The organism is Streptomyces sp. NBC_01591, assembly GCF_035918155.1.
In the GTDB taxonomy this organism is placed as follows: Bacteria; Actinomycetota; Actinomycetes; order Streptomycetales; family Streptomycetaceae; genus Streptomyces.
The window spans coordinates 6406538-6463311 of the sequence record NZ_CP109327.1 but is presented as its reverse complement, the minus strand read 5'-3'; the positions used below and the strand labels follow the sequence as shown (position 1 = coordinate 6463311).

52 protein-coding genes (2 of these 52 running past the window's edge) are annotated in these 56774 nt (G+C 70.5%); 23 read left to right on the top strand and 29 right to left on the bottom strand.

Annotated features, from left to right (window positions below; translation table 11 throughout):
• From OG978_RS29905 to OG978_RS29855, 11 genes are all read right to left on the bottom strand, one after another.
• Positions 1-1128, bottom strand: partial view of a proline--tRNA ligase gene (locus OG978_RS29905; RefSeq protein WP_326768172.1) — the 5' portion only. It extends 567 nt beyond the left edge of the window; the window shows 1128 of its 1695 coding nt (coding positions 1-1128); it begins with the start codon at positions 1126-1128; its stop codon lies off the left edge, out of view.
• 243 nt (positions 1129-1371) lie between these two features.
• Positions 1372-1941: a GNAT family N-acetyltransferase gene (locus OG978_RS29900; protein WP_326768171.1), complete on the bottom strand. Its 570-nt coding sequence runs from the start codon at positions 1939-1941 to the stop codon at positions 1372-1374.
• A 63-nt stretch (positions 1942-2004) separates the two neighbouring features.
• Entirely contained in the window at positions 2005-2850 is an 846-nt protein-coding gene (locus OG978_RS29895; protein WP_326768170.1) for a GNAT family N-acetyltransferase, read from the bottom strand.
• Between the two features lie 166 nt (positions 2851-3016).
• The gene (gene ispG / locus OG978_RS29890) at positions 3017-4171 is read right to left on the bottom strand and encodes a flavodoxin-dependent (E)-4-hydroxy-3-methylbut-2-enyl-diphosphate synthase (protein ID WP_266490254.1); all 1155 of its coding nucleotides are present in this window, start codon (positions 4169-4171) and stop codon (positions 3017-3019) included.
• 180 nt (positions 4172-4351) lie between these two features.
• Positions 4352-5662 (bottom strand): M50 family metallopeptidase, encoded by a 1311-nt coding sequence (locus OG978_RS29885; RefSeq protein ID WP_326768169.1) that lies wholly within the window; start codon positions 5660-5662, stop codon positions 4352-4354.
• Complete coding sequence (gene dxr / locus OG978_RS29880) at positions 5659-6912, bottom strand: 1-deoxy-D-xylulose-5-phosphate reductoisomerase (protein ID WP_326768168.1); 1254 nt, start codon at positions 6910-6912, stop codon at positions 5659-5661. The genes OG978_RS29885 and dxr overlap by 4 nt, the downstream gene beginning before the upstream one ends.
• A gap of 70 nt (positions 6913-6982) precedes the next feature.
• The gene (gene aroA, locus OG978_RS29875; RefSeq protein WP_326768167.1) at positions 6983-8221 is read right to left on the bottom strand and encodes a 3-phosphoshikimate 1-carboxyvinyltransferase; all 1239 of its coding nucleotides are present in this window, start codon (positions 8219-8221) and stop codon (positions 6983-6985) included.
• 81 nt (positions 8222-8302) lie between these two features.
• Positions 8303-10249, bottom strand: a complete 1947-nt coding sequence (locus OG978_RS29870; protein ID WP_326768166.1) for an acyl-CoA dehydrogenase family protein — start codon at positions 10247-10249, stop codon at positions 8303-8305.
• A gap of 309 nt (positions 10250-10558) precedes the next feature.
• Complete coding sequence (locus tag OG978_RS29865) at positions 10559-12004, bottom strand: aldehyde dehydrogenase family protein (RefSeq protein WP_326768165.1); 1446 nt, start codon at positions 12002-12004, stop codon at positions 10559-10561.
• 151 nt (positions 12005-12155) lie between these two features.
• Positions 12156-13733 (bottom strand): PucR family transcriptional regulator, encoded by a 1578-nt coding sequence (locus OG978_RS29860; protein ID WP_326768164.1) that lies wholly within the window; start codon positions 13731-13733, stop codon positions 12156-12158.
• Positions 13734-13857: 124 nt separating this feature from the next.
• Positions 13858-16272 (bottom strand): ATP/GTP-binding protein, encoded by a 2415-nt coding sequence (locus OG978_RS29855; RefSeq protein ID WP_326768163.1) that lies wholly within the window; start codon positions 16270-16272, stop codon positions 13858-13860.
• A gap of 274 nt (positions 16273-16546) precedes the next feature.
• Between OG978_RS29855 and gabT the strand changes: the two genes are divergently transcribed.
• Both gabT and OG978_RS29845 read left to right on the top strand, forming a co-directional pair.
• Positions 16547-17887 (top strand): 4-aminobutyrate--2-oxoglutarate transaminase, encoded by a 1341-nt coding sequence (gabT, locus tag OG978_RS29850; RefSeq protein WP_326768162.1) that lies wholly within the window; start codon positions 16547-16549, stop codon positions 17885-17887.
• 148 nt (positions 17888-18035) lie between these two features.
• Positions 18036-18857 carry a phosphatase PAP2 family protein gene (locus OG978_RS29845; protein WP_326768161.1) on the top strand — a complete coding sequence of 274 codons (822 nt, stop codon included), beginning with the start codon at positions 18036-18038 and terminating at the stop codon, positions 18855-18857.
• Here OG978_RS29845 and OG978_RS29840 read toward each other — a convergent pair.
• The 8 genes from OG978_RS29840 to OG978_RS29805 form a co-directional block, all read right to left on the bottom strand.
• The gene (locus tag OG978_RS29840) at positions 18808-20634 is read right to left on the bottom strand and encodes a chitinase (RefSeq protein WP_326768160.1); all 1827 of its coding nucleotides are present in this window, start codon (positions 20632-20634) and stop codon (positions 18808-18810) included. The two genes, OG978_RS29845 and OG978_RS29840, sit on opposite strands and share 50 nt — an antisense overlap.
• A gap of 139 nt (positions 20635-20773) precedes the next feature.
• A complete protein-coding gene (locus OG978_RS29835) occupies positions 20774-21235 on the bottom strand; it encodes a hypothetical protein (RefSeq protein ID WP_326768159.1) in 462 nt (153 codons plus the stop codon).
• 148 nt (positions 21236-21383) lie between these two features.
• Positions 21384-22799: an NAD(P)/FAD-dependent oxidoreductase gene (locus OG978_RS29830; RefSeq protein WP_326768158.1), complete on the bottom strand. Its 1416-nt coding sequence runs from the start codon at positions 22797-22799 to the stop codon at positions 21384-21386.
• A 24-nt stretch (positions 22800-22823) separates the two neighbouring features.
• Positions 22824-23624 (bottom strand): ABC transporter permease, encoded by an 801-nt coding sequence (locus OG978_RS29825; protein WP_124716097.1) that lies wholly within the window; start codon positions 23622-23624, stop codon positions 22824-22826.
• The gene (locus tag OG978_RS29820) at positions 23624-24553 is read right to left on the bottom strand and encodes an ABC transporter permease (RefSeq protein ID WP_326768157.1); all 930 of its coding nucleotides are present in this window, start codon (positions 24551-24553) and stop codon (positions 23624-23626) included. Before OG978_RS29820 ends, OG978_RS29825 begins: the two co-directional genes overlap by 1 nt.
• Positions 24550-25698 carry an ABC transporter ATP-binding protein gene (locus tag OG978_RS29815; RefSeq protein WP_326768156.1) on the bottom strand — a complete coding sequence of 383 codons (1149 nt, stop codon included), beginning with the start codon at positions 25696-25698 and terminating at the stop codon, positions 24550-24552. The genes OG978_RS29820 and OG978_RS29815 overlap by 4 nt, the downstream gene beginning before the upstream one ends.
• 55 nt (positions 25699-25753) lie before the next feature.
• Positions 25754-27004: an ABC transporter substrate-binding protein gene (locus OG978_RS29810; protein ID WP_326768155.1), complete on the bottom strand. Its 1251-nt coding sequence runs from the start codon at positions 27002-27004 to the stop codon at positions 25754-25756.
• A 43-nt stretch (positions 27005-27047) separates the two neighbouring features.
• Positions 27048-28562 carry a gamma-aminobutyraldehyde dehydrogenase gene (locus tag OG978_RS29805; RefSeq protein ID WP_326768154.1) on the bottom strand — a complete coding sequence of 505 codons (1515 nt, stop codon included), beginning with the start codon at positions 28560-28562 and terminating at the stop codon, positions 27048-27050.
• A 215-nt stretch (positions 28563-28777) separates the two neighbouring features.
• Here OG978_RS29805 and OG978_RS29800 point away from each other — a divergent pair, with 215 nt between their 5' ends.
• Positions 28778-29317 carry an NADAR family protein gene (locus OG978_RS29800; RefSeq protein WP_442817854.1) on the top strand — a complete coding sequence of 180 codons (540 nt, stop codon included), beginning with the start codon at positions 28778-28780 and terminating at the stop codon, positions 29315-29317.
• A 67-nt stretch (positions 29318-29384) separates the two neighbouring features.
• Here the strand turns inward: OG978_RS29800 and OG978_RS29795 are convergent, their stop codons facing one another.
• Positions 29385-30110, bottom strand: coding sequence for a DUF4190 domain-containing protein (locus OG978_RS29795; RefSeq protein WP_326768152.1), 726 nt, complete (start codon positions 30108-30110; stop codon positions 29385-29387).
• Between the two features lie 25 nt (positions 30111-30135).
• On the opposite strand from OG978_RS29795, the gene OG978_RS29790 reads away from it, so the two are divergent.
• The 6 genes from OG978_RS29790 (at position 30136) to OG978_RS29765 (ending at position 36087) form a co-directional block, all read left to right on the top strand.
• Complete coding sequence (locus OG978_RS29790; RefSeq protein WP_442817763.1) at positions 30136-31278, top strand: adenosine deaminase; 1143 nt, start codon at positions 30136-30138, stop codon at positions 31276-31278.
• Between the two features lie 22 nt (positions 31279-31300).
• A complete protein-coding gene (locus OG978_RS29785; protein ID WP_326768150.1) occupies positions 31301-32005 on the top strand; it encodes a glycerophosphodiester phosphodiesterase in 705 nt (234 codons plus the stop codon).
• A gap of 66 nt (positions 32006-32071) precedes the next feature.
• On the top strand, positions 32072-32872 hold the full coding sequence (locus tag OG978_RS29780; RefSeq protein WP_326768149.1) for an SAM-dependent methyltransferase: 801 nt from the start codon (positions 32072-32074) through the stop codon (positions 32870-32872).
• Positions 32873-32885: 13 nt separating this feature from the next.
• On the top strand, positions 32886-34097 hold the full coding sequence (locus tag OG978_RS29775) for a sensor histidine kinase (RefSeq protein ID WP_442817762.1): 1212 nt from the start codon (positions 32886-32888) through the stop codon (positions 34095-34097).
• On the top strand, positions 34094-34861 hold the full coding sequence (locus OG978_RS29770) for a response regulator transcription factor (RefSeq protein WP_326768148.1): 768 nt from the start codon (positions 34094-34096) through the stop codon (positions 34859-34861). The genes OG978_RS29775 and OG978_RS29770 overlap by 4 nt, the downstream gene beginning before the upstream one ends.
• 35 nt (positions 34862-34896) lie before the next feature.
• Positions 34897-36087 (top strand): serine hydrolase domain-containing protein, encoded by a 1191-nt coding sequence (locus tag OG978_RS29765; RefSeq protein ID WP_326768147.1) that lies wholly within the window; start codon positions 34897-34899, stop codon positions 36085-36087.
• Between the two features lies 1 nt (position 36088).
• Here OG978_RS29765 and OG978_RS29760 read toward each other — a convergent pair whose 3' ends face one another.
• The 3 genes from OG978_RS29760 to OG978_RS29750 form a co-directional block, all read right to left on the bottom strand.
• Positions 36089-36634: a hypothetical protein gene (locus tag OG978_RS29760; protein WP_326768146.1), complete on the bottom strand. Its 546-nt coding sequence runs from the start codon at positions 36632-36634 to the stop codon at positions 36089-36091.
• Between the two features lie 53 nt (positions 36635-36687).
• Entirely contained in the window at positions 36688-37851 is a 1164-nt protein-coding gene (locus tag OG978_RS29755) for a polyamine ABC transporter substrate-binding protein (RefSeq protein ID WP_326770209.1), read from the bottom strand.
• A gap of 189 nt (positions 37852-38040) precedes the next feature.
• Positions 38041-39480 carry a gamma-aminobutyraldehyde dehydrogenase gene (locus OG978_RS29750; RefSeq protein ID WP_326768145.1) on the bottom strand — a complete coding sequence of 480 codons (1440 nt, stop codon included), beginning with the start codon at positions 39478-39480 and terminating at the stop codon, positions 38041-38043.
• Between the two features lie 178 nt (positions 39481-39658).
• On the opposite strand from OG978_RS29750, the gene OG978_RS29745 reads away from it, so the two are divergent.
• From OG978_RS29745 to OG978_RS29730, 4 genes are all read left to right on the top strand, one after another.
• Positions 39659-40150, top strand: coding sequence for an Lrp/AsnC family transcriptional regulator (locus tag OG978_RS29745; protein WP_176729251.1), 492 nt, complete (start codon positions 39659-39661; stop codon positions 40148-40150).
• On the top strand, positions 40135-41514 hold the full coding sequence (locus OG978_RS29740; RefSeq protein ID WP_326768144.1) for an aspartate aminotransferase family protein: 1380 nt from the start codon (positions 40135-40137) through the stop codon (positions 41512-41514). The genes OG978_RS29745 and OG978_RS29740 overlap by 16 nt, the downstream gene beginning before the upstream one ends.
• A gap of 334 nt (positions 41515-41848) precedes the next feature.
• On the top strand, positions 41849-42586 hold the full coding sequence (locus OG978_RS29735) for an ABC transporter ATP-binding protein (protein WP_326768143.1): 738 nt from the start codon (positions 41849-41851) through the stop codon (positions 42584-42586).
• The gene (locus OG978_RS29730; protein ID WP_326768142.1) at positions 42568-43752 is read left to right on the top strand and encodes a hypothetical protein; all 1185 of its coding nucleotides are present in this window, start codon (positions 42568-42570) and stop codon (positions 43750-43752) included. The genes OG978_RS29735 and OG978_RS29730 overlap by 19 nt, the downstream gene beginning before the upstream one ends.
• Positions 43753-43831: 79 nt before the next feature.
• Here the strand turns inward: OG978_RS29730 and OG978_RS29725 are convergent, their stop codons facing one another.
• The 6 genes from OG978_RS29725 to OG978_RS29700 all read right to left on the bottom strand — a co-directional run bounded on the left by OG978_RS29725 (position 43832) and on the right by OG978_RS29700 (position 50731).
• Positions 43832-44284, bottom strand: coding sequence for an SRPBCC family protein (locus tag OG978_RS29725; protein ID WP_326768141.1), 453 nt, complete (start codon positions 44282-44284; stop codon positions 43832-43834).
• A gap of 193 nt (positions 44285-44477) precedes the next feature.
• Positions 44478-45503, bottom strand: a complete 1026-nt coding sequence (locus tag OG978_RS29720; protein ID WP_326768140.1) for an ABC transporter ATP-binding protein — start codon at positions 45501-45503, stop codon at positions 44478-44480.
• Between the two features lie 2 nt (positions 45504-45505).
• The gene (locus OG978_RS29715) at positions 45506-47119 is read right to left on the bottom strand and encodes an ABC transporter permease (RefSeq protein WP_326770208.1); all 1614 of its coding nucleotides are present in this window, start codon (positions 47117-47119) and stop codon (positions 45506-45508) included.
• A gap of 155 nt (positions 47120-47274) precedes the next feature.
• Positions 47275-48387 carry a thiamine ABC transporter substrate-binding protein gene (locus OG978_RS29710; RefSeq protein ID WP_326768139.1) on the bottom strand — a complete coding sequence of 371 codons (1113 nt, stop codon included), beginning with the start codon at positions 48385-48387 and terminating at the stop codon, positions 47275-47277.
• Positions 48388-48631: 244 nt separating this feature from the next.
• A complete protein-coding gene (rlmN, locus tag OG978_RS29705; RefSeq protein WP_093899078.1) occupies positions 48632-49738 on the bottom strand; it encodes a 23S rRNA (adenine(2503)-C(2))-methyltransferase RlmN in 1107 nt (368 codons plus the stop codon).
• 171 nt (positions 49739-49909) lie between these two features.
• Positions 49910-50731, bottom strand: coding sequence for a class I SAM-dependent methyltransferase (locus OG978_RS29700; RefSeq protein ID WP_326768138.1), 822 nt, complete (start codon positions 50729-50731; stop codon positions 49910-49912).
• 56 nt (positions 50732-50787) lie between these two features.
• Here OG978_RS29700 and OG978_RS29695 point away from each other — a divergent pair, with 56 nt between their 5' ends.
• The 10 genes from OG978_RS29695 to traB all read left to right on the top strand — a co-directional run.
• Complete coding sequence (locus tag OG978_RS29695) at positions 50788-51504, top strand: GntR family transcriptional regulator (protein WP_326768137.1); 717 nt, start codon at positions 50788-50790, stop codon at positions 51502-51504.
• Between the two features lie 532 nt (positions 51505-52036).
• Entirely contained in the window at positions 52037-52327 is a 291-nt protein-coding gene (locus OG978_RS29690; protein ID WP_326768136.1) for a hypothetical protein, read from the top strand.
• Between the two features lie 186 nt (positions 52328-52513).
• On the top strand, positions 52514-52819 hold the full coding sequence (locus OG978_RS29685; RefSeq protein ID WP_326768135.1) for a hypothetical protein: 306 nt from the start codon (positions 52514-52516) through the stop codon (positions 52817-52819).
• Positions 52816-53217 (top strand): hypothetical protein, encoded by a 402-nt coding sequence (locus tag OG978_RS29680; protein WP_326768134.1) that lies wholly within the window; start codon positions 52816-52818, stop codon positions 53215-53217. Before OG978_RS29685 ends, OG978_RS29680 begins: the two co-directional genes overlap by 4 nt.
• Positions 53217-53498 carry a DUF6303 family protein gene (locus tag OG978_RS29675; protein ID WP_326768133.1) on the top strand — a complete coding sequence of 94 codons (282 nt, stop codon included), beginning with the start codon at positions 53217-53219 and terminating at the stop codon, positions 53496-53498. Before OG978_RS29680 ends, OG978_RS29675 begins: the two co-directional genes overlap by 1 nt.
• Positions 53495-54367, top strand: a complete 873-nt coding sequence (locus OG978_RS29670) for a DUF2637 domain-containing protein (protein WP_326768132.1) — start codon at positions 53495-53497, stop codon at positions 54365-54367. The genes OG978_RS29675 and OG978_RS29670 overlap by 4 nt, the downstream gene beginning before the upstream one ends.
• Positions 54367-54705 (top strand): RRQRL motif-containing zinc-binding protein, encoded by a 339-nt coding sequence (locus OG978_RS29665; protein ID WP_326768131.1) that lies wholly within the window; start codon positions 54367-54369, stop codon positions 54703-54705. The genes OG978_RS29670 and OG978_RS29665 overlap by 1 nt, the downstream gene beginning before the upstream one ends.
• A gap of 9 nt (positions 54706-54714) precedes the next feature.
• On the top strand, positions 54715-55107 hold the full coding sequence (locus OG978_RS29660) for a DUF3307 domain-containing protein (protein ID WP_326768130.1): 393 nt from the start codon (positions 54715-54717) through the stop codon (positions 55105-55107).
• Between the two features lie 13 nt (positions 55108-55120).
• On the top strand, positions 55121-55720 hold the full coding sequence (gene traA / locus OG978_RS29655; RefSeq protein WP_326768129.1) for a plasmid transfer protein TraA: 600 nt from the start codon (positions 55121-55123) through the stop codon (positions 55718-55720).
• 65 nt (positions 55721-55785) lie between these two features.
• Positions 55786-56774: the 5' end (the start) of a plasmid transfer protein TraB gene (gene traB / locus OG978_RS29650; protein WP_326768128.1), read on the top strand. The gene runs 1015 nt beyond the window's last position; the window shows 989 of its 2004 coding nt (coding positions 1-989); the start codon lies at positions 55786-55788; its stop codon lies beyond the right edge, outside the window.

Below are 56774 nucleotides of genomic sequence, written 5' to 3'. Positions count from 1 at the left end.
GCGGCCCGCGACGACGTTCTTCGCGTGCTTGCCCTCCTTGTTGGCGCCGGTGATCCAGGCGGTGCCGGCGGCGACGCGCGGGTCGGCGATGTAGCGGACCTTCTCCAGGCCCTGCGGGCCGACGTAGCCGCGTACCAGGTCGGGGCGGTCCTCGAAGTCCTCGGCGGTGACCAGTTCGACGACGGCGGGCGCGAGGTGCTCGCCGAGCTTGCCGAGGTCGACCTCGCGGTCGCCGGGCACGCCCACGGCCACGATCTCGCCGTCGACCTTGACCAGCAGGTTCTTCAGGGTCGCGGAGGCCTCGACGCCCAGGTGCGCGGCGAGCGTCTCGATGGTCGGGGTGTCGGGGGTGTCCAGCTCCTCGACGGGGCCGTGCGCCGAGCCGTCAGCGGGGGCGGCCTTGAAGGTCACGGCCTCGGTGTTGGCGGCGTAGTCGCAGCTGGGGCAGTCGACAAAGGTGTCCTCGCCGGCCGGGGCGGGCGCCAGGAACTCCTCGGAGGCCGAGCCGCCCATCGCGCCGGAGACGGCGGAGACGATGCGGTGGTCGAGGCCGAGCCGCTCGAAGATCCGGATGTAGGCGGCGCGGTGGAGCTGGTACGCCTCGGCGAGACCCTCGTCGGTGGTGTCGAAGGAGTACGAGTCCTTCATCTGGAACTCACGGCCGCGCAGCACGCCGGCGCGGGGACGGGCCTCGTCGCGGTACTTGGTCTGGATCTGGTACAGGATCACGGGCAGGTCCTTGTAGGACGCGCACATGTCCTTGACGACCTGGGTGAAGATCTCCTCGTGGGTGGGGCCGAGGAGGTAGTCGGCACCCTTGCGGTCCTTGAGCCGGAACAGCAGGTCGCCGTACTCGTCGTACCGGCCGCTCGCCTCGTACGCCTCCTTGGGCAGGAGCGCGGGCAGCAGCACTTCCTGGCCGCCGATGGCGTCCATCTCCTCGCGCACGACGCGGGTGATGTTCTCCAGGACCTTCTTGCCGAGCGGCAGCCAGGTCCAGATTCCGGCCGCGGTGCGACGTACGTATCCGGCCCGGACGAGCAGCTTGTGGTTGAGCGTCTCGGCGTCGGCCGGGTCGTCGCGCAGTGTCTTGATCATCAATCGGGACATGCGCTGGACCTGGGCCATGATGAACTCCTGCTCGGAAAGGGTGATGTGCAGGAGGTTAGCCGGGCGGTGCGGGTGGGCGGAAATCCATTGTCCGCGGTGCCAGTGCCGTGACCGGCAATGTTTGCCCGGAAGGAGCGTCGTCCGGTGCGTGCGATCGCAAGGCGGCCGGAAGTCCTTGTAGCGGAGCTACCAGGGCTTTTGACCAACGCCGCGAGCGTGCGTGCCGGCGGTGCGACGGGGCAAAGCTTGCCGGGAGGGGCACTAGTCCCTGCGACGCAGCGGGAGCGGGGCTCCCATGACCGCGTACGGCTTGGGAGCGCTGGGGAAGAGCACCTGCCGGGCCAGGTCCTGGTAGCCGAGACTGCGATACAGGCCACGTGCCGGGCTCTCCGTGTCGATGGCGGAGAGGATGGACCGGGGCTGGTCGACGGCGTCGGTGATGGTGGTGATCAGCGTGCGCCCGATGCCCCGGTTCTGGAACTCGGGCAGAACGTGCAGTTCGGTGATGACGAACGAGTCGTCGAGCCAGTGCACGCAGCCGGTGGCGCGGAGGTAGGGCTCGACGACGGTGGACCACCACTGGCCGCGTTCGTTCGGCATGCCGTAGACGAAGCCGACGAGCCGCTCGTCGGTGGTGGTGGCGCCGAGGGCGCGGGCGTGGGGGTGGTCGAGGTGTCTGAGGACGATGTGGCGTCGTACCTCGACCTCTTCGGGACCCAGGCCGAAGGCGACGGCCTGCACGGCGAGCGCCTCGTCCACGCGCGCAACGAGATCGATCGGCCCGATCCGGACGCTGGGAGTGCGGGGGCCGCCCCCGGAATCTGCTGCCATGCGCCGACCCTACTGGCCTCGGCGGGGAACGGGGTACGGGTCGGTGGCACCGGTGGCCGGCCGTCAGAACAGCACGCTCATGAACGCACCAGTCTCCTGGAAACCGACCCGGGCGTAGGCCCGGCGCGCGGGGGTGTTGTAGTCGTTCACGTAGAGACTGACGACGGGGGCGACGTCGGCCAGCGCGTAGCGCAGGACCGCCGCCATGCCGGTTTCGGAGAGTCCGCGGCCGCGGTGTTCGGGGGCGACCCAGACGCCCTGGATCTGGCAGGCCTGCGGGGTCGCGGCGCCGATCTCCGCCTTGAAGAGGACCTTGCCGTCCTCGATCCGGGCGAAGGAGCGGCCGGCTCCGATGAGTTCGGCGACGCGTGCCTGGTAGAGGAGTCCGCCGTCGCCCGCGAGCGGGGAGATGCCGACCTCTTCGGTGAACATCGCCACGCAGGCCGGCATCAGGACGTCCATCTCGTCCTTGCGGATCCGGCGGACCAGGGGGTCGGGGGTCACGCCGGCGGACGGGCTCTCGGTGACCATCAGCGGTTGGTTCGCCCGGACCTCGCGGGCGGGGCCCCAGCCGGGTTCGAGCAGCCGCCACAGCTGGGCGGTGGGCCCGGCGGGTCCGACGATCGAGGAGCAGCGGCGGCCGGCCCGGCGGGCCCGGTCGGCGAAGGCCCGGACGGCCTCGGCGGTGGCGCAGATGGGGACGAGGTTGGCGCCCGAGTAGCAGAGCGAGCGGAGCCGGCCGTCGGCGTACCAGCCCCACATCTCGCCGCCGAGGCGCCAGGGGTCGAGACCCGCGATCTGGACCCGGGATGTCACGAAGGCATTGGCGACGGGCTCGCTCTCCAGGACGGCGAGAGCGGCACCGAGGTCGCTGGGTTCGAGGACCCGGGTGGTGGTCTGCGTCAACACGAGGGGGCCTCACCATACGGTCTGCTGATTTCCGCACTGTAACCGAAGCGGCCCATCCGTGCCGCCCGGGCCTGCGAACAGGGTCCGCGGTGGGCCGTGAGGTCGCTCACGGCGGCGCCCCGCCGGTCGTGTCCGTCCGGCGGGGCGCGGTGGTACGAGTGGTGCTTCAGCTGACGGAGACCTCGGGCTCGCCCGAGGCGATGCCGTCCTTCTCCATCTGCTCGGCGATCTTCAAGGCCTCTTCGATGAGCGTCTCGACGATCTTCGACTCGGGCACCGTCTTGATGACCTCGCCCTTCACGAAGATCTGCCCCTTGCCGTTCCCCGACGCCACACCCAGATCCGCCTCACGGGCCTCACCCGGACCATTGACGACACAGCCCATCACGGCCACCCGCAACGGAACCTCCATGCCCTCAAGACCCGCGGACACCTGATCCGCCAGCTTGTACACATCCACCTGCGCCCGCCCGCACGACGGACACGACACGATCTCCAGCCGCCGCTGCTTCAGATTCAGCGACTCCAGGATCTGGATGCCGACCTTGACCTCCTCGGCCGGCGGCGCCGACAACGACACCCGGATCGTGTCCCCGATCCCCTCCGACAGCAACGCACCGAACGCCACCGCCGACTTGATCGTCCCCTGGAACGCCGGACCCGCCTCCGTCACACCCAGATGCAACGGATAGTCACAACGAGCCGCCAGCTGACGGTACGCATTCACCATCACCACCGGATCGTTGTGCTTCACCGAGATCTTGATGTCCCGGAAACCGTGCTCCTCGAAGAGCGACGCCTCCCACAACGCCGACTCCACCAACGCCTCAGGAGTCGCCTTCCCGTACTTCGCCAGCAACCGCGCATCCAGCGAACCCGCGTTCACACCGATCCGGATCGGCGTCCCCGCATCCCCCGCCGCCCGCGCGATCTCCTTCACCTTGTCGTCGAACTGCTTGATGTTCCCCGGATTCACCCGCACCGCCGCACAGCCCGCATCGATCGCCGCGAACACATACTTCGGCTGGAAATGAATATCCGCGATCACCGGGATCTGCGACTTCTTCGCGATCACCGCCAACGCGTCCGCGTCGTCCTGCGTCGGACACGCCACCCGCACGATCTGACAGCCCGACGCCGTCAGCTCCGCGATCTGCTGCAACGTCGCACCGATGTCCGACGTACGCGTCGTGGTCATCGACTGCACCGACACCGGCGCATCCCCGCCCACCGCAACCGACCCGACCTGGATCTTGCGGCTGACCCTCCGGTCGGCGAGCTTGGTCGGAACGGACGGAATTCCGAGAGAAATCGCAGTCATGCGCTGAGCATCCCCAAGGTGTGGATCAAGGTCCCGAGATCGGCGGGCTCCGACCTTCGAGGTTACGGCACCGGCGGCAGCCCGGAGCACACCGCGTCCGGGAGCGCCACACAAAAGGGACGGCCCGGACACACGCTGTGTGCCGGGCCGTCACTCGTGGTGCACGGGGTGGTCGATGGGTCAGGAGATCTTGACCGGATTCACGATGTCGGCGACCAGCACCAGCAGCGTGAAGCAGATGAAGACACCGGCGACGACATAGGCGACCGGCATCAGCTTGGCCACGTCGAACGGGCCCGGGTCGGGGCGCCTGAAGACCCGTGCCACATTGCGGCGCAGGGCCTCCCAGAGCGCTCCGGCGATGTGCCCGCCGTCCAGCGGCAGCAGGGGCAGCATGTTGAAGAGGAACAGCGAGAGGTTGAAGCCCGCCAGCAGGAACAGCATCATCGCGATCTGGTTCGTCGCGGGGACGTCGAGCGTCATCACCTCGCCGCCGATCCTGGCCGCGCCGACGACGCCCACCGGGGAGTCGGCCGCCCGCTCGCCGTCGCCGAAGGCGGCGTCCCACAGGCCCGGGATCTTGGACGGGAGAGCGATGATCGAGTCGACGCCGTTCTCGATCATGTCTCCCATGCGGACGACCGAGTCGCCGAAGGAGAGCGGGACGATCTCGGTCTGGGCGGCGAAACCGAGGTAACCGGCCTTCACGTACTCGTCGGCGATCACCTCGCCCTTGGAGTCCTTCTTCGCCACCGCGTTCTCCTTGAGCACGGCGTGGAGGGTCGTCTCCTGGCCGTCGCGCAGGACGGTGACGGTGGCGGGGCCGATGGTGTCGCGGATCTTGTCGGAGAGCGTGGCCCAGTCGTCGACCTTCTGGCCGTCGAAGGCGACGATCCTGTCGCCCTTCTTCAGTCCCGCCGCCTGGGCGGGCGAGACCGGGTCGGACTTCTTGCAGGTGTCGCGGTTCTCGCTCTGGGCGATCACGCACTTCTGGACACCGGCCACCTCGGTGGTCTGGGTCTGGAAGCCGAAGGTCATCGCCACACCGAGGAAGATCGCGACGGCGAGGACCAGGTTCATGAACGGTCCGGCGAACATCACGATGACGCGCTTCCACGGCTTGCGCGTGTAGAAGAGGCGCTTCTCGTCGCCCGGTTCGAGCTCTTCGAAGGCGGCGGACCTGGCGTCCTCGATCATGCCGCGCCAGGGCGAGGTGGACCGCGCCTCCAGGCGCCCGTCCTCTCCCGGCGGGAACATGCCGATCATGCGGATGTAGCCGCCGGCCGGGATGGCCTTGATCCCGTACTCGGTGTCGCCCTTCTTCCGCGACCAGATCGTCGGCCCGAAACCGACCATGTACTGGGGGACGCGGATACCGAAGAGCTTCGCGGTCGACAGGTGCCCCAACTCGTGCCAGGCGATCGAGAACAGCAGACCGATGGCGAAGACGACGATGCCCAGAATCGTCAACAGGACCGTCGTAATACTCATGCGCGCGCCTCCGCTGTCGCTTTCGCCGAGAGTTCACGGGCCCGGGCACGTGCCCAGGTCTCCGCTTCGAGGACGTCTGCGACCGTGAGCGAAGTTCCCGTGGCGGGGGTGCCGTGTTCGGCCACCACCGCGGTGACCGTATCCATGATTCCGTTGAACGGCAGCCGTCCTGCGAGGAATGCGTCGACGCATTCCTCGTTGGCGGCGTTGAAGACGGCCGGTGCGGTGGCGCCGAGCGTGCCGACGTGCCTGGCCAGACCCACGGACGGGAAGGCCTCGTCGTCGAGGGGGAAGAACTCCCAGCTCGATGCCTTCGACCAGTCGAAGGCGGGGGCGGCGCCCGGGACGCGCCGGGGCCAGCCGAGGCCGATGGCGATCGGGCCCCGCATGTCCGGGGGCGTGGCCTGGGCGAGGGTGGAGCCGTCGGTGAACTCCACCATGGAGTGGACGTACGACTGGGGGTGGACGACGACCTCGATCCGGTCGAACGGGATGTCGTAGAGGAGATGGGCCTCGATGACCTCCAGTCCCTTGTTGACCAGGGTGGCGGAGTTGATCGTGATGACCGGTCCCATGGCCCAGGTCGGGTGGGCGAGGGCCTGCTCGCGTGTGACGTCCGCCAGCTCGCTCCGCGTCCGTCCCCGGAAGGGGCCGCCGGAGGCGGTGACGACGAGCTTGCGCACGTCGGCGCGGGTGCCGGCGCCCAGTGCCTGGAAGAGTGCGGCGTGCTCGGAGTCGACCGGGATGATCTGGCCGGGCTTCGCCAGCGCCTTGACCAGCGGGCCGCCGACGATCAGCGACTCCTTGTTGGCCAGGGCGAGCGTGCGGCCCGCTTCGAGCGCGGCGAGCGTCGGGGCGAGTCCGATCGAGCCGGTGATTCCGTTGAGCACGGTGTGGCAGTCGCTCGCCGCCAGCTGTGCGGCGGCGTCGGGCCCGGCCAGGATCTCGGGGAGCGGCTCGCCCGTCCCGTACTGCTCGTGCAGCGCCTCGCGCAGGGCCGGTACGGCGTCCGGTGCGGCGACGGCCACGGTACGCACCCGCAGCTGCCGCGCCTGCTCGGCGAGGAGTGCGACCCGTCCGCCCGCGGCGGAGAGCGCGGTGACGCGGAAGCGGTCGGGGTTGCGCAGCACCAGGTCGATGGCCTGGGTGCCGATGGATCCGGTGGAGCCGAGGATGACGAGATCCCGGCGGCCTTCCGCGGCATCGAAGACGAGGTGCGGATCGGCGAGGGGGGCAGGGCTGTCGCTCATGCCCCCCATTCTTGCCGCATCGCCTGTGGGCGTGGACAGTGCGTCCCGCGCACGGGGTGGACGGAGGACTTCAGCGGTTGGTGAGTTCCGCGAATTCGGTGAAGGCCTCGTGGAATCCCGGGAACGTCTTCCGTACGCAACCGGGGTCGTCGAACGTGATTCCCGGCACCCGCAGGCCGGCGACGGCGAACGACATGACGATGCGGTGGTCGCCGTGGGTGGCGATCTCGGCGGGGCGGGGTGTTCCCGGCCGGATCTCGATCCAGTCCGGGCCCGTCGCGACCGCGATGCCCATCCGCCGGAGGTTCTGGGCGCAGGCCTCCAGCCGGTCGCACTCCTTCACCCGGGTGTTGCCCACGTCCTCGATGCGTACCGGCCCCGACGCGAAGGGGGCGATCGCGGCCAGCGTCGGCATGGTGTCGGAGATGTCACGCATGTTGACGGTGAGGCCCGAGAGGGTTCCGCCGGAGCGGACGGTGGTGGACTCGGCGGTGGTGCGCACCTCGGCGCCCATGCGGCGCAGCACGTCGACGAACCGCAGGTCGCCCTGGAGCGCGTCCGTACCGAGGCCGGGGACGGTGATCTCACGGCCGGTGAGGGCCGCCGCGGCGAAGAAGTAGCTCGCGGTGGAGGCGTCGGGCTCGATGGCGTACGTGGTGGCCCGGTAGCCGCCGGGCGGCACGGTGAAGACGTTGCCGTCTCGGGTCACCTCGACGCCGAAGCTGCGCATCATCGCGAGGGTGATCCCGATGTACGGGGCGGAGACCAGGTCGGTGACGGTGATCCGCAGCCCCTTGGCGGTCAGCGGTCCGAGCATCAGCAGTGCGGTGAGGTACTGGGAGGACTCCCCCGCGTCCAGGGCGATTTCGCCGCCCTCGATCCCGGAGGCGTCGATCCGCAGCGGGTGATGGCCCTCGGCCCCGTCGTGGCGCAGGTCGACACCGAGGGTGCGCAGGGCCTCGGTGAGCGGGGCGAGGGGGCGGCGGCGCATCTGGGCGGAGGCGTCGAAGCGGTAGCTGCCGGAGGTGGCGGCCGCGGCGAGGGTCGGCAGGAAGCGTGCGGTGGTGGCGCCGTCGCGGCAGTAGACGTCGGCGTCGGTGACGGCGGGGCCCTCGGGGCGGCCCTCGATGTGCCAGCGGTCCGGCTCCCGTTCGACCCGGTAGCCGAGGCGCGCGAGCCCTTCGGCGAAGCCCTCGGTGTCGTCCGAGTGCAGGGGCCGTACGAGGGTGCTGGTGCCGTTCGCGGCGGCGGCCAGGAACAGGGCACGCGCGGTGACGGACTTGGAGCCGGGGATGTGGGTGACGGTCACGGGTCGTCATCCTGCCGTACCGCGCGCGGCCGGGCGGGGCACGTCCGGTGAGTGGACGTGCCCCGCCCGGCGGCCGGTGGTTCAGCGAATGGTCCGGTGGACGTTCTCCCGGGCGGACGGTCCCGGGGTGGCGTCGGCGATCCACGGTCCTTCGCCGCTCGGGTCGATGACGCCTTCCTCCAGCCAGGTGTACGCACCGGCCAGGACGCCGTCGACCATGCGCCGGTCCAGGTCGTCGGTGTTGGACCACAGGCGGGTGAAGAGTTCCTCGACCCGGACGCGGGACTGGTGGCAGAACACGTCGGCGAGCCGGTAGGCCTCGCGTCCGTGGTCGCCGCCGGAGCGCAGCAGTTCGGCGCGTACGCAGGCGGCGCTCATCGCGAAGAGTTCCGCACCGATGTCGACGATCCGGCCGAGGAAGCCCTGTTTGGTCTCCATCCGGCCCTGCCAGCGCGACATGGCGTAGAAGGTGGAGCGCGCGAGCTTCCGCGAGGAGCGTTCGACGTAGCGCAGATGGGCGGACAGGTCGGGGTGGCCTGGATGGTTGAACTCCGCGTACGTACAAGGGAGTTGGCCCGGCCCCGCAACGAGCCTGGGCAGCCAGCGGGCGTAGAAGCCGGCCGCGTTCGCGCCCGCCTTCGCCTTGGCGGAGAGGGGTTTGTCGGGGTCGATGATGTCCCCGGCGACCTTCAGATGGGCGTCGACGGCCTCGCGGGCGATCAGCAGATGCATGATCTCGGTCGAGCCCTCGAAGATCCGGTTGATCCGCAGATCGCGCAGGAGCTGTTCGGCGGGAACGGCCCGCTCGCCACGGGCGGCGAGGGACTCGGCGGTCTCGAAGCCGCGTCCGCCCCGGATCTGGACGAGCTCGTCGGCCATCAGGCAGCCCATCTCGGAGCCGTACAGCTTGGCGAGGGCCGCTTCGATACGGATGTCGTTGCGGTTCTCGTCCGCCATCTGGGAGGAGAGGTCGACCACCGCTTCGAGTGCGAAGGTGGTCGCGGCGATGAAGGAGATCTTGGCGCCGACGGCCTCGTGCCGGGCGACCTGCCTGCCCCATTGCTCACGTACCGCGGACCACTCGCGGGCGATCTTCAGGCACCACTTCCCGGCGCCGACGCACATGGCGGGCAGCGAGAGCCGTCCGGTGTTGAGCGTGGTGAGGGCGATCTTGAGCCCGGCGCCCTCGGGGCCGATGCGGTTCGCGGCCGGGACCCGGACCCGGTGGAAGCGGGTGACGCCGTTCTCCAGGCCGCGCAGGCCCATGAACGCGTTGCGGTTCTCGACGGTGATGCCCGGGCAGTCCGCCTCGACGACGAAGGCCGTGATGCCGCCCTTGTGGCCCTCCGACTTCGGTACCCGGGCCATCACGACGAGCAGATCGGCGACGACGCCGTTGGTCGTCCAGAGTTTCACCCCGTCGAGGATGTAGTCCGGCCCTTCCGGCACGGCCGAGGTGGCGAGCCGGGCCGGGTCGGAGCCGACGTCCGGTTCGGTGAGCAGGAACGCCGAGATGTCGGTACGGGCCAGCCGGGGCAGGAAGGTGTCCTTCTGCTCCTGGCTGCCGAAGATCTTCAACGGCTGCGGCACGCCGATGGACTGGTGGGCGGAGAGCAGTGCCCCGATGGCCGGGCTCACGGAACCGACCAGGGCGAGGGCCTTGTTGTAGTAGACCTGGGTCAGGCCGAGGCCGCCGTACTTCGGGTCGATCTTCATCCCGAGCGCGCCGAGCTCCTTGAGACCGCTGATCACCTCGTCGGGGATTCTCGCCTCGCGCTCGATCAGGGCGCCGTCGATCCTCGTCTCGCAGAACTCGCGCAGCCGGGCGAGGAACGCCTCGCCACGCCGGACGTCGTCCGCGGGCGGCAGCGGATGCGGATGGATCAGGTCGAGCCGGAAGCGCCCGAGGAAGAGTTCCTTGGCGAAGCTCGGCTTGTGCCAGTCCTGTTCGCGCGCGGCCTCGGCCACTTGGCGCGCTTCACGCTCGGTGACCCTGGGCGTGTTCTTCGGTGCGGATGGTGCGGACATTGAGGAGCTCACCTCGCCGCGTTGTGGGTGGGCGGACGCGGTCGGTCCGTGTGGGGGAAGCACCCACCGGCACCAACCGGCTCTACTCGTCCGTATGTACCCGAATCCCGACACGCCCACCATCCCCCGGACACCGATCGGGTCGAGGGCCACTCCACTGACCCGCCTGGGGTGGCGGACGCGGCGGGAACGCGGAGACGGCCGGAGCCCCCGCACAGTGGGCTCCGGCCGTCTCGTTGTCGCCTGCCGTCGTGCTGTCCAGGCGGATCACAGGCGACGTCGGTGGATCGGTTCGATCCTGTTCGCGGACTACAGGGCGAGGCCGGTGAGGACCAGCACGCGCTCGTAGGTGTAGTCGTCCATGGCGTAGCTGACGCCCTCGCGGCCGACGCCGGACTGCTTGGCGCCGCCGTACGGCATCTGGTCCGCGCGGTAGGAGGGGACGTCGCCGATGATCACGCCGCCGACCTCGAGGGCGCGGTGGGCGCGGAAGGCGGTCTGCAGGTCGTGCGTGAACACGCCTGCCTGCAGGCCGTACTTGGAGGAGTTGACGGCCTCGAACGCCTCGGCCTCGCCGTCCACCTTCTGCACGGACAGCACCGGTCCGAAGACCTCCTCGCAGGAGAGGGTGACGTTGTCCGGGAGCTCCGAGAGCACGGTCGGCGCGTAGGTGGCACCGTCCCGCTTGCCGCCGGTGAGCAGCTGGGCGCCGGCCTGCACGGCCTCGTCGACCCAGGACTCGACACGCTTGGCGGCGTCCTCGCTGACCAGCGGGCCGACGTCGGTGGCGGCGTCCGAGGGGTCGCCGGTGACCTGGGCCTCGACGGCGGCGACGATCTTCGGGACGAGCCGGTCGTAGACCGAGGCGTCCGCGATGACGCGCTGCACGGAGATGCAGGACTGGCCGCCCTGGTAGTTGGAGAAGGTCGCGATACGGGTCGCGGCCCAGTCCAGGTCCTCGTCCGAGGCGTAGTCGCCGAGGACGACCGCCGCGCCGTTGCCACCGAGCTCCAGCGTGCAGTGCTTGCGGGGCACCGACTCCATGATCGAGTAGCCGACCGGGCCGGACCCGGTGAAGGAGATGACCGGCAGGCGCTCGTCCTGGACCAGGGCGGGCATGCGGTCGTTGGGGACCGTCAGTACGGACCACGAGCCGGCCGGCAGCTCGGTCTCGGCCAGCAGCTCGCCCAGGATCAGCGAGGAGATCGGCGTGGCCGGGGCGGGCTTCAGGATGATCGGGGCACCGACGGCGATGGCCGGGGCCACCTTGTGGGCGCTCAGGTTCAGCGGGAAGTTGAACGGCGCGATGCCGAGGACCGTGCCGCGCGGGAAGCGGCGGGTCAGGCCGAGACGGCCGGTGCCGCCGGCGTCGGTGTCCAGGCGCTGGGCGTCGCCTCCGTTGAAGCGGCGGGCCTCCTCCGAGGCGAACCGGAACACGGAGACGGCGCGGCCGACCTCGCCGCGGGCCCACTTGATGGGCTTGCCGTTCTCGGCGGAGATCAGCTGGGCGATCTCCTCGGTGCGCTCCACCAGACGCCGTGCGACGTGGTCGAGTGCGGCGGCCCGGACGTGGGCCGGGGTCGCGGCGAACTCCTCGCGCACGGCGTGCGCGGCCGCGACGGCCTCCTCGATCTGGGCGTCGGTCGGCACGCTGACGGTGCCGACGAGACGGCCGTCCCAGGGGTTGGTGACGTCGAAGCTGTCCTCGCCGGTGGCCTGGCGGCCGGCGAGCCAGAAGGCGTGGGTGGAAGTCATGGAGGTTCCGGCCCTTCGGAGCGGTGGGGGTTTCTTGCCCCCACCGTAGGGCCGCGGGGCCGCCCTGGCGTTTGTCCGGCGTGGAGCAGTGCGCGACGGGGACGCTCCGGTTTGTCGGATGCGGCCGGAACGCACGGTTCCGCCTGCGCGGCTACGGCTGGGGGGTCGACGGGGTGCTGGTGGCCTTCAGTGCCAGCCACAGCTCCATCCGGACGTCGGGATCGTCCAGCGAGCGGCCCAGGATCTCCTCCACCCGGCGCATCCGGTAGCGCAGGGTGTGGCGGTGCACTCCCAGGTCCGCCGCGGCCGCGTCCCACTGGCCGTGGTGGGCGAGCCAGGCCCGCAGCGAGGCCACGAGGTCGCCGCGGCCCTTGGCGTCGTGCTCGTGCAGGGCGCGGAGCATTCCGTCGGCGAAGGCCCGTACCGCGTCGTCCGCGAGCAGCGGGAGCACCGAGCCGGCCGCCAGCTCCTCGTGCTCGACCAGCGCCCTGCCCCGGCGGCGGGCCACCGACAGGGCCTGCTCGGCCTGCTTGTACGCGGCGGAGACGGCGATCGGGCCCGCCGGCGCGGAGAGGCCCACGATGACATCGCCCTCCTCCGCCTTCGCCCCTTCGACGGGCGTACGCGCCTCCTGGGCCTCCGCGTACGCCGTGCAGGCCGCGACCGCCGCTCCGCCGTCCGCGGCGAGGACGACGAGCCGGTCGCCGTCGGGGACGGTCAGCAGCGTCTCGCCGGTCCGCAGCGCCGCCGCCTCCATCGCCTCGCCGAGCGACGCCGGGGTGGCCGGGTCGGCCGCCTCCGCGATGAGCAGCCGGAAGGGGGCGTCGAGCAGCCCCCCGTACAGGTCCCCGGCGACGGCCCGGGCGTGGTCCGGCTGGCCGGCGAGCAGCATGCGCAGCACCGCCGCGCCGAGACGCTGTTCGGCGCCCTGGAGGGCCCGGGAGCGTGCGGTGGTCAGGGTCAGCAGGGCGACGGCCGAGTGCACGGCGTACCGCTCGGCGGTGCCCAGTGCCGCGCCGGTGCCGACGGCCAGCGCTCCCCTGACCCGGCGGCCGGTGCCCAGGGACTGGAGCTCGACCCGGTCGTCGGTGTCGCCGACGACGATGCTGGCCGGGGCGGGGCGGTCCCGCAGCCGTTCCACGTCGGGGGTGAGCCGGGCGGCACGGCGGGCGGCCCATTCGGGGGCCGCGGCGACGACCTGGCCGGCCGCGTCGTACAGCGCGGCCCAGCCGTCGAGGTGTGCGGCGAGCCGGGTGAGGAGTTCGCCGGGTCCGTCGCCCGCGAGTGCGGCCCTGGTCAGTTCGCGCTGCACCTCGAACCCGGCCGTCACGGCCCGGTACTGGTCCTCCGCGATCGCCGAGGACACGGCCTTGGCGATCGCGATGAACGGGGTGCGGCGCGGCACTTCGAGGAGCGGCAGTCCCGCTTCCTCGGCCGCGTCGATCAGCGCCTGCGGCAGCTCGTCGTAGTTGACTCCGACGGCGAAGCCCAGGCCGACGACTCCGGCCCCGGCCAGCCGTCGCACGTACCGCCGCATCGCCTCGGGGTTCTCGGCGTCGAGGTTGGTGGCGGTGACGAGCAGGAACTCGCCGCCCTCCATGTACGGAACGGGGTCGGTGAGCTCGCTGGCGTGCGCCCAGCGCACGGGCGCGTCGAGCCGGTCAGCCCCCGCACGCACGGTGAGTTTGAGCGCCGAACGCTGGACGAGCGAGGCGAGAGTGAGGGGCATGGGGACCGCTGGACCTCGGGGAGTCGGTTTTCGCCGTCCCGTATGAACGGCTCCCGCCAATTCTGCCAGGCTGGCAGGGTCCGGCATGACCACGACCAGGGACGCGGGCCGCACCCCCCGCCGCTCAGCCGTTCAGGTCCACCAGCAGGGGCGGCGCGTGCTCGCCGTCGACCGTCGTCAGGGAGAGGACCGCGTGCCTGGCAGGCAGCTCGTAGGCCAGCGCGGAGGCGGACCAGCGCTCGCGCTCCACCTGTCGCACGGTGACGGCGTCGACGGTGACCGCCTTGCCGGTGGCGAGCTTGCGCAGCGCGTGCATGGCACGGGTGAACGGCTGGTCGGCGAAGACCCCGTGCTGGGCCACCTCGCGGACGGAGACCCATTCCTTGCCCCAGGTCTCCGAGAAGCGCTTCCCGTCCCATGTGGTGACGCCCGAGAAGATCATGCCGCATCCCACCGCTCCCAGCAGGGCCGCGTGCAGGCCTTCGGGAACGTCGTCGATGGTGCGCAGGGCCAGCACGGCACCGGCGTTCACCGACCTGAGCCTCCTGAGCCCCTGGACGGTCTCGGCGGTGACCGTGTGGGTCGCGTCGTCCAGCAACAGGCAGGCGAAGATCGACCGGTCGGTACGGGCTGCGGCGACCGCGTTGAACTGCGCGAGGACCAGGCGGGCCAGCACCCTGGACGCCCCGGCGTGGGTGCGCTCCGGAAGGTCGATCCGGACCCTGAGCGGGTGCTGTCCGAGGGAAGGGAGGGAGAAGGGCCGTGCCTCCTCACCCGTGGTGAAGAACCCGGCGAACGCGGGCCGGTCGAGGAGGGCGATGCGATCGGCCAGTACCGTCGCGGGGTCTCCCGCGCCGCCCGCCTGCCGGATCCGGGCGTCCAGCTCACGGAGCATGGCCGAGTGGCCGCCGGCCTCCAGGGAATCCCGCAACCCGCCGAGGGCGGACTCGTCCCCGGCGAGCAGTTCGCGCAGAACCGGAACCGCCGGGAAGTGCCCGTGGACGGCCCGGTACGGGCCGAGCAGCTGCCCCAGGGCCAGGGCCGCGCGTCGGCCGTCCAGGCCGGGAACGTCTCCGGCCAGCCCTTCCGCGAGGAGGGCCGCGGCCTCGTCGGGGTCGGTCGACCCCCCGTACAGATCGAAGTCGTGGACGGACGCGGGATCGCCGATCTTCACGACGACGTCGTACGCGTCGTCGGGACCGAGGGCCGCCCCCGCCGCGCCCACGGCGAGCACGGCCGCCCCGCCCGTCAGGGCCTGGAGGGCCAGGGTCTCCACGACCGGACGCACCAGCAACGCCGTCTTGCCCGCGCCGGGCGGGCCGACCGCCAGCAGCGACGTACCCAGGACGGCGGGGTCCAGAGCCACACCGGAACCTCTGCGTGCGTACGGGTTGCGTTCGTCGTCCGGGCAGCCGCCGATACGGACCTGGCCGGCCAGCAGGTCGTGGCGCGCGGTCCGCAGGGGGAGATCCCGGCGCCCCGAAGGGTGCAGGAAGGCATCGGCCCCCTGGCGCGCGACCGTCTCGTCGAAGGACGCCGACCCGTCGTGACGGGTCCGGGCGCGTGCCCACGCATGGCTCAGGCGGACGCAGTCCACGTCGTTCATGCGCCCGGCACGCACGGCCGCGCCGAGCACGTCCGCCGCGTCCGTGCGTCCCGCGGCACGCAGCTCCGGCCACTGCGCAGCGTCCGTTCCGGTCACGGGCGACGGGTCCTGCGCCTGCGGGGCCTGCGGGCCGGTGGTGGCGCGACGTGCCGCGCGGTCACGGAGTGCGGTGCGCCAGTGCCCGGCCCGGGCGAACGGCCACACGATCACGGCGATGACCAGCGCATAGGCGCCATAGGCGACCAGAGCCGCCAGGTACGCGTTCCCGCCGCCCTGCAACCAGCTCTGCGGGATCAGGTACAGGACGACGTCCAGCAGTGGCACCTTGCCGCTCCAGACCAGCCACAGCGCGAGCAGGGCCCCGAAGCCCGAGAGCATCAGCCGGGCACGGTCCGGGCGGGGCCCCGCCCAGTACTGGAAGAGCCCGGCCCAGTGCCCGACACGGGCGGCCCACACCCCCGCGATCAGCACCAGAATCTGGATGTAGAGCGTCTCGATGCTGTACGCGGCGGCCGGAGCGTAGCCCGCCCGCAGGCTCTCGAAGAGCCACCAGTCCCCCGGCGTGATCGCCATCAGGGGAACCTTCACGTACGGGATGCGGAGGTCCGCCAGCAGGGCCCAGAGCAGCAGCCAGAGCGCCAGGGCGATCAACGGCCCGAGCAGGGAGGGGCGCGGTGGCCGCTCGGCGGAACGCGGCACGTGTCCGTACCGCCAGACGCCCGGCGCGGCGGTGGGGCGGACGGTGTTCAGCCATTCGGCGGTCGACGGGCCGGCCGCGGGAAGACCGGCAGGCACCGGCGGAACGGCGGGCGGCAGCCCGGGCCGGGGGAGGCCGGTGGGCTTGGGCGGGGCAGCGGGAGGCGGGCCGGCCGGGCGCGGCACCGGTGGACCGGAGCGGGTGCCGCGCGAGTCGTATGTGCCCTCGGTGTCCATGTGCTGTCCCTCGTCCCCTGACCAGCGCCGACCGTAACCTCGGGCGCGGGCGCCCGAAGCCATCAATCTAGTGCCCCGTACCACCCTGTCGGACGCGGTCCGGCGGGATGTCTTCGCCCGCCCCCGGGGTCCTCCCCGGCCCGCGTATCCCCGTCGCTATGTCCGTGGCGGACAACCGCGTGCGACCACCACTCCCGAACGGAACATGCCGTACCCCGGGCCTCGCCCATAGCCTGCACGAAGAAGCGTCCGAAACATCCCCCAGGAGCCCCTCATGACCGCAATCCCGCAGGAGCGCCGCGTCGTCACTGCCATTCCCGGCCCGAAGTCGGTGGAGCTGCAGGCCCGCCGTCTGGAGACGGTGGCCGCAGGTGTGGGCTCCACCCTGCCGGTGTTCACCGCCCGCGCCGGTGGCGGGATCATCGAGGACGTGGACGGCAACCGTCTGATCGACCTCGGCTCCGGTATCGCCGTGACGTCGGTCGGCGCCTCCGCCGAGGCCGTCGTGCGCCGCGCGTCCGCGCAGCTCGCCGACTTCACCCACACCTGTTTCATGGTCACGCCGTACGAGGGGTACGTCGAGGTCTGTGAGCAGCTCGCCGAGCTGACGCCGGGCGACCACGCCAAGAAGTCCGCGCTGTTCAACTCGGGTGCCGAGGCCGTCGAGAACGCGGTGAAGATCGCCCGCATCCACACCAAGCGCACCGCGGTCGTCGTCTTCGACCACGGCTACCACGGCCGCACCAACCTCACGATGGCGCTGACCGCCAAGAACATGCCGTACAAGCAGGGCTTCGGCCCGTTCGCGCCCGAGGTCTACCGGGTGCCGGTGGCGTACGGCTACCGCTGGCCGACCGGTGCCGAGAACGCCGGTGCCGAGGCGTCCGCCCAGGCCATCGACCAGATCAACAAGCAGATCGGCGCGGAGAACGTCGCCGCGATCATCATCGAGCCGGTGCTCGGCGAGGGCGGCTTCATCGAGCCGGCCAAGGGCTTCCTCCCGGCGATCGCCCAGTTCGCCAAGGACAACGGCATCGTCTTCGTCGCCGACGAGATCCAGTCCGGCTTCTGCCGCACCGGCCAGTGGTTCGCCTGCGAGGACGAGGGCATCGTCCCGGACCTGATCACCACCGCCAAGGGCATCGCGGGCGGTCTGCCGCTCTCTGCCGTGACCGGCCGCGCCGAGATCATGGACTCCGCCCACTCCGGCGGCCTCGGCGGCACCTACGGCGGCAACCCGGTGGCCTGCGCGGGTGCGCTCGGCGCCATCGAGACGATGCGCGAGCTGGACCTGAACGGGAAGGCGAAGCGCATCGAGGAGGTCATGAAGGGCCGCCTCGCCGAGATGCAGTCGAAGCTCGACAACGGCGACATCATCGGTGACATCCGCGGTCGCGGCGCGATGATCGCGATCGAGCTGGTGAAGTCCGGCACGAAGGACCCGAACCCGGAGGCCGCCGCGAATCTCGCCAAGGCCTGCCACGCGGAGGGCGTGCTGGTCCTCACCTGCGGCACGTACGGCAACGTCCTGCGCTTCCTCCCGCCGCTGGTGATCGGCGAGGACCTGCTGAACGAGGCACTCGACGTCATCGAGCAGGCTTTCGGCCGGATCTGACCTGTGCGAACCCGGCGGGTGCGGAACGCGTTCTCGCAGGGGATACGAGGGGCCCGCGTGAGGGCCTGTGAAGAACGTGTGGGGGGCCGATGGCGGGATCTGTTTCCCGCTGGTCGGTCCCCCATCGCCTGCCGTACGGTTTCCGCAGATGAGAGAAACACCCCGCCCGCAGGGGACTGCGGGCGATGCCGGGCCGGAGCTTCCCCAGCGCCGTCCTGGCCGTGCCTTCGCGCACACCACTGGAGCCTCCGGCTCCGGAACTCCTCACCGATCGGATGGCCGCTCGCCCCAGACCCCCCGGGGCGTGCGGCAAACCGGTCCGACCGGCCGCCCCGGAACCACCCCCCCTGTTCCCGGGCGGCCGGCTCTTCTCCTTTCCCTGGCTCTGTCCCTCCTGGCGCTCTTCGCGCTCACCACCTGGCAGGTCGCAGCCGACGGCCCGCTGCGCGGGCTGGACGAGCGAACCGGCCGGGCTGTCGTCGGACACGGCCCCGCCCGGCTGACCGAATTCCTCGCCGATCTCGGCAATATGCAGATCGCGCTCCCGGTACTGGGCTGCGCGATCGCCTGGGCCCTGGTGCGCGGTGCGCGCCGTGAGCCGCTGCTCGCGGCGCTCACCATGGGCGCGGTGCCCCTGCTGGTCGTTCCGCTGAAGGTCTGGGTCGCCCGTCCGGGGCCGCTGACGGACGCCACCGGCCACTTCCCGTCCGGCCATGCGGCGACGGCCGCGGTGGCGTACGGGGCGGCGGCGCTGCTGGTCGCGCCGTACGTGAGGCGTTCGTGGTCATGGGTGATGCCCGCCGCCGCTGTCCTGCTGACCACGGCGACGGGCATCGGTCTGGTGCTGCGCGGCTATCACTGGCCGCTGGATGTGCTGGGCAGCTGGTTCCTGTGCGGGCCGCTGCTCCTGCCGCTCGGTCTCAGCTGCCGAAGTAGGCGTCGAAGTTCTTCGAGAACTCCCCGTTGTTGAACCGGTCCCAGTTGATCGACCAGGTCATCAGTCCGCGCAGCGCGGGCCATGTTCCGTGGGTGGCGTAGGAGCCGCAGTCGGTCTTCTTCGTCAGGCAGTTCAGCGCCTTGGTGACCTCGGCGGGCGAGGTGTGGCCGTTGCCCGCCTGGGTGGAGGCCGGCAGGCCGATGGCGACCTGGTCGGGGCGGAGCGCCGGGAAGACCTTGGTCTGGTCGCCTGCCACCGGGAAGCCGGTGAGCAGCATGTCGGTCATGGCGATGTGGAAGTCCGCGCCGCCCATCGAGTGGTACTGGTTGTCCAGGCCCATGATGGAGCCCGAGTTGTAGTCCTGGACGTGCAGCAGGGTCAGGTCGTCGCGCAGCGCGTGGATGACCGGGAGGTAGGCGCCCGCCCGGGGATCCTGGCCGCCCCAGGGGCCCGAGCCGTAGTACTGGTGGCCGAGCTGGACGAAGAAGGTCTCGGGGGCCATCGTCAGTACGAACTTGTCGCCGTACTTGGCCTTGAGGGACTTCACCGCGGAGATCAGGTTGACGACGACCGGGGTGGTGGGGTTCCGGAAGTCGGTGTCCCCGGTGTTCAGCGAGAGGGAGTGGCCCTCGAAGTCGATGTCGAGGCCGTCCAGACCGTACTCGTCGATGATCTTGCTGACCGAGGAGACGAAGGTGTCGCGGGCGGCGGTGGTGGAGAGCTGCACCTGGCCGTTCTGGCCGCCGATGGAGATGAGCACCTTCTTGCCCGCGGCCTGCTTGGCCTTGATGGCCGCCTTGAACTCGGCCTCCGACTCGACGTTCGGGCATTCGGCGACCGGGCAGAGCGAGAATCGGATGTCGCCCGAGGTCACCGAGGTCGGTTCGCCGAAGGCCAGGTCGATGACGTCCCAGGAGTCGGGCACGTCCGCCATCCGCGTGTAGCCGGAGCCGTTGGCGAAGCTGGAGTGCAGATAGCCGACGAGCGCGTGGGCGGGCAGGCCGCCTTCCCCGCCTGAGCCGCCGCCCGCCGTGGTGGTGGCCGCGACGGCGGCCGATCTGGCGGACTCTCCGGCGGAGTTGGTCGCGGCGACCTGGAAGCTGTACGCGGTCGACGCGGCGAGGCCCGTCACGGTGGCGGAGGTACCGGTGACCGAGAGGACCTTCGTGTCGCCCCGGTAGACGTTGTAGCCGGTGGCCCCGGAGGAACCGGTCCACGAGAGGTCGACGGAGGAGGCGGTGGCCGTGCCGGCCCTGAGTCCGGTGGGGGCGGCCGGGAGTTCGGCCGGGGCGCCGCCCGGGCCGATCAGCGTGAGGTCGTCGGCGTGGTACGCGGGAGTGCCGAACCAGCCGTGGGTGTAGACGGTCACCCGGGTGGTGGACGGGCCCGTCCTGAACGTGGTGGTGAGCTGCTTCCAGTCGGCCGAGGACTGGGTCCAGGTGGACACGTCGGTGGTGCCGGTGCCGTCCGCGCCGAGGCGGACGTAGGAGCCCTGCACCCAGGCGCTCAGCGTGTAGGCGGAGTCCGGCTGGACCGCCACCTGCTGGGAGCACTTGGCGTTGTCGGCGCCGGCCGGGGTCGCCTTCAGCACCGAAGTTCCGCTGTGGGCCGGGGTGCTGACAACGGCTCCGCTGCCGCCGGTACAGCTCCAGCCGTCCAGGCCGGACTCGAAGCCGCCGTTGCGCGCCAGGTCGGTGTCGGCGGCGGCGGCGGGCGGAGCGACGGCGGTCAGACCGCCGGCGGCGAGCAGGGCCGCCGCGAAGGCGGCCACGACTCCGGTAAATCGGGCGGGGGGTCCCGTGCGTTCCACAACGGCCTCCGTGCATGGGGGAATTGAGTGCGGCCGCCACAACATGGTCCAGACCAATCAGGTTGTCAAGACCTCTGACAGTCCCGGACCACTCGCCGACCCGACGACGTACACCGTTCCCGCCCCCGCCCGGTCGCCGTCAGTCCCCGCCGCTCTCGGCCTTCCCGGCCGCCGCCTCGTGCATCGCGAGCTCCAGAAGCGTCGCGTCGGTGAGGGTTCCCGAGCCGTCCGGCGGAATCAGCCAGCGCACCCCGCCGCCGGCCGCCCGGCCCGGATAGGGCACGACGATCCAGGTTCCCTGCCCCGCTCCCCGTACGCCGGTGCCGACCCAGCGGGCGACGGTGCCCGGCGGCACGAAGAAGCCCATCCGGGCATCGCCGAAGTCGGAGAGAACAGGACCGGGTCTGTCGATGAGACGGGTCAGTACGTCGAGGGTGGGATAACCCAGCTCCCCCGGAAGAATCAGCACGTCCCAGCGCCGGCCGGCGGGAAGGAGCGCGATCCCGCGGGGATTGCGCTCCCATTCCCACCGGCACGCGTCCGGGTCCGGCGCCACCGATGCGAGCCATTCCACTGCCGTTTTGACCCCCGCGCCCGCCATGACCTGTCTCCATTCCGTGTGCACCGGCCGTGCATGGCCGGTGCGTTCACACGGGAGAGAGAGGTGGCGCCGATCGATTACGCGGGTTCGGGCAATGAATCTGCAATGGACCCGGCCGGTCGTCCCTGGGGGTGACCGGCCGCCGTGCTCAGCTGTCGAAGCCGAGCCCCAGCCGGTCCATCGTCCGCAGCCAGAGATTGCGGTGCCCGCCGTTGCTGTCCGCCCTGGCCAGGGACCTCTTGGTGAGCTCGATCCCGGCCCAGGCGAAGGGCTCCGGCGGGAACGGCATCGGCTTGCTGCGGACCATTTCCAGCGCGGTCCGTTCGTTCTGTTCGCCCGCCAGCAGATCGAGCATCACATCGGCCCCGAACCGGGTGGCGCCGACGCCGAGTCCGGTGAATCCGGCGGCATAGGCGACCCGGCCCTGATGGGCCGTGCCGAAGAACGCGGAAAAGCGCGAACAGGTGTCGATCGCCCCGCCCCAGGCATGGCTGAAACGGACCCCCGCCAACTGCGGGAAACAGTCGAAGAACTGGCCCGCGAGCTTGAGGAAGGTCTCCGGACGCTGATCGAGATCGGCGCTCAGCCGCCCGCCGTACGGATAGATCGCGTCATAGCCGCCCCACAGGATCCGGTTGTCGGCCGACAGCCGGAAGTAGTGGAACTGATTGGCGCTGTCGCCCAGCCCCTGCCGGTTCTTCCAGCCGATGGAGGCGAGCTGGTCCGCAGAGAGCGGCTCGGTCATCAGCGCGTAGTCGTAGACCGGCACGGTGTACGGGCGCACCCGCTTGACCAGCGACGGGAAGATGTTCGTACCGAGTGCGACCCGGCGGGCGAAGACTCTCCCGTACGGGGTGCGGACCGCCATTCCCGTGGTGGTCCTGGCCAGTTCGAGGCCCCGGGTGTGTTCGTACACCCGGACTCCCAGGTCGCGGCAGGCCCGCTTCAGGCCCCAGGCCAGCTTGGCGGGGTGCAGCATGGCGACCCCGCGCCGGTCCCAGAGGCCGCCCAGGAAGGTCGGCGAGTCGACTTCGGCGCGCAGCGCGTCCCGGTCCAGGAACTCAGTCCCGGTGAAGCCGAGCTTCTCCGTCTCCTGGTGCCATTCACGGAGCTCTTCGAGCTGGTGGGGCTCGGTGGCGACATCGATCTCGCCGGTCCGCTCGAATTCGCAGTCGATCGAGTAGCGGGTGACGGCGGCCTCGATGGCGTCGAGGTTCCGCTCGCCGAGCTCCTCCAGCTTCCGGATCTCGTCCGGCCAGCGCTCCAGCCCGTTGGGCAGGCCGTGGGTGAGGGAGGCGGCGCAGAATCCGCCGTTGCGGCCCGAGGCGGCCCAGCCCACCTCGTGCCCCTCGATCAGTACGACGTCCCGTTCCGGGTCGCGTTCCTTGGCGATCAGCGCGGTCCACAGTCCGCTGTAGCCACCGCCGACGACGAGCAGATCGCAGTGCTCGTCGCCGGTGAGCGCGGGCAGTGCGGCGGGCTTGCCGGGGTCGTCCAGCCAGAACGAGACGGGCTTCGCGTCGGAGAGTGATTGTGCAGCAGTACGCATGGCAGCTGGGGCCATGGTTTCCAACTCCTTCAGGGCTTTCTAGCGTGCGCTGTTCTTCCGCCGGTTCGCGATCAGCTGGCCGACGACGACCACCATCACGGCAATGATGAACATCGCCGTTCCGATGACGTTGATCTGCACGGGCGTGCCGCGCTGCGCCGATCCCCAGACGAACATGGGGAAGGTCACGGTGGAGCCCGCGTTGAAATTGGTGATGATGAAATCGTCGAAGGAGAGCGCGAAGGCGAGCAGCGCTCCCGCCGCGATTCCGGGGGCGGCGATCGGCAGCGTCACCCGCAGGAAGGTCTGCACGGGTCCGGCGTACAGATCGCGGGCCGCCTCCTCCAGCCTCGGGTCCATCGACATCACGCGCGCCTTGACCGCCGTCACGACGAAGCTCAGGCAGAACATGATGTGCGCGATCAGGATCGTCCAGAAGCCCAGCTGTGCGCCCATGTTGAGGAAGAGCGTGAGCAGCGAGGCGGCCATGACGACCTCGGGCATCGCCATCGGCAGGAAGATCAGCGAGTTGATCGCGCCGCGCGCCCGGAAGCGGTAGCGGACCAGCGCGAAGGAGATCATCGTGCCGAGGACGGTCGCACCGACGGTGGCCCAGACGGCGATCTGCAAGGACAGCGAGAGCGAGCCGCACATGTCGGCGACGCCGCAGGGGTCCTTCCAGGCGTCCAGGGAGAAGCGCTGCCAGGAGTAGTTGAAGCGCCCGTTCGGCTTGTTGAACGAGAACACCATGACGACGACGTTCGGAAGGATCATGTAGGCGAGGGTCAGCAGACCCGCGATGACGATCAGGTTCCGGCGAATCCAGCGCAGTACGGGCATCAGACCAGGTCCTCCGTCCCGGAGCGGCGGATGTAGACGGTGACCATGATCAGGACGACCGCCATGAGGATGAAGGAGAGCGCGGCCGCCGTCGGATAGTCCAGGACCCGCAGGAACTGGGTCTGGATGACGCTGCCGACCATCTTCGTGTCGGTGGAGCCCAGCAGTTCGGCGTTGACGTAGTCACCGCTGGCCGGGATGAAGGTGAGCAGCGTTCCGGAGACGACACCCGGCATGGAGAGCGGGAAGGTCACCTTGCGGAAGGTGGTGGCGGGGGTGGCGTACAGGTCGCCGGCCGCCTCGTGCAGCCTGCCGTCGATCCGCTCCAGCGAGGTGTAGAGCGGCAGGATCATGAACGGCAGGAAGTTGTACGTGAGACCGCAGACCACCGCGAGCGGCGTGGCCAGCACCCGGTTGGACTCGGTCCAGCCGAGCCAGCTGGTGACGTCCAGGACGTGCAGGGTGTTCAGTACGTCGACGACCGCGCCGCCGTCCGCGAGGATCGTCTTCCAGGCGAGCGTGCGGATCAGGAAGCTGGTGAAGAACGGCGCGATGACCAGCACCAGGACGACATTGCGCCAGCGGCCCGCCTTGAACGCGATGAGGTACGCGAGCGGGTAGCCGAGCAGCAGGCACAGGATGGTGGCGGTGCCGGCGTACAGCAGGGACCGGATGAACTGCGGGTAGTAGTCGGTCAGCGCGTCCCAGTAGGTCTGGAAGTGCCAGGTGACCTCGAATCCCTTCTCCAGGGATCCGGTCTGCACGGAGGTCGACGCCTGGTAGACCAGCGGCAGCGCGAAGAAGACGAGCAGCCACAGGATGCCGGGGAGCAGCAGCCAGTAGGGGACGAGGCGCTTGCGGGTGGAGGGCTTGCGTAGCTTGAGCTCCGCCGTGACGGGCGCCGGTGGCGCCTCCTTGGTGACGGTCACGCCGCGTCCTCCACCGTCTCCACACCGGCGTCGATGTCCTGGGCGGCGTCCAGACCGAAGGTGTGTGCGGGGTTCCAGTGCAGGACGACCTCGGCGCCGACCGTGAATCCCGCGCGCCTCTCGACGTTTTGCTCGTACACATGGAGCGCCTTGCCCGCCGGGCTCTCCACCACGTACTGCGTGGACACTCCGATGAAGCTGGAGTCGACGATCCGGCCGGTGACCCGGTTGCGGCCTTCGGCGATCGCGTCCGCGTCGTCGGTGTGCGTGAGCGAGATCTTCTCCGGGCGGATGCCCAGGAGCAGTTTGCCGCCGTCGGTGGTCGGGGCCGCACACCGGTCGGTGGGCAGTCGCAGCTTCCCGCCGCCCGCGGCCACGACGATGTCCGCGCCCGCGGCGACGACCTCGCCCTCGATGAGGTTGGAGGTGCCGAGGAAGTTGGCGACGAAGGTCGTCCTCGGGTTCTCGTACAGATCGGCGGGCGCACCGAGCTGCTCGACGCGGCCCCCGTTCATCACCGCGACGGTGTCGGCCATGGTCATGGCCTCCTCCTGGTCGTGGGTGACGTGGATGAAGGTGATGCCGACCTCGGTCTGGATGCGCTTGAGCTCCAGCTGCATCTGGCGGCGCAGCTTGAGGTCGAGGGCGCCGAGCGGTTCGTCGAGCAGGAGCACCTGCGGGTGGTTGATCAGAGCGCGGGCGACGGCGACGCGCTGCTGCTGGCCACCGGAGAGCTGGTGCGGCTTGCGCTTGGCGAAGTCGCCGAGCTGGACGAGCTCCAGCATCTCGTCGACCTGCTTCTTCACCGACTTGATGCCGCGCCGGCGCAGACCGAAGGCGACGTTCTCCGTGATGTCGAGGTGCGGGAAGAGCGCGTAGCTCTGGAAGACCGTGTTGACGGGCCGTTTGTACGGGGGAAGCCCGGTGATGTCGCGGCCGCCGAGCGAGACCGTGCCGGTGGTCGCCTCCTCCAGGCCCGCGATCATCCGCAGGGTGGTGGTCTTGCCGCAGCCGGACGCGCCGAGCAGCGCGAAGAAGGAGCCCTGCGGGACGGTCAGATCGAGCGGCTTGACGGCTTCGAAGGAGCCGTACTTCTTGCTGATCCCGGTGAGGCGGACGTCGCCGCCTGTCTGCTGCTGTGTCATGGATCGCGGTCCCAGTGGTGTCAGAGGGAGATCAGGGGGAGGAAAGGCGCGGCGGTCAGGCGCCGATGAGCTTGGCGAACTTCTCTTCGTACGCCGTCTCTTCCTTGCTGGTCAGGGAGCGGAAGGCGTGCGACCGGGACGCCATCTCCTTGTCCGGGAGGATCAGGGTGTTGGAGGCCATCGCCTTGTCGATCCTGGCGAGTTCCTCGCGTACGCCGTCGACCGGGCAGACGTAGTTGATGTAGGCGGCGAGGCGGGCGGCGACCGGCGGCTCGTAGTAGTAGTCCATGAGCTTCTCGGCGTTGGTCTTGTGCCGTGCCTTGGCCGGGACGAGCATGTTGTCGCTCGACGTGATGTATCCGGCGGCCGGGATGGCGTACTTGATGTCGGGGTTTCCGGCCTGGAGCTGGATGATGTCGCCGGCCCAGGCGACGCAGGCGGCGATGTCGCCCTTGTCGAGGTCCGCGGTGTAGTCGTTGCCGGTGAAGCGGCGGATCTGGTTCTTGTCGACACCCTTCTGGAGCCGGCCGATCGCGGCGTCGTAGTCGGCGTCGGTGAAGTTGCCGGGGTCCTTGCCCATGTCGAGCAGGGTCATGCCTATGGAGTCGCGCATCTCGGAGAGGAAGCTGACCCGGCCCTTGAGCTTCGGGTCGTCGAGGAGCTGCGTGACGGAGTCGACCTTGCGGCCGCCGGTCGCCTTGGAGTTGTAGGCGATGACGGTGGGGATGCCGGTCCAGGGGTACGAGTAGGCGCGGCCCGGATCCCAGTCGGGGGTGCGGAACTGGGCCGAGAGGTTGGCGAAGGCGTGCGGCAGGTTGGCCGCGTCGAGCTTCTGGGCCCAGCCGAGCCGGATGATGCGGGCGGCCAGCCAGTCGGTGACGATGATCAGGTCGCGGCCGGTGTCCTGTCCGGCGGCCAGCTGCGGCTTTATCTTGCCGAAGAACTCGACGTTGTCGTTGATGTCCTCGGTGTACTTGACCTTGATCCCGGTGCGCTTCGTGAACGCCTCCAGGGTGGGCCGGTGCTTCTCGTCGTCACTGACGTCCATGTACTCGGTCCAGTTGGAGAAGTTGATCTGCTTCTCCTCGGCCGAGTGGTCGTCGGAGGCCGCGGCGGCATCCCCTTCCCGCTTGGCGGGCGGGATGCCGCACGCACTCAGCGTGCCCAGCCCGCCGATCGCCAGCGCCCCCATGCCGGAGGTGCGGATCAGCGATCGGCGGGTCAGAGCGCCCCGGCCGGTGGTCAGGCTGCGTCGCATCGCGGCGAGTTGGGCCGCGGAGAGGCGCTCGGGCTCGTACTGCTCCATGCGCGTTGCCCTTTCGGGTGTGTGTGGCCGGGGGTCGGCCGGGTTATCGGTCCCCGAAGATCGTGCGGTGCCAGTCCTTCCGGGCGACCGCGGTGTTGTCGTACATGACGTGCTTGACCTGCGTGTACTCCTCGAAGGAGTACGAGGACATGTCCTTGCCGAAGCCACTGGCCTTGTATCCGCCGTGCGGCATCTCGCTGATGATCGGAATGTGGTCGTTGACCCAGACGCAGCCCGCCTTGATCTCGCGGGTGGCGCGGTTGGCGCGGTACAGGTCGCGGCTCCAGGCGGAGGCGGCGAGTCCGTACGGGGTGTCGTTGGCGAGGCGGATGCCCTCGTCGTCGGTGTCGAAGGGCAGCACGACCAGGACCGGGCCGAAGATCTCCGACTGGACGATCTCGCTGTCCTGGGCGGCTCCGGCCACCAGCGTCGGCCGGTAGTAGGCGCCGGCCGCCAGTTCGCCGCCGGGGGCCTCGCCGCCGGTGACGACGGTGGCGTAGGCGCGGGCGCGCTCGACGAATTCGGCGACCCGGTCCCGCTGGGCGTGGCTGATCAGCGGGCCGAGGTCGGTCGACGGGTCGAAGGGGTCGCCGAGCCGGACGGTCTCCATGAGCTCGGCGACGCCCTGGACGAAGGCGTCGTACAGCGGGCGCTGGACGTAGGCGCGGGTGGCGGCGGTGCAGTCCTGGCCGGTGTTGATGAGCGCTCCGGCGACCGCGCCGTTGACCGCGGCTTCGAGGTCGGCGTCGTCGAAGACCACGAAGGGGGCCTTGCCGCCGAGTTCGAGGTGGAGGCGCTTGACGGTGGAGGTGGCGATCTCCGCGACCCGCTTGCCGACGGCGGTGGAGCCGGTGAAGGAGGTCATGACGACGTCCGGGTGGCCGACGAGGTGCTCGCCGGCGTCCTTGCCCGCACCGGTGACGATGTTGATCACACCGTCCGGGATGCCCGCCTCCGTGGCGGCCTGGGCGAACATCAGCGAGGTCAGCGGGGTGATCTCGGCGGGCTTCAGCACGATCGTGTTGCCTGCGGCGACGGCCGGGAGGACCTTCCAGGCGGCCATCTGGAGCGGGTAGTTCCAGGGCGCGATGGAGCCGACGACGCCGATCGCCTCACGGCGTACGTACGAGGTGTGGTCGCCGTCGTACTCGGCGGCCGACTTGCCCTCCAGGTGGCGGGCGGCCCCGGCGAAGAAGGAGGTGTTGTCGACGGTGCCGGGCACGTCGAACTCGGTGGAGAGCTTGATCGGCTTGCCGCACTGGAGGGACTCCACGTACGCGAAGTCGTCGGCCTGCTCGGCGAGGACGGCGGCGAAGCGGTGCATCGCCTCGGCCCGCTCGGCGGGCGTCGCACCCGACCAGCCGGGGAACGCCTCGCGGGCGGCCGCCACCGCGGCGTCCACGTCGGCGGTGCCCGCCAGCTCGTAGCTGTAGACGGTCTCGCCCGTGGCCGGGTTCACCACGTCGTGGTGACGTCCCGATGTTCCGGACCGCAGCTTTCCGCCGATGTACTGTGCGCCGTCCGCGAAGCGGTCCCGCACCTGGATGCCGTTGCCCATGACGATCTCCTCCGCCGCGTGCCCGGAGTGCGGGGACGGCGTAGCCTCTGCTCGATTTGAGTGCCGATCCTGGCAGAGGGGAACAACCCCAACAAGTGATTCCGTTGTTGCCTTTTGGTTACGCGACGGAATCTGTCGACCATGTGTCGCGTCGGTGCGGAAATCCCCGTACGTAGTGTCAGTGGCGGATGCCAGAATCGCGTGTCATGGAACACATGGACGACCTCCTGGCTCGGAGCGCGCGGGGCGAGAAGGTGAAGTATCTGCACTTCTGGGGGCACCGCCCCCGGTCCGACGGCCGGATCGGCGCGAGCTGCCTCAGTCAGTGGTGGCCGTCGCGCTTCACGGTCGACGGTGTGACGTACGCGTCGGCCGAGCACTGGATGATGGCCGGCAAGGCGCGGCTGTTCGGCGATGCGGCGTCCGAGGCCGCGGCGGTGGCGGCGAAGAGCCCGGCGGCGGCGAAGAAGGTGGGCCGGCTGGTCCGCGGTTTCGACGACGCGATATGGGAGCGCGAGCGGTACGGGCTGGTGGTGGCCGGCAGCGTGCACAAGTTCGGCGGCGATCCGGAGCTGCGGGAGTTCCTGCTGAACACCGGTGAGCGGGTGCTGGTCGAGGCGAGCCCGATGGACCGGATCTGGGGCATCGGGCTGGCGGCGGACGACCCGCGGGCGGCCAGTCCGGCCGGCTGGCGGGGGCTGAATCTGCTGGGGTTCGCGCTGATGGACGCGCGGGCGGAGCTGCGCGCGTCGTGAGGAGGCCCGGACGCCCGATGGCCCGGCTGCGGGGGCCGGGCCATCGGGAGCGGGACTGCGAGACTGACTAACGGGTGACGTCGACGACCAGCGACGTGGAGTACGGGTCGTCGTTGTAGGTGTTGTCGTCGAGATCATCGGCGTGGGCGACGAACAGCCAGATGAAGAAGCTGATGATCGCCACACCGAAGACGATGCCGATGGACCCCATGATGATCCCGGCGAGCGCCTGACCGCTGTTGGTCGCCTCACCGCGCTGCACCCGCTTGCGGCCCAGGATGCCGAAGATCAGGGCCAGTGCGCCCAGGATCAGGCTGGGTATCCCGTAGATGCAGAACATGCAGATGGCCAGGATGCCGAGCACCATGGCCGCGGTACCCATGCCGTTGGAAGGCGGCGGACCGCCCCAGGGCGCCTGCGGATAGCCGGAGTACCCCGGGTATCCGCCGTACTGCGGGACGGGTGGGGCCGGGTAGCCGTACTGTCCGGCGACCGGCGGGACCTGCTGGCCCGGTCCGTTCGGACCGACCGGCGGGGGCGGTACCTCCCCGGGACCGGGACCGAATCCGGGCACCGGCCCGGTCTGCGCCGGCGAACCGAATCCCGGTGGCGGCGAGTCGGCCGGTGCGGGGCCGTCCCCGACGCCCGGCATCGAGGTGACCGTGGGCTGGTTGTGCACAGCGGGCGGGCGAGGATCACCGGCCGGCTTCTCCAGCGGCACCTTGCTGTCCGGCGGAGCCCACGGATCGCGCGGCGCGGCCCCGCCCGCGGGCTGCTCTGTGTTGTCTGACATGGGCCTCCCCCATCGTGATCCCGTCATGCTACGGCCCCGCTGCGCACCGGTGGGCCCGGCCTACGATGATCCCCGTCCCCTGCCCGGCCGACCGTGCCCGGCATCCGAACCGTTCCACGCCCGGGAGAGTCCGATGACCGATCTGCACCCCTTCATCGCGGGGCTGCCCAAGGCCGAACTGCATGTCCACCATGTCGGCTCCGCCTCGCCCCGCATCGTCGCCGAGCTGGCCGCGCACCACCCCGACTCCAAGGTCCCCACCGACCCCGAGGCGCTCGCCGACTACTTCACCTTCACGGACTTCGCGCACTTCATCGACGTGTACCTCTCCGTCGTGGACCTGATCCGCACCCCGGAGGACGTCCGGCTGCTGACCTTCGAGGTCGCCCGCGACATGGCGCGGCAGAACATCCGTTACGCGGAGCTGACGGTGACCCCGTTCTCGTCGACCCGGCGCGGCATCCCGGAGCAGGCGTTCATGGAGGCCATAGAGGACGCCCGCAAGGCCGCCGAGGCCGAGCTGGGTGTCGTGCTGCGCTGGTGCTTCGACATTCCCGGCGAGGCCGGACTCGAAGCGGCCGAGGAGACCGCCCGGCTCGCCATGGACCTGCGGCCCGAGGGACTCGTCTCGTTCGGTCTCGGCGGTCCGGAGATCGGCGTGGAACGCCCGCAGTTCAAGCCCTACTTCGACCGGGCGATCGCCGCGGGCCTGCACTCCGTGCCGCACGCCGGGGAGACCACCGGGCCGCAGACCGTCTGGGACGCCCTGACCTATCTGCGCGCCGAGCGCATCGGTCACGGCACCAGCTCCGTCCAGGACCCGAAGCTGCTGGCCCACCTCGCCGAGCACCGCATCCCGCTGGAGGTCTGCCCGACCTCGAACATCGCGACCCGGGCGGTCGCGGACATCGAGCAGCACCCGGTCAAGGAGATGGTGGACGCGGGCGTACTGATCACCATCAACAGCGACGACCCGCCGATGTTCGGCACGGACCTCAACAACGAGTACGGGGTGGCCGCCCGCCTGCTCGGACTGGACGAGCGGGGTCTCGCGTCGCTGGCGAAGAACGCCGTCGAGGCGTCGTACCTGGACGCGGCGGGCAAGCGGACGCTGGCCGCCGAGATCGACACGTACACGACGAACTGGCTGGAGCGCACGGGCCGGTGACCCCGGTGGTCACAATGGCCCCATGGTCACCCCAGTCACCGCCGTGGCCCACCGCGGCGATCCCTACCGCGTCCGCGAGAACACGCTCTCCTCGATCCGCTCCGCCCTCGAACGGGGGGCGGACGCGGTCGAGATCGATGTGCGGGTCACCCGCGACGGCGTACCGGTCCTGCTGCACGACGCCACGCTGAAGCGGCTGTGGGGCCATGAGGTGCGGCTCGACCGGCTGACCCACGAGGAGCTCACCGAGCTGACCCGGGGGGGTGTGCCCACCCTGCGCGAGGCGCTGCTCGCCGCCGGGACGCACCGCGTCATGATCGATCTGCCGGGCTCCACCGACGGCTCCGTGCCGAAGGTCGTCGGCGTGGTGCGCGAGTGCGGGGCCGGCGAGCGGGTGTACTACTGCGCCGGCTCCGAGGCGATGCTCCGGGTCCGGGCCGCCGACCCGAACGCCGAGATCGCCCTGACCCGGACGACACTCGCGCCACCGCGCGCCGCACTGCTCGACGCGGTGCGGCCGCGCTGGCTGAACTACCGGTTCGGTCTGGTGGACCGGGACCTGACGGACCGTCTGCACCGGGACGGGCTGCTGGTCTCCGCCTGGACGGCCGACACCAGGCGGACCATGCGCCGCCTGGTCCGGCACGGCGTCGACTCGATCACCACCAACCGGGTCGATGTCCTGCACGACGTCCTGGCCAACTCCCCGGCGGATCGCTCCCGTTGACCGGTCCGGCATCATGGGCCCGCCCCATCGTCCGTGATGCGGGCCCGGCGCAGGAGGAGCAGCGACATGACCGATCCCCGCACCACCCCCGTCCCCGACCGCATCCGCTCAGACGTCGCCCACAACGCGCGGGTCTGGAACCACTGGCTCGGCGGAACGGACAACCACCCCGTGGACCGTGCGGTCGGCGACCGAGTCACCGGCATGTACCCGAGCATCGGCGAAGTGGCGCGCGCCGACCGGGCGTTCCTGGGCCGCGCGGTGGCATATCTGGCCGGTGAGGCGGGGATCAGACAGTTCCTGGACATCGGTACCGGCCTGCCGAGCGCCGGCAACACCCACGAGGTCGCCCGGCGCACCGCGCCCGACTGCCGCGTCGTGTACGTCGACAACGACCCGGCCGTGCTGGCGCACGCCCGGACGCTGCTCGCCGGATCGCCGCAGGGCGCGACCGAGTACGTCGACGCCGACGCCCGCGATCCGGAGCAGATCCTGCGGGCCGCGCAGCCGACCCTCGAGCTGGAGCGGCCGGTCGCGGTCATGCTCCTGGGCATCCTGAACTTCGTCCTCGACACGGACGAGGCGCGGCGCATCGTGCGCACGCTGATGGACGCGCTGCCCTCCGGCAGCCATCTGGTGCTCACCCATCCCACGCTGGAGCTGGGCGGCGAGGGCAACGAGGCGGCGATGCGGTTCTGGAACGAGAACGCCACCCCGCCCATCACCGCCCGCACCCGAGCCGAGTTCGCCGTGTTCCTGACCGGGCTCGACCTCGTGGACCCGGGCATCGTGTCGTGCGCGCACTGGCGCGGCGAGCCCGGTGCGGCCCGGGTCGCCCAGTTCGGCGCCGTGGCGCGGAAGCCCTGAGGACACCGGTCCGATGCGCATACGAGACATCACGGCGAGAGTGCCAGGACTCGCCCCGGGAGCCGGCCCCCTCGGCGTGGACCTGCTCATCGCTCTGCTGGTGCAGGCCGCCGTGACCATGCCGTTCGTCGTCCCACGCGCCCCGGAGCTGCCGGAGGCGACGTGGACGTCGTACGGGCTGACCACCCTGATGGTGCTGCCGCTGGTGGCCCGCCGCCGGGCACCGGTCGCGGTCCTCATCGCGGTGCTGGCCGCGGGCGCCCTGTACACCTTCACCGTCGACGGGCCGGGTCAGCCGCTGCCGTACACCGGCCTGGTGGCGTTCTACACGGTGGCCGAGCTGTCCTCGCCGCCGAAGCGGATCGGGATCGCGGCGCTCACGGTGTCGGCGGTGCTGGTCTCGGTCGGACTCGGCAGCGACGACATGCGGGAGCTGCTCTTCTCCCTGTTCGTGTTCGCGGCGGCCTACGCCTTCGGCCGGTTCACGGTGACGCGCAAGGCCTATCTGCGTGCGATGGAGGACCGGGCCCGTCAGCTGGAGCTGACGCACCGGATCGAGGCCGAACAGGCGGCGGCCCGCGAACGGGCCCGGATCGCCCGGGAGATGCACGACATCCTGTCCCATGCGGTGAGCCTGATGATCGTGCAGGCGGAGGCGGGACCGGTGGCGGTCCGCACGGCGCCGGAGCGTGCCGAGGCGGCCTTCGACGCGATCTCGGAGACGGGCCGGGACGCGATGGCGCAGCTGCGCCGGATGCTCGGCGTGCTGCGCGAGAACGAGGGTTCGCCGGACGCGCCGCGGGAACCCCAGCCCGCGCTGGCCGAACTGCCGGGTCTCGTGGAGCGGGTGCGCGGCAGTGGTCCGGCGGTCTCGTACGAGGTCACGGGCAGCCCCGGCGCGCCGGGCCTGGCGGTCGAGGCGACCGTCTACCGGATCGCGCAGGAAGCCTTGACCAACGTGATCAGGCACGCGGACGCGAGCACGGTCAGCGTCCGGCTGGAGCACGGACCCGAGGCGCTGACGCTCACCGTCACCGACGACGGACGGGGACCCGGGGGCGGCTCGGGGCTGGGGCTGGTCGGTATCCGGGAACGTGCCGCCGCGCACGGCGGCACGGCCGGTACCGGCCCCGGTCCGGGCGGGCGGGGATTCCGGGTCCGGGTGACGATTCCGCGGGCACGGCCGGAGCCAGAGACGGAGCAGAGGACAGAGGTGGGAAGTTGACGATCCGTGTGGTGGTGGCCGACGACCAGGAGCTGGTACGCAGCGGCTTCGCGATGATCCTGGACGCGCAGCCGGACATCGAGGTGGTGGCCGAGGCGGGCGACGGCCGGGCGGCGGTCGAGGCGGTACGGCGGCTGGCGCCCGACGTGGCGCTGCTCGACATCCGGATGCCCGGCACGGACGGCATCGAGGCCTGCCGCACCATCAGCGCCGGGACCGGCTGCCGGACGGTCATGCTGACCACCTTCGACTCCGACGAGTACGTCTACGAGGCGCTGCACGCGGGCGCGAGCGGATTCCTGCTCAAGGACGTCCGCCGCGACGACCTGGTGCACGCGGTACGGGTGGTGGCGGCCGGGGACTCGTTGCTGGCTCCTTCGGTGGCACGCCGGCTGATCGCCGAGTACACCTCGCGCCCGCCCGCCACGGCCGTGGCACCGTCGACGCGCCTGGACGTACTGACCGCCCGGGAGCGCGAGACGCTGCTGCACCTGGCCCGCGGGCTGTCGAACGCGGAGATCGCGGCGGCGCTGGTCGTCAGCGAGCACACGGTGAAGACCCATGTCGGCAATGTGCTGTCCAAGCTGGGGCTGCGCGACCGGATCCAGGCGGTGATCTGCGCGTACGAGTGCGGTGTCGTGACTCCCTCTCCGGAGGGAGGTCCGGCCCTCGGCTCCCCCGCGCAGGGGAGCCGGTCTCCCTCCGGCAATCCCCCGGGCGGGGGATCCGCCCGGGCGGGCCGGTCAACAGGATGGAGTCCGTAGGCAGTTACGGATTCCACTCCTTGGAGGCACCCGACATGAACGCCCGCACGTCCCGCACCGTCGTCGCAGCCGCGCTGGTCCTCGGCATCGCCGTGGGCCCTGTCCCACCGGCCCTGGCGGCCGGTACCCCGGCGGCCGCAGGCCACTCCGCGCAGCGGGAGACCACCGGGCAGGCCCCGGACGCCGAGGCCCTGCGCGCCGCGATCCAGGGGCTCCCGAAGGACGACGCCACGGCCGCGCTGGTGCGGGTCTCGGGCTCCGGGGGCGACTGGCGGGGCAGCGCCGGCGTCCACGACCTGGCCTCCGGGCGGCCGGCGGACCCGGACGGCCGCTTCCGGGCCGGTTCGGTGACCAAGGTCTTCACAGCGGCCGTCGTGCTTCAGCTGGCCGGGGAGGGCAGGCTCGGCCTGGACCGCCCGGTCCGGCGCTATCTGCCGGATCTGATCCCGGCGGGGTACAAGGACGTCACGGTGCGCCAGCTGCTGAACCACACCAGCGGCATCCCGTCCGTCGGCTCGGGCGGCGACCTGGACGACGCGTACGCGCACCGCTTCGACCTGCACGACCCGGTGCGGACCGTGCGCGAAGCCACCTCCCAGGAGCCGGACTTCGTGCCCGGCACCCAGCAGCACTACGCCAACATCGGCTACACCGTGGCGGGCCTGCTGATCGAGCGGGTCACCGGTGACACGTACGCCTCGCAGGTCTCCCGCCGCATCCTGGAGCCCCTGCACCTGAAGGACACGTACTTCCCCGGCACCGACCCGTCGATCCGCGGGCCGCACAACCACGGCTACCAGCTCTTCGGCACGGGCGAGCTGCGCGATGTGACGGTGTGGGGGGCGACGGACGCCTGGGCGGCGGGCGACCTGATCTCGACCACCGCTGACCTGGAGCGTTTCACCCGGGCTCTGTTCGGCGGGCAGGTGGTGCGCGGACCGCTGCTCCAGGAGATGTTCACGCTGCCCGACGCATCGGTCCGCGAGTACGGCACGGGCAAGCCCGCCGCGTACAGCGCGGGGCTCTCGGTCATGAGGCTGGGAGGACGCGAGGTCTGGGGCAAGACGGGTGGCCGCTGGGGCTACAACACGGTCGTCGCGGCCACCCGTGATCTCTCCCGGACCCTCGTCTACAGCGTCAACTCGACGGACGCGAAGGGGGACGACATGAACCCCACGGCGTTGAACATAGTGGTGGCCGCCTTCGGCGCCCCGTCGGCCGGGTGACTCAGACCGCCGGGGCGGCCGTCGGCGCGGGCTCCGGCCGCGGTGTCCGCTCCAGGGCCTCCAGTCGCTTGATCATGCGGCGCACCACGAGCAGCGGAATCACCCCGAAGACGCCGAACGACATGTCGATGACGGACCACCAGAGGGGGATGCCACGGATGGGCCCGCAGATCAGCGCGAGCGGGATGATCCCGGCGCAGGCGATCATGCCGAACTCGATGACCCAGATGTTGCGGACCGGGTCGCGGTAGGGGCCGTAGAAGGCGACCGCGATGACGAGGTGTGCGAAGGCCAGCCAGTCGGTGCCGTACAGCACGAAGGGGTATTTCGCGTCGGCCTCGTCGAGGCCGGTGCGGACCTTGGTGATCCACTCCATCAGCGCCGGGAAGTGCTCCGGTACGGGAGAGGCCGAGGACCTCAACAGATCCTCGGCCCAGTGGAGTTCATGGACGAGCGGGAAGGCGGTGAGCCCGCTCAGTACCAGACAGACGATAAAGACGGCCAACCCCACGCGTATGCGCCTCAGCAGGGCTCTTCGCTCGCTCATGTCCGCAGCGTACGCCCGCGTTTACCGGCCTCTTACGCCACCCCTGGTACGGCTCACAGCCCGACGATGGCGTTCCACTTCTTCGCGAATCCGGTGCGTTCCTCGGAGGTGATGTCGCGGGCGATCGCGAGCCGCTTGCGCATCGCGTCGTCGGGGAAGATCAGCGGGTCCTCGGCGAGTGCGGCGGTCTCCTTGTCCTTCGCGGAGGCCAGCACGTCGCGGGCGGCCGGGACGGGGCAGACGTAGTTGACCCAGGTCGCCAGCTCGGCGGCGACCTCCGGCTCGTAGTAGTAGTCGATGAGCCGCTCCGCGTTGCGCTTGTGGCGCGCGAGGTTGGGGATCATCAGCGACTCCGCCCAGAGCTCGGCGCCCTCCTCGGGGACCACGAACTCGATCTCCGGGTTGTCGGCCTGGAGCTGGATGACGTCGCCGGAGTAGGCCTGACAGGCGAGCACATCGCCGGTCGACAGGTCCTTGATGTAGTCGTTGCCGGTGAAGCGGCGGATGTGCCGCTTCTTCACCAGCTTCTCGACCTGGTCGCACACCCGGTAGAAGTCGTCCGGCTGCCAGCGGGTGACGTCGACGCCGTTGCCCTGCATCAGCAGGGCCATGGACTCGTCGAGCCCGGACATCAGCGTCACCTTGCCGCGCAGGTCGTCCGCCCACAGATCGCTCAGGTGCTTGATCTCGCGGCCGAGCTTCTTGCGGTTGTACGCGATGCCGGTGATCCCGGACTGCCAGGGGACGCTGTGCATACGGCCCTTGTCGAAGGCGGGCGAACGCAGTTGCGGATCCAGGTACTTGGCGACGTTCGGCTGCTTCGCCCGGTCCATCTCCTGCACCCAGCCCAGCCGCACGAACCGGGCGGACATCCAGTCGCTGATGACGATCAGGTCCCGGCCGGTCTCCTGGTGGTTCATCAGCGCCGGGCTGATCTTCCCGAAGAACTCGTCGTTGTCGTTGATCTCCTCGGTGTACGTGACGGAGATCCCGGTCCGCCTGCCGAACGCGTCGAGGGTGGGCCGCTTCGACTCGTTCTCGTCGTCGGTGTCGATGTAGAGGGGCCAGTTCGCGAACTGCAGGGTGTGGTCGCTCGCCGAGGTGTCGCGTCCGGCGCGGTCGCCGGGCTCCACATAGGCGGCGGGCACTCCGCAGCCGGCCAGCGTGGCACCGGCCGCCGTGGCTCCGAAGGCGCGCAGCAGGGACCGGCGGGACATGGGGTTCTTCGGGGTTGCTCGCACCTGCGCAGGATGCCGGTCGGCTGGCGGCGCGGGCAATGGACCAACCGTCCAGCGGCACACGCCCCGTCCGCACACCCTGTCGATGCCCGGGCACGGATCGCTGCCGGGGAACGGGAACGGCCCCGGGCGCGTGCCCGGGGCCGTGACCTGCCTGCTGACGGAGTATCAGTCGTCGAGCGAGGTCATGACGTGCTTGATGCGGGTGTAGTCCTCGAAACCGTACGCGGAGAGGTCCTTGCCGTAGCCGGACTTCTTGAAGCCGCCGTGCGGCATCTCGGCGACGAGCGGGATGTGGGTGTTGATCCACACGCAGCCGAAGTCGAGGTTCTTGGACATCCGCATGGCGCGGGCGTGGTCCTTGGTCCACACCGAGGAGGCCAGGGCGTACTCGACGCCGTTGGCGTACTCCACGGCCTGGGCCTCGTCCGTGAACTTCTGGACGGTGATGACCGGGCCGAAGACCTCGTTCTGGACGATCTCGTCGTCCTGCTTGAGGCCGGAGACGACGGTCGGGGCGTAGAAGTAGCCCTTGTCGCCGACCCGGTGGCCGCCCGCCTCGACCTTGGCGTGGGCGGGGAGCCGCTCGATGAAGCCGCTGACCTGCTTCAGCTGGTTGGCGTTGTTGAGCGGGCCGTACAGCACGTCCTCGTCGTCCGGCTGCCCCGTCTTGGTGTCGGCGGCGGCCTTGGCGAGCGCGGTGACGAACTCGTCGTGGATGGACTCGTGGACCAGGACGCGGGTCGCGGCCGTACAGTCCTGGCCGGCGTTGAAGTAGCCCGCGACGGAGATGCCCTCGACGGCCTTGGCGATGTCGGTGTCCTCGAACACGACGACCGGGGCCTTGCCGCCGAGCTCCAGGTGGACCCGCTTGACGTCCTTGGAGGCGGACTCGGCGACCTGCATGCCGGCCCGCACCGAGCCGGTGATGGAGGCCATCGCCGGGGTCGGGTGCTCGACCATCGCGCGGCCGGTGTCCCGGTCGCCGCAGATGACGTTGAAGACGCCCTTGGGCAGGATCTGGCCGATGATCTCGGCGATCAGCACGGTCGACGCCGGGGTGGTGTCGGACGGCTTGATGACGACGGTGTTGCCCGCGGCGAGCGCCGGGGCGAACTTCCAGACGGCCATCATCATCGGGTAGTTCCACGGCGCGACCTGCGCGCAGACGCCGACCGGCTCACGCCGGACGATGGAGGTGAGGCCCTCCATGTACTCGCCGGCCGAGCGGCCTTCGAGCAGCCGCGCCGCACCCGCGAAGAAGCGGATCTGGTCCACCATCGGCGGGACCTCTTCGGTGCGGGTGAGTTCGAGCGGCTTGCCCGTGTTCTCGGACTCGGCGGCGATGAGGTCCTCGGCCCGCTCCTCGAAGGCGTCGGCGATCTTCAGCAGGGCCTTCTGGCGCTCGGCGGGCGTGGCGTCGCGCCAGGCGGGGAAAGCGGCCGCGGCGGCGTCCATCGCGGCATCGACATCGGCCTGCCCGGAGAGCGGCGAGGTCGCGTAGACCTCTTCCGTCACCGGGTTGACCACATCGATGGTCCGCCCGTCAGCGGCGTCCCGGAACTCTCCGTTGATGTAGTTGCGCAGACGGCGCACCTCGGTGGTCACAACCACCCCTCCTGTCGACACGTCCAATGGGTGAGATCACCAGGGTAGTCGCTCAGGTGTCGCTTTCGACATGCCCAACCGCCGTGAACTTCGGATTCAGTGAGATCTGGGCCTTCAAACAACGAATTTCATCGCTCCGGGGTTGCCAGACAGACGAGTCCCGGTGCACAGTGGATGCGTGGCCAGTCGCAGCGCAGACTCCAGGACCGGGAACGGATCGTCACCAGCGGTCGATGCCGTGTCCCTCGCAATCATCGAGCAGCTCCAGGAGGACGGACGTCGTCCGTACGCCGCGATCGGCAAGGCCGTCGGCCTGTCCGAGGCGGCCGTGCGACAGCGCGTCCAGAAGCTGCTAGATCAGGGCGTGATGCAGATCGTCGCCGTCACCGATCCCCTCACCGTGGGATTCCGGCGGCAGGCGATGGTGGGCATCAATGTCGAGGGCGACCTCGATCCCGTCGCCGAGGCGCTGTCGGCCATGGCCGAGTGCGAGTACGTGGTGATGACCGCGGGCTCCTTCGACCTGATGGTGGAGATCGTCTGCGAGGACGACGACCACCTGCTGGAAACGATCAACAAACGCATCCGGGCCCTCCCCGGCGTGCGCTCCACCGAGAGCTTCGTGTACCTGAAGCTCAAGAAGCAGACCTATATGTGGGGAACCCGATAGCCGTGAGCAAGGACCTCAGCCGAACCGCGTACGACCACCTGTGGATGCATTTCACCCGCATGTCGGACTACGAGAACGCGCCCGTTCCCACCATCGTGCGTGGCGAGGGCACCTACATCTTCGACGACCAGGGCAAGCGCTACCTGGACGGCCTGTCCGGCCTGTTCGTGGTCAACGCCGGTCACGGCCGTCACGAGCTCGCCGAGGCGGCGTACAAGCAGGGCCAGGAGCTGGGCTTCTTCCCGGTGTGGTCCTACGCCCACCCGAAGGCCGTCGAGCTGGCCGAGCGCCTGGCCGACTACGCGCCGGGCGACCTCAACAAGGTCTTCTTCACCACCGGTGGCGGCGAGGCCGTGGAGACCGCCTGGAAGCTGGCCAAGCAGTACTTCAAGCTTCAGGGCAAGCCGACCAAGTACAAAGTCATCTCGCGTGCGGTCGCCTACCACGGCACCCCGCAGGGCGCCCTGTCCATCACCGGCCTGCCGGCCCTGAAGGCCCCCTTCGAGCCGCTGGTCCCCGGCGCGCACAAGGTACCGAACACCAACATCTACCGCGCCCCGATCCACGGCGACGACCCCGAGGCCTTCGGCCGCTGGGCCGCCGACCAGATCGAGCAGGAGATCCTCTTCGAGGGCCCGGACACCGTCGCCGCGGTCTTTCTGGAGCCGGTGCAGAATGCCGGTGGCTGCTTCCCGCCGCCGCCCGGATACTTCCAGCGCGTGCGCGAGATCTGCGACAAGTACGACGTGCTGCTCGTCTCCGACGAGGTCATCTGCGCCTTCGGCCGCCTCGGCACGATGTTCGCCTGTGACAAGTTCGGCTACGTGCCGGACATGATCACCTGCGCCAAGGGCATGACCTCGGGCTACTCCCCGATCGGTGCCTGCATCGTCTCGGACCGCATCGCCGCTCCGTTCTACGAGGGTGACAACACCTTCCTGCACGGCTACACCTTCGGTGGCCACCCGGTCTCCGCGGCGGTGGGCCTCGCCAACCTCGACATCTTCGAGCGCGAGGGCCTCAACCAGCACGTCCTGGACAACGAGAACGCGTTCTTCACGACGCTGCAGAAGCTGCTCGACCTGCCGATCGTCGGCGACGTCCGCGGCAACGGCTTCTTCTACGGCATCGAGCTGGTGAAGGACAAGGCCACCAAGGAGACCTTCACCGACGAGGAGACCGAGCGCGTCCTGTACGGGTTCCTCTCCAAGGCGCTGTACGACAACGGCCTGTACTGCCGGGCCGACGACCGCGGCGACCCGGTCGTCCAGCTCGCGCCGCCCCTGGTCTCCGACCAGTCGACGTTCGACGAGATCGAGGGCATCCTGCGCACCGTCCTCACAGAGGCGTGGACCAAGCTCTGACCGGCCCGGCGACCGGGCGGCCGACCACGGACCGGCCCCCGGCCGACCGCCCGGCCGTCCCTCCGGCGGGGCAGGAGCCCCTGCCGTCCCGGCCCGCCGGACGGGCCTTTCGGCTTGACCATCGCCTGACCATTGCTTGACCGGCTCCCAGCCGTCATCCTCGTACGGTCCACACGGTCCGGATGCGCCCATTCGAGTGGGAAGGGGCGCACCCGGGCCGTGTGCTGTGCGCTCACCGCGGTTCGAATCCTTACGGTGCCGAGTGACCGATCGGCCCTCTCTTCGTTCCCCCGTACGGGGGACGGGAACAATGATCTGAACCGAGGTGTACGCCATGGTGGCCCCGCCGGACAACGACGTGATCTGGGCGCGTTCCCTGCACCATTCCCACAACGGCTCACCCGCGCTCGGCGGTGTCTCCCTGGGCGTACGCGACGGCGAGATCCTCGCCGTGACCGGCCCCCGGGGCTGCGGCAAGACGACCCTGCTGCACTGCCTGTCCGGTCAGCTGGTGCCCGAGCAGGGCGAGGTGTGGTTCAACAGCGTCCCCGTCCACACCATGGGTCCCCGGCTGCGCGAACGGCTGCGCCGCGACAGGTTCGGCTGGATCGCCCCCGAGCCCCAGCTCGTCCCCGAGCTGAACACCTGGGAGAACACGGCCCTTCCGCTGCTGCTGCGCGGCGCCACGCACCGGGAGGCGAAGAAGTCCGCCCTGGAGTGGCTGGAACGGCTCGACATCGGCACGTGCGCCAGACAGCGACCGCACACCCTGCTCCAGGGGCAGCGCCAGCGGATCGCCGTGGCCCGCGCCCTGGCCGCCGCCCCCACCGTGATCTTCGCCGACGAGCCGACCGCGACCCTGCACCGCAACGACCGGACGCATGTGCTGCGCACCCTCACCAGCGCGGCCCGTTCGCACGGCATCACGATCGTGCTCGCCACCCATGACGCGGAGATCGCCGCCCTCGCCGACCGTACGGTCCCGCTGCTGGACGGCCGTCGCGTCGCCACCGTCGCCCTGCCCGCCGTATCCGATACGGAGGGCCGCGCGGCGTGCTCGCTCTCCGTCTAGCCCGGGGTTCCCATCCGCTGGTCCTGCTGCGGCGGCTGCTGGTCGCCGCCGCATCCGCCGGGGTCGGCTTCCTGCTGCTGTGCACCCTGGGCTACGCGTCGGGACACCCGGCGCACTCCGCCGGGGCCGTGCTGCGCCTGCTGTGGTGCTTCGTGCCGCTCGCCGCCACGGTGCAGTTCGCGGTCGCGGTGGCACGTACGGACCCGAGCACCCGGCCGCGCTCCGGACTGTCCGCCGTGGGTCTCGGGCCGGTCCGGCTCGCCGCACTCGCCGCGGTCTCCACCGCCGTCTCCTGCACCCTCGGGTCGATGGTGGCGCTGCTGTTCTTCCTGCATCTGCGCGGCGATCTGACCGGGTTGCCGTTCGACGGTGCGGCGGCCGGGCTGCTCGACGCCGACGCCCCGCTGCCGCTCGCCGCCGCGCTCGTGCTGCTGGCCCTGGTGCCGGTGGCCGCAGCGACGGCGAGCGTGCTCGCGCTGCGCGCCGAGCCGGTCCCGACGGCGGCCCCGGACGACACCTCCTCGGAGGTCCTGACGGAGCCGGATCCACCCGGTCCGGCGGCGCCTCCCACGGGGCTGCCGTGGGGCGTGGCGCTGGCCGCGGCGGGCCTCGCCGTCGAGGCGTACATGAGCCGGGGCGACGGTCACAGCCTGCTCCCGCTGCCCGGCAGGCTCGACGCCACCCCGGCCGGGGTGCTGGTGGGGTGGACGCTGACGGCGGTCGGGCTGGCCGTGGCGGGTCCGGGCCTGGCATACCTGTGCGGGCGGCTGCTGCAGGCGGCACGCCCCGGCGCGGTACGTCTGCTGGCGGGCCGGGTGCTGATGGACGAGTCGCGCCGGATCGGCCGGCCGCTCGGTGTGGTGTGCGCGGTGCTCTCGGCGGCGGTCGCCGCCTACGCGCTGTACGGGACGGAGACACACCCGCTCGGCCCGCTGACGGTGCTGGGCGCGGTACTCGTGCTCGGCTGCACGACGGCGACGCTGCTGACCTCGGCACTGGAGGCGAGGCAGGCCCGCGCCCGGACGGCGCGGGCGCTGCTGCGGCTCGGCGCCCCGGCATCGGCGCTGCGGACCGCGACGGCCCTGCGCGCCGCCGCACTGCTGATCGTCTTCGCCCCGCTGACCTGGCTGATCGCGGAGCTGGCCGCGCTGCCGCTGACGGCCTGAGGGCGCGTTCCGCGGACCCGGTGGACGAGGCCCCCTAGGCGCTCGCCCGGTTGTCGGCGAAACCGTGGGCAGGGCCGGTTCAGAAGGAGGCGAGCCGGGCCACGAGCGCGTCGAAGAAGGCCTCCCAGCCGTCCTCGGCCGCTGCGTACTGCTCGGCCGTGAGGTTGCCGCCGCGCTGCTGGAAGGCCATCTCGGTGGTCCTGTCGCCGCGGTCGGTGAAGGTGGCGGTGACGGTCTCGCCCTCGATGTCGTCGGGCGCGGAGGCGTCCTTCACGGTGAACACCAGCCGCTCGGGGGCCACCACCTCCCGGTAGACCCCGTGGAACGGCATCTCGGTGCCCGGCACCACCATGACCAGGCTCCAGGCGCCGCCCGGCCTGACGTCCATCGAGACCCGGTCGAGCGGCACCTCGGCGTCACCGCCGTACCAGGCCGCGAAGTGCTCGGGCGTCGTCCAGGCCTCGAAGACCCGTTCCCTCGGGGCGTGGAGGATGCGGGTGATGTCGATGCCCTCACGTGCTGACTCGGTCATTGTCCCTGTCCTTCCCGGAGTCGTTCCGGATCTGCTGCACGGCCCCGGGACTGTCCGCGAAGGCGTGCCGGAGGTCCCCGGGGCGGCCGGAGCCGCGCTCCGGGGCATCAGGCAATCGTCCGGCCGACGGCCGGATCCCGCGAGCGGTGCCGCTTCCGGCTCGTCCGGTCCGGTGAACGCGGCCGCGCCCGGTTCAGAAGCGGGCGGGCAGGACCACGGTCTCCGCCGCGTCGAAGCCGACCCCGACCGTCGAGCCCTCCTCGGGGGCGTCCCGCAGCGCGCACTCCGCCTCCAGCTCCGGACCGCTCTGCGGCGTCAGCCGCACGGCGACGTGATTGCCCCGGAACGTACGCGTCCCGACCACGCAGCGCAGCCCCTCGTCCGGGGCGCCGATCCCGACCCCGGCCGGACGCACCAGCAGATCGCACGCCCCCTGCGGCGAGCCCTCGGGCACCGGCACCTCGCCCCACACCGTGTCGGCGACGGTGCCGGTCACCGTCGCCTCGACCACGTTGTCGAAGCCGAGGAACCGGGCGACGAAGGCGGAGGCGGGCCGCTGCCAGACCTCCAGCGGAGTGCCCACCTGGGCGATCCGTCCGTCCCGCATCACCACCACCCGGTCGGCCAGGGCGAACGCCTCGCCCTGGTCGTGGGTGACGGCGAGCACCGTCGTACCCAACTGCCCGAAGAGCGTGCGCAGTTCGACCACGAGCCGTTCACGCAGACCGCGGTCGAGCTGGCCGAGCGGCTCGTCCAGCATCAGCAGCTTGGGGCGCGGGGCGAGGGCCCGCGCGAGGGCGACCCGCTGCTGCTCACCGCCGGACAGCGCGGCGACGGCGCGCCGTTCGGCGCCGGGCAGGCCCACCAGGTCGAGGAGTTCGCCGACCCTGCGCTCCTGGTCGCGGCGCGGCACCCCGTGCATCCGCAGCCCGAACGCGACATTGGCGCCGACGTCCCGGTGCGGGAAGAGCTGGTGGTCCTGGAACATCAGGCCAAGACCGCGCCGGTGCACGGGCACGTCGGCCTGGTCCGCGCCGTCCAGCAGCACCCGGCCGCCGTCCGGCGGGTGCAGTCCGGCGACCACCCGCAGCAGGGTGGACTTGCCGCTTCCGCTCGGCCCGAGCACACACACGATCTCGTGCTCGGCGACCTCCAGGTCCACCGCGTCGAGCGCCGCCCGCTCGCCGAAGCGAACCGTGGCCGATTCCAGTGTCAGCATCTCTAGAACTCCCCGGACCGGTCCGTGCGGATACGTTCGAGCAGCAGCAGCGAGACGGCGCAGACCACCATCAGGATGGTGCTGAGGGCCATCGCCTGGCCGTAGTTGAGCTCCCCGGCCCGCCCCAGCAGCCGGGCCACGGCGACCGGCAGCGTCGGGCGGTCGGGCCGCGCGATGAACACCGTCGCGCCGAACTCGCCGAGCGAGACGGCGAACGCGAAACCGGCCGCGACCAGCAACGCCCGCCGCACCAACGGCAGATCGACCTCCCGCCAGGCCCGCAGCGGTGACGCCCCGAGCACCGCCGCCGCCTCCCTCAGCCGCCCGTCCACCGCGCGCAGGACGGGCAGCATGGTCCGTACGACGAAGGGCACACCGACCAGCGCCTGGGCGAGCGGCACCAGGATCCAGGAAGTCCGCAGGTCCAGCGGCGGCTTGTCCAGAGTGATCAGGAAGCCGAAGCCGACGGTGACCGCGGACACCCCGAGCGGCAGCATCAGCAGTGCGTCGAAGCCGCGCACGAGCCGACCGGCGCGCCGGGTCAGCGCCGCCGCGGCGAGCCCGCCGATGACCAGCGCGATGACCGTCGCGACCAGCGCGTACTGCAAGGAGTTCCAGATCGCTTCGAGCGGCGCGACCAGGAACGTACCGCCGCCGGCGTCCACGGACCCCAGCGCACGGTAGAAGTCGAGGCCATGGCCGCCGGTGGTGTCCACGGAGCGCTCGACCAGTACCCCGAGCGGCAGCAGGATCAGCAGGAGCACGGTCAGCAGCACCCCGCAGAGCAGCGCCCACTGCCCGGCGCCGCGCGGCCTGCGGGCGGTCCGTTCCGGGTCGACCAGTTTCAGCGCGGTCTCCCTGCGCCGTACGGTCCACGCGTGAACGGCGAGGATCGCGCCGACCGCGGCGAACTGCACCAGCGTCAGCACGGCGGCCGTCGGCAGCGCGAGCAGCTGCGCGGTCTGCCGGTAGATCTCCACCTCCAGCGTGGAGTACCCGGGACCGCCGAGGATCTGCACGACCCCGAAGGAGGTGAAGGTGAAGAGGAAGACCATCAGCGCGGCCGCGGCCACGGCGGGTGCGAGGGCCGGCAGAGTGACCCGGCGCCAGGCGGCGAACCGTCCCGCCCCCAGCACCCTGGCGGCCTCCTCCTGCCGGGGGTCGAGCTGGGACCACAGCCCGCCGACCGTCCGTACGACCACCGCGTAGTTGAAGAAGACATGGGCGAGCAGGATCGCCCAGACGGTGGTGTCGAGCCGTACGCCCCAGAGTTCGTCGAGGAATCCGCCGCGTCCCAGCAGCGCCAGGAAGGCCGTCCCGACGACCACGGTCGGCAGGACGAACGGCACCGTGACGACCGCCCGCAGCAGTTGTTTGCCGGGGAAGTCGAGGCGGGCGAAGACATAGGCGCCGGGCAGCGCGATCAGCAGCGTCAGCGCGGTCGAGGCGAGCGCCTGCCAGCTGGTGAACCAGAGGACCTCGCGGATGTCCGGCCGGGTCAGCACCTCGCCGATCCGGCCGAACTGCCAGACACCGTCCGCCTTCAGGCCCCGGCCGACGATCGCGGCGACCGGGTAGGCGAAGAACAGCGCGAAGAACGCGACGGGCAGGGCCATCAGCCCGAGCCGCACCGCGCTCCCGCGCCGGGCCTTCGCACGAGCGGCATCCGCGTGCGCCGACCGGCCCGACCGGCTGCGGGGAGCCTTCCCGCCCGCGTCGCTCCCGGCCTGGCCGCTCCCGCCCGCGTCCGTTCCGCGTACGGGAGTCTTCGTTACTTCACTACGAGCGAGGACCACGACTGGACCCACTGCTCACGGTTCTTGGCGATCTCGTCCGGGGCCACGGTCGTCGGCCTGTCCACCGTCGCGCCGAACTTCGTGAAGAGCTCCGGCAGTTCCGCGTCCTTGGTGACCGGGTTCACGAACATGTTGAGCGGCATGTCCTCCTGGAACTTCTTGCTGATCAGGAAGTCCAGCAGGGCCTTGCCGCCCGCCTCGTTCTTCGCACCCTTCAGCAGGCCGGCGAACTCGATCTGACGGAAGCAGGTCCCGGTGGCGACGCCGGTCGGGGCCTCGGCCGGCTGCGGCTTCGCGTACAGCACCTCGACGGGCGGGCTGGAGGCGTACGAGACGACGAGCGGACGGTCGGCCTTGGCCTTCTTCCCGCCCGCGGAGCCGGAGAACTCCTCGTTGTACGCCTGCTCCCAGCCGTCGACGACCTTGATGCCGTTGTTCTCCAGCTTCTTCCAGTAGTCCTGGTAGCCCTTCTCGCCGTAGGTGGCGACGGTGCCGAGGAGGAAGCCGAGGCCGGGCGAGGAGGTTCCGGCGTTCTCGGTGACGAGGAGGTTCTTGTACGCGGGCTTCGCCAGGTCGTCGAAGGACCGCGGCGGCGCGAGCTTCTTGTCGGCGAAGTACTTCTTGTCGTAGTTGACGCAGATGTCGCCTGTGTCGACCGGGGTGACCCGGTGCTTGTCGGCGTCGAGCCGGGTGTCGGCCGCGACCCGGTCGATCCCCTTCGCCTGATACGGCGTGAAGAGCCCGCTGTCGAGGGCGCGGGAGAGCAGCGTGTTGTCGACGCCGAAGAACACGTCGCCGCGCGGGGAGCCCTTGGTCAGGATCTCCTGGTTGAGCGCGACACCCGCGTCGCCGCTCTTCAGCACCTTGACGGTGTAGCCGGTCTCCTTGGTGAACTCCTTCAGTACGTCCTTGGAGGCGTTGAAGGAGTCGTGGCTGACGAGGGTCACGGTCTTGGAGCCCGAGCCCTTCGTACCTCCGGAACCGGAGGCCGATTCGTCGGAGCTCCCGCATCCGGCGAGTGCGGTGACACCGAGCGCGGCGGCGACGGCCGATGCCGCGAGCTGCCTGGTCCTGCGCGTGGTGCTCATTATGGATTCCTCCTGGGTTTTGGCCAGGAAGAGACGCGGCCCCGCCCGCGGAATGCGGGCAGGGCGCAACAGCATGAGTTGATGACCGAACTTCCTACCCGGAATGACCCGGGCGAGGTTCAGAGGGTCTGCGGCCGACCTGTCTCGGTGCCGCACTCTCAGCGCTGTGGCGCTCCCCTGTCGGAATATGAAGTTGATTTCGGGCCCAGGCTACACGGGCCTCGGCGCCCGTCCGGGAGTGGCCTCAGCGCTCGGCCGCCGCCAGCTGTCCGCAGGCTCCGTCGATCTCCTGGCCCCGGGTGTCCCGCACGGTCACCGGCACCCCGTGGGCCGCGATCGCCTCGACGAACGCCTTCTCGTCCTCGGGCCGCGAGGCGGTCCACTTGGAGCCGGGCGTGGGGTTCAGCGGGATCAGGTTGACGTGCACCCGCTTGCCCTTGAGGAGCCGGCCGAGCCGGTCACCGCGCCACGCCTGGTCGTTGATGTCACGGATCAGCGCGTACTCGATGGAGATGCGGCGGCCGGACTTCTCCGCGTACTCCCACGCGGCGTCCAGCACCTCGCCCACCTTCCAGCGCGTGTTCACGGGGACGAGGGTGTCGCGCAGCTCGTCGTCCGGCGCGTGCAGCGAGACGGCGAGACGGCACTTGAAGCCCTCGTCCGCGAACCGGAGCATCGCGGGCACCAGGCCCACGGTGGAGACGGTGATCCCGCGCTGCGAGAGCCCCAGCCCGTCCGGCTCCGGGTCGGTCAGCCGGCGGATCGCGCCGACCACCCGGTTGTAGTTGGCGAGCGGCTCACCCATGCCCATGAAGACGATGTTGGAGAGCCGCGCCGGACCCCCGGGGACCTCTCCGTCGCGCAGCGCCCGCATCCCGTCCACGATCTGATGGACGATCTCGGCGGTCGACAGATTGCGGTCGAGCCCGGCCTGTCCCGTCGCGCAGAACGGGCAGTTCATCCCGCATCCCGCCTGCGAGGAGATGCACATCGTCACCCGCTCCGGGTAGCGCATCAGGACGGACTCGACGAGCGTCCCGTCGTGCAGCTTCCACAGCGTCTTGCGGGTGGTGTCGTCGTCGCAGCTGATGTGGCGGACCACCGACATCAGGTCGGGGAACATCGCCTCGGCGAGCTTGTCCCGCGATCCGGCCGGGATGTTGGTCCACTCCGCCGGGTCGTGCGCGTACCGCGCGAAGTAGTGCTGCGAGAGCTGCTGGGCGCGGAACGGCTTCTCGCCGATCGCGGCGACGGCTTCCTTGCGCTCGGCGGGCGTGAGGTCGGCGAGGTGCCGCGGCGGCTTCTTGGCTCCGCGGGGCGCGACGAAAGTGAGTTCTCCGGGCTTAGGCATGGTTCATTCAGTGTCGCAGACACGCCGAGGTGCGCCGGGCCGTCGCCCAGCTCAGCGACCACCAGGGCCGGGCGGTGCCGGTCGTTGTTGGTGGTTGTGGGTCGTCGTCGGCGGCCCTCCGACGGCCCACACACGGCCCGGCGCCACAGCTCCGCCCGCAGGTCAAGGCCGTCAGTCGACGCCGTTGGACGGGACCGTGCCAACGGCCAAGAGGTGCGAGCTGGCAGCGAGAAGTTCCGGGTACGGCTCCGCCATGCGGGCCGCCTCCATGGCTGAGGCGATCAGCTCATCCGTGGGGCCTTCGCCTGGCTGCTGTTCCGCCGCCTTCACCAGCGACCATGCGGGGCCTTCGATGCCGAAGACCTGCACGCCCTCCAGCCCAGAGGCGACCAGCTCCGTCACAAGCTCTTCGGCCCGGTGGAAGTACGACAGAGTGAATCCCCGCACACCGTCATAGACGGCCGTCTCCAGAATCTTGGAGACGGACGCACGGATTCGTTCGGTGTGCAGGTGGGCGTACGTAACGTGCTCGAAGAGTGACGCATAGCGATTGATAGCGGCGGCGGCGACCAGTCCGCCGGGCTTGGCGACACGGGAGGCTTCGGCCAGCGCTCGTTGCCGGTCGGCGGGGTCGGGCAGGTGATAGAGCGGCCCAAGGAGCTGCACGACGTCGAAGCTGTCGTCCGGCTCGGGCAGGTCGCGCGCGTCGCCTACGACCGCTGAGCACACCGCCGACGCAGCCTCAACGTGACGAGGCACCGGATCGACTAGAGCGACTTCGTAGCCGTCCTTCACGAGCCATTCAGCATGAATCCCGGTCCCTCCGCCCACATCGAGCACGCGCGCCGGCGCGGGGGGCAGAAAGCGTCGGAGGAGTTCTTGAGTCCTGAGCAGTTCCATCCGACCGTCTGCGGAGCTACGCAGACGACTGTCCTCGTTGACCGTCTCGCCATAGAACCGCATCACGGAGGGAGCCAATTCGAGATTCGACATGGTCGCAGTATCGTGTGTACCGGTGGACCAGTCCAGCGCAGGGAATAGGGGAAGCCATGGCAGTCCTGAAGTACGAAGAGATCGCAGAGTTCCTGCGCGCCCGCATTGCCGCTGGCGAGATCGCCCCCGGGGACACGATCCCGTCGGGTCGCGAGCTGGCTGAGCAGTGGAATGTGTCACGAGCCACTGCCGTCAAGGCCGTCGACGTGCTGCGTACCGACGGTGTGGTCGTAGCCAAGCAGGGAACCGGGTTCGTCGTCACGGAGGCACCCGTTGCCCGCCCCGCCGGCGCTCGCCGCTCGGGATCGGCGCGCATCCTGGGCGGGATGCCGTTCCTGCGCGTCGGCGCACCCGACTGGGTGGAGCCCCCCGCCCGTGTCGCCGCCGCGCTCGGACTCTCCCCCGGGACTAAGGCGCTTCGGCGCGTTCGCGTCCTCCAGCTCCCGGACGGAACGCCGAACAGCTGCGTTGAGGCATGGTTCCCCCCGGAGATCGCAGAGGCGTCACCGCGCCTCGCAGACACTTCACCAATCGCTGAAGGGACAACGCGCTACGTCCGGCGACAGACCGGACGGGGCCCGGCCGAAGGCGTGGACGTCACCACCGTGCGCGGCGCGTCAGAGACGGAGGCGGACCGCTTGAAAGTGCCGCAGAACACGCCGGTAGCCGTGCTGCTGCACACGGCGTATGACGAGCAGGGAAAACCGCTGGTCTGCGAGGAGGGCGTCACACCCTCGTCATTCTTCGAGCAGGTGGATACCTACGCGATGTAGGCGCACAACGAGCAAGAGAGACAAGCTGGACCGGTCCACCGGTTCAGCTTTTTTTGTTGCCCTGAAACCGGCCCCCACCTGCGACTTCCTTCGAGGGTGGGTGGCGGCGGACAGATTCATCGCTTGACTGGACCGGTCCACCGGTCCAGTCTCTTGGTGTGGCCATCGCCCGCTTCGGAACTTTCGGAGGGGTCGATTCCGTCACGCCAAAACTCAACAGCGTGATCCACCGCAGTACGACGGCCGTGACCATTCCGGCTGAGGCGAGTGGAGACCAGCCGACCGAGAACGGGCCCGTGTCACAACCGGGCCCCACACCCCATGCGGGGGACACGCCATCGGCTTTAAAGAACCGCACGGCCACCTTCAAAACTGCGACCTCAGACTTCCGGGACCTCGGATCTCCCCGGAACGAGCAGCGCCGTGCGAACAGGAGAACCGAGCCCCGGCAACAGGCCGTGAGGGCGCCGGATCGAATCCGGCCCGGGGCGCGAGCCACCGCCCAATCGCCACCACACCAAAGAGGGACCTCATGACAATCACCGCTGAGCTCACTATGTCCAGCTACGGCCACTACATCGCGGATGTCATCGCGGAACCGTCGGCCTCCTCGCTCGGCGAATTCGCCGAGCAGGTATCCGCCGCCGCCACCATCCTCGACCGCTGCGGCGTGACCGGGGCCGACGCACTCGACGACGCCGCCGCGTCCCTGCTCGCCGCGGACATCAGCACCGGCCAGGAACGCGCGGCTCACGTCCGCCGGGCGGCCCGTCAGCTCGCGGACGTCCCGGAGATCGTCGCCGAGTACCGGCTGATGCTCTGACCCGCACCACAGCCCCGGCAACTCGCCGCGAGGGCGCTGGATCGAATCCGGCCCGGGGCACTACGGCTGCCCCCGGTAGCCGGGCCGCTCGCCTCGACGGGCGGAACCACTCAACGGCCCGCGGCCCCGGTGTCCTACCACCGGGGCCGCCTTTCGGGCCGTCCCACCGCAAGGAGAAACCGACCCATGAAGAACATCGTTGCTGGTCACGTGGCCGTTACGGCCACCGAGTTCACCGAGCTGGCGCTCGGTATCGACCTGGAGCTGTTCACCGGTCCGGCCACGGAGTCCGCGATGGAGCGGGCGGCGCGGCTGGACGTGGCGCACGAGGTGCTCGCGGAGCTCCGCGAGAGTGACCCGGAGGTCGCGGCCTACGCCGAGTCCCTGCTGCGGACGCTGCCGCTGAAGCGCCAGCCGTCCGGCCGGCGCCCGCGTCGTGCGGTCCGCCGCTCGGTGATGGGCGGCACCGCTGGTGTGGCGGTGGCGGCGTGATTCGCATTGTCACCACGGCCCGGCTCCGCAGGCTGACCGCGGCCCTCTACCAGGCCCGCCGCCGCGCGGCTGAGGTACAGAAGATGACCGACCAGGCGTTTGCCGGTCACACGCGCTCGGCTCTCGATCTCAGCAGCCGGGTGGAGCGCGCCGAGCACGTCTGCAGCTCCTTGCGGGCCGCTTTGGAGGATGCGCACAGCGGGCTGAAGACGGCCGTGCTGTTGCTGCACTACGGCGAGCCCCACAGCATCCACCTCAGCCTCCAGGCCGCCGAGGATCACGCGGTGGAGCTGGGTGCGGATCGCGCTTGCTGGGGGCCGGGCACGGGCCTTCCCGCTTCTCAGGTCGCCTGGCGGGCCATGCCCTTCTCGCTCATGACCGGTCCGGGGGTGGCGTGATGCTGCCCGAGGCGCGCATGGCCACGGGGGTGGCCGGTACCTGGAGCCTGTACGTCCTGACCGACGCCCCGGCGCTGGAATGGCCCGTGCACGAGTTCCGCCGCGTCATCCCGGTCCCGACCCTGGAGGAGCGGGCGGCGGCACTGGCCGGTCTCGGATACGCGGCCGTGGATGGGGCCGAGTGGGACTGGCGCGAGACGCGCCCCACCCCGGTCGCCGCCCACCTCGTCGCCGTCATCCCGGTCCGCCCGACGGGCCTGACCGACGGGGGTGCGGCATGAAGCGCATCAACCCCCGCGTGCTCCTGGTCGTCGCGCTGGTCGCCGTGGTCGGCATGGCGTTCCGGGTGTCCTGGAACGCCTTGCGGGACATCGCCCGTGCGATCGGCGCCGATCCGGCCGCGGCGACCCTCTACCCGTTCGTCGTGGACGGGCTGATGGCTCTCGCCCTGATCGCCACCCTGGTCCTGACCGGCACCGACCGCCGGTTCGCGCTCTGGGTGCTGGGCGGGTACACCGTCGCGTCGCTGGTCCTCAACTACGTGCACGGCCTGGTCCCCGCACTGCATCAGCCGGACATCGGCATGGTCCGCCTCGCGCACTGGGACAGTGCGCACTACGCACTCGTCCTCATCGCGACGTCGCTGCCGGTCGGTGCGATCTTCTTCGGGTCGGATCTGGTCGCGAAGGTGCTGCACCACCGCACCGCCGCCGAGACCGTGCGGGTGCCGGACGGGCAGGAATCCGCACCCGCCCCGCACACCCCCGCACGCCCCGCGCAGACACCCGCCACCGAGGCGGCCGAACCCCTTGCCCCGCTGCCCGTCGTGGAGCCGTCCGCGCAGGTCGCGCCCCATGCGGACGCCGTGCAGGCGCCTGATCCGCACACCGCCCGCACACCGGAGGAAGAGACCACCGACGCGGCCCTGTCTCGGGACCAGTTCGAGGAAGCGGAGCTGGAGAGGATGCGGCAGGACGCCCGCCGTGCGTACGGCGAATCCGTACAGGCGGGCCGCCCGCTCAGTGCCCGTGCGCTGGGCGACGCATTCGGCATGAGCGAGTCGTGGGGACGCAAGCAGATCCTCGCCGTCCGCGACGACGAGGAGCCGTCCCGCCCGCACCTGCGGGCTGTCGAAGCCGGGGCCATGTGATGGCCGCACTTCCCGTCTACCGGTGGCGCCTCGCCCCCGACGGTTACGCCACCCGCCGACAGCTCCGCGCCCTCGGGCTGCGGCCTGGCGGTCAGGACGTCGCCGCTCAGCTCGAACGACCGCGCCGCCGCCGCAACCCGCTGGTCGCGTACCTGTACCTCGTCGACCGTGCCAAGCCGGTCCGCCCGATGACGCCAGCCAAGTGGGCGGCGCTCGCCAAGGCGAACACGGCCCGCCGCACCTGCCCCGTCTGCGGACGGGATGCGGGGTACTGCATCCCGCCATCGCTCGGCATGTGCGTGACCTGCCACGACTCCGCTCCCACTCTCGCCGCTTGAGGAGAAGACGTGTTCGCTGACCTAGCGTTCTTGCTCTACGTCGGCCATCTGATCGCCGACTACCCGCTTCAGACCGACCATCAGGCCGAGTGCAAGGCCGGGCCCGGCGTCAAGGGCTGGACGGCCAACGCCTCCCACGCCTCCACACATGTCGTCGTCTGCGCGCTCCTGCTCGCTCTGGGCTCGACTGTCCTGGGCTGGCGGCTCCCGCTGCTGCCCACCCTGGCCGCGGTCCTGTGGATCGGTGCCACTCACGCCGTGATCGACCGGCGCTGGCCCGTCGCCGCCTGGATGCGCCTGGCCCGCCAGAGCACCTGGGCCGCCAACGGCGGTGCCGCGCACGTCGATCAGACCGCCCACATCGCCGCCCTGCTCGTCGCGGCTCTCTTCCTCTCCGCCTGAAAAGGAGATCACCATGGCAAGCAACAGCAACGGGGTCAACAACTTCGCGCGGCAACAGGGACAGCAGCCGTACGGGCCGCCGCCCCGTGCCAACAGGCGCGGCGGTGTGCGTAGCAGCACGGACAAGAGCGACAAGTTCGCGAACGCGGGCGCGATGGCCGGCGGTTTCGTCGGCGCGATGGGCGCATCGGTCGTCCCGCCGATCAACCTCACGATCAACAACAACAAGGTGCCGAAGCAGGGCGGCACGAAGAGCGCTCAGGGCCTGCTCCCGGCACCGGAGTTCAGCAGCCCCGCTCAGATCCGCGACTACTGCAACAGCCTGCGGGCCGCGGCCGTGATGCTCTCCTTCGAGGTCGCGATGGGCGCCGAAATCCTCAAGGCGGTGCTGAGCACCGTCCCGGACCCGGACGGCCGGATGGGCGGCGCCAAGATCAGGGCTTTCAAGGTCTCTCGCAAGATGCAGCGCGCGGCCGACGAGCTGCGCAACGCCGCCAAGCTCGCCGCCGCCTGCTACGCCCAGTTCCAGCAGGAGTACGAGGGCGAGCTCGGCGCCCACCGCCACCGCGCCCAGCGCCCGGAGCGGCCCCGCATGAACTGGACCGCGCAGTGAGCCGCCGGTGGGTTGACCAGGACGGACGAGACATGGAACGAGAGCTGGAAAGGACGGCACAACGGATGAGGACCCGCAGCGACCACAGCACATCGACGACCGGCGGCAGCATCGGGGCGTACCTCCTGCACCGGGCCAAGCCGCACCTCCCGCCGTGGCTCGGCGTTGTCGGAATCGGTGTCGCCGGGAGCGGTGCGCACCTGCTGTGGGCCGATTCGGTCGGGGCGGGGGTCGGGCTGACCCTGTCCGCCGTGGCCCTGACCAGCGCCACGTGGTGGGCCGGTCGGGAGACCAGCCCGCAGCGGCGCCTGCACTCCGCCATCACCGTGGCGTCCGCGTCGGCGTGGGTGACCGCGGCCGCGCTCGAAGGACCGCTGGCCGGGATCCTGCCGGACACCTTCCTGATGGGCGGTGTGGTGCTCGCCCTGTCCTGGAACGTGCGGATGGCGCTGCGGACCTCCGACGGTCCTGCGGCCACCGAGTCCGCCGACAAGGGGCTGCTCGCAAAGGTCGGTCTGGCCAAGGCGATGATCGGCCGCACGCAGGTCGAGCCGAACAGGGTCACCGCGGCGCTCGCCTTGGAGGGCGGGGAGCAGACCACCGACGATGTCGCGAAAGCACTGGTACGGATCGCGTCCGCACTGGACCTCCCGCAGTCGGCAGTCCGGTTCCAGCCCGACCCGGACTCCGCCCGGCGCGGGGACCTGGTCATCGTGCCCAAGGACATGCTGACCGAGCCTCAGCCGTGGGAAGGCCCGTCGCAGCCGGGCGCCTCGATCACGGACCCGCTGGTCATCGGCCAGTACGACGACGGATCGCCACTCATGGTGTGGCTGCCCGGCGACCCGGAGGCCGGGCGCAACGCCAGCCATTTCCTAATCGCCGGGGGCACCGGGTCCGGCAAGGGCGACGCCGCCCTGAACCTCATGACCGAGATCCTGTCCCGCAGCGACGTCATCATGTGGCTGTCCGACCCCAAAGCGTTCCAGGACTTCCGTCCGCTACTCCCCGCCTACGACTGGGCAGTCGAGGGCGGAGCAGACACGGAAGCCAT

What these genes read in the sequence shown, in the direction of transcription:
- OG978_RS29715 (WP_326770208.1), bottom strand. Translation starts at nt 47,119, where the DNA reads ATGGCCCTGCCCGTCGCGTTCTTCGCGCTGTTCTTCGCCTACCCGGTC.
- OG978_RS29670 (WP_326768132.1), top strand. Translation starts at nt 53,495, where the DNA reads ATGAAGCGCATCAACCCCCGCGTGCTCCTGGTCGTCGCGCTGGTCGCC.
- OG978_RS29795 (WP_326768152.1), bottom strand. Translation starts at nt 30,110, where the DNA reads ATGTCAGACAACACAGAGCAGCCCGCGGGCGGGGCCGCGCCGCGCGAT.
- OG978_RS29800 (WP_442817854.1), top strand. Translation starts at nt 28,778, where the DNA reads ATGGACGACCTCCTGGCTCGGAGCGCGCGGGGCGAGAAGGTGAAGTAT.
- OG978_RS29900 (WP_326768171.1), bottom strand. Translation starts at nt 1,941, where the DNA reads ATGGCAGCAGATTCCGGGGGCGGCCCCCGCACTCCCAGCGTCCGGATC.
- OG978_RS29765 (WP_326768147.1), top strand. Translation starts at nt 34,897, where the DNA reads ATGAACGCCCGCACGTCCCGCACCGTCGTCGCAGCCGCGCTGGTCCTC.
- OG978_RS29860 (WP_326768164.1), bottom strand. Translation starts at nt 13,733, where the DNA reads ATGCCCCTCACTCTCGCCTCGCTCGTCCAGCGTTCGGCGCTCAAACTC.
- gabT (WP_326768162.1), top strand. Translation starts at nt 16,547, where the DNA reads ATGACCGCAATCCCGCAGGAGCGCCGCGTCGTCACTGCCATTCCCGGC.
- OG978_RS29710 (WP_326768139.1), bottom strand. Translation starts at nt 48,387, where the DNA reads ATGAGCACCACGCGCAGGACCAGGCAGCTCGCGGCATCGGCCGTCGCC.
- OG978_RS29700 (WP_326768138.1), bottom strand. Translation starts at nt 50,731, where the DNA reads ATGTCGAATCTCGAATTGGCTCCCTCCGTGATGCGGTTCTATGGCGAG.
- dxr (WP_326768168.1), bottom strand. Translation starts at nt 6,912, where the DNA reads ATGAGCGACAGCCCTGCCCCCCTCGCCGATCCGCACCTCGTCTTCGAT.
- OG978_RS29665 (WP_326768131.1), top strand. Translation starts at nt 54,367, where the DNA reads ATGGCCGCACTTCCCGTCTACCGGTGGCGCCTCGCCCCCGACGGTTAC.
- OG978_RS29780 (WP_326768149.1), top strand. Translation starts at nt 32,072, where the DNA reads ATGACCGATCCCCGCACCACCCCCGTCCCCGACCGCATCCGCTCAGAC.
- OG978_RS29835 (WP_326768159.1), bottom strand. Translation starts at nt 21,235, where the DNA reads ATGGCGGGCGCGGGGGTCAAAACGGCAGTGGAATGGCTCGCATCGGTG.
- OG978_RS29855 (WP_326768163.1), bottom strand. Translation starts at nt 16,272, where the DNA reads ATGGACACCGAGGGCACATACGACTCGCGCGGCACCCGCTCCGGTCCA.
- OG978_RS29685 (WP_326768135.1), top strand. Translation starts at nt 52,514, where the DNA reads ATGAAGAACATCGTTGCTGGTCACGTGGCCGTTACGGCCACCGAGTTC.
- OG978_RS29790 (WP_442817763.1), top strand. Translation starts at nt 30,136, where the DNA reads ATGCTACGGCCCCGCTGCGCACCGGTGGGCCCGGCCTACGATGATCCC.
- OG978_RS29865 (WP_326768165.1), bottom strand. Translation starts at nt 12,004, where the DNA reads ATGACTTCCACCCACGCCTTCTGGCTCGCCGGCCGCCAGGCCACCGGC.
- OG978_RS29870 (WP_326768166.1), bottom strand. Translation starts at nt 10,249, where the DNA reads ATGTCCGCACCATCCGCACCGAAGAACACGCCCAGGGTCACCGAGCGT.
- traA (WP_326768129.1), top strand. Translation starts at nt 55,121, where the DNA reads ATGGCAAGCAACAGCAACGGGGTCAACAACTTCGCGCGGCAACAGGGA.
- OG978_RS29805 (WP_326768154.1), bottom strand. Translation starts at nt 28,562, where the DNA reads ATGGGCAACGGCATCCAGGTGCGGGACCGCTTCGCGGACGGCGCACAG.
- OG978_RS29830 (WP_326768158.1), bottom strand. Translation starts at nt 22,799, where the DNA reads ATGGCCCCAGCTGCCATGCGTACTGCTGCACAATCACTCTCCGACGCG.
- OG978_RS29675 (WP_326768133.1), top strand. Translation starts at nt 53,217, where the DNA reads ATGCTGCCCGAGGCGCGCATGGCCACGGGGGTGGCCGGTACCTGGAGC.
- OG978_RS29755 (WP_326770209.1), bottom strand. Translation starts at nt 37,851, where the DNA reads ATGTCCCGCCGGTCCCTGCTGCGCGCCTTCGGAGCCACGGCGGCCGGT.
- OG978_RS29760 (WP_326768146.1), bottom strand. Translation starts at nt 36,634, where the DNA reads ATGAGCGAGCGAAGAGCCCTGCTGAGGCGCATACGCGTGGGGTTGGCC.
- ispG (WP_266490254.1), bottom strand. Translation starts at nt 4,171, where the DNA reads ATGACTGCGATTTCTCTCGGAATTCCGTCCGTTCCGACCAAGCTCGCC.
- OG978_RS29785 (WP_326768150.1), top strand. Translation starts at nt 31,301, where the DNA reads ATGGTCACCCCAGTCACCGCCGTGGCCCACCGCGGCGATCCCTACCGC.
- OG978_RS29845 (WP_326768161.1), top strand. Translation starts at nt 18,036, where the DNA reads ATGAGAGAAACACCCCGCCCGCAGGGGACTGCGGGCGATGCCGGGCCG.
- OG978_RS29725 (WP_326768141.1), bottom strand. Translation starts at nt 44,284, where the DNA reads ATGACCGAGTCAGCACGTGAGGGCATCGACATCACCCGCATCCTCCAC.
- rlmN (WP_093899078.1), bottom strand. Translation starts at nt 49,738, where the DNA reads ATGCCTAAGCCCGGAGAACTCACTTTCGTCGCGCCCCGCGGAGCCAAG.
- OG978_RS29815 (WP_326768156.1), bottom strand. Translation starts at nt 25,698, where the DNA reads ATGACACAGCAGCAGACAGGCGGCGACGTCCGCCTCACCGGGATCAGC.
- OG978_RS29735 (WP_326768143.1), top strand. Translation starts at nt 41,849, where the DNA reads ATGGTGGCCCCGCCGGACAACGACGTGATCTGGGCGCGTTCCCTGCAC.
- OG978_RS29810 (WP_326768155.1), bottom strand. Translation starts at nt 27,004, where the DNA reads ATGGAGCAGTACGAGCCCGAGCGCCTCTCCGCGGCCCAACTCGCCGCG.
- OG978_RS29720 (WP_326768140.1), bottom strand. Translation starts at nt 45,503, where the DNA reads ATGCTGACACTGGAATCGGCCACGGTTCGCTTCGGCGAGCGGGCGGCG.
- OG978_RS29695 (WP_326768137.1), top strand. Translation starts at nt 50,788, where the DNA reads ATGGCAGTCCTGAAGTACGAAGAGATCGCAGAGTTCCTGCGCGCCCGC.
- OG978_RS29690 (WP_326768136.1), top strand. Translation starts at nt 52,037, where the DNA reads ATGACAATCACCGCTGAGCTCACTATGTCCAGCTACGGCCACTACATC.
- OG978_RS29775 (WP_442817762.1), top strand. Translation starts at nt 32,886, where the DNA reads ATGCGCATACGAGACATCACGGCGAGAGTGCCAGGACTCGCCCCGGGA.
- OG978_RS29885 (WP_326768169.1), bottom strand. Translation starts at nt 5,662, where the DNA reads ATGAGTATTACGACGGTCCTGTTGACGATTCTGGGCATCGTCGTCTTC.
- OG978_RS29825 (WP_124716097.1), bottom strand. Translation starts at nt 23,624, where the DNA reads ATGCCCGTACTGCGCTGGATTCGCCGGAACCTGATCGTCATCGCGGGT.